General features: G+C 45.5%; 51 protein-coding genes, 1 tRNA gene and 1 other annotated feature (1 of these 53 running past the window's edge). Of the genes, 30 read left to right on the forward strand and 22 right to left on the reverse strand.

Annotation, left to right across the window (positions count from 1 at the left end):
• The first annotated feature begins 451 nt into the window (after nucleotides 1-451).
• A complete protein-coding gene (locus E5S67_RS33970) occupies nucleotides 452-586 on the forward strand; it encodes a hypothetical protein (RefSeq protein WP_281363525.1) in 135 nt (44 codons plus the stop codon).
• Between the two features lie 79 nt (nucleotides 587-665).
• Here the strand turns inward: E5S67_RS33970 and E5S67_RS07770 are convergent, their stop codons facing one another.
• The 4 genes from E5S67_RS07770 to E5S67_RS07785 form a co-directional block, all read right to left on the reverse strand.
• The gene (locus tag E5S67_RS07770; RefSeq protein ID WP_172186496.1) at nucleotides 666-1142 is read right to left on the reverse strand and encodes a DUF2656 domain-containing protein; all 477 of its coding nucleotides are present in this window, start codon (nucleotides 1140-1142) and stop codon (nucleotides 666-668) included.
• Nucleotides 1143-1150: 8 nt separating this feature from the next.
• Nucleotides 1151-2032, reverse strand: a complete 882-nt coding sequence (locus E5S67_RS07775; protein WP_172186497.1) for a HEAT repeat domain-containing protein — start codon at nucleotides 2030-2032, stop codon at nucleotides 1151-1153.
• A 9-nt stretch (nucleotides 2033-2041) separates the two neighbouring features.
• The gene (locus tag E5S67_RS07780; RefSeq protein ID WP_172186498.1) at nucleotides 2042-2314 is read right to left on the reverse strand and encodes a hypothetical protein; all 273 of its coding nucleotides are present in this window, start codon (nucleotides 2312-2314) and stop codon (nucleotides 2042-2044) included.
• A gap of 170 nt (nucleotides 2315-2484) precedes the next feature.
• Nucleotides 2485-3069 (reverse strand): phycobiliprotein lyase, encoded by a 585-nt coding sequence (locus tag E5S67_RS07785; RefSeq protein ID WP_246276670.1) that lies wholly within the window; start codon nucleotides 3067-3069, stop codon nucleotides 2485-2487.
• Between the two features lie 241 nt (nucleotides 3070-3310).
• On the opposite strand from E5S67_RS07785, the gene E5S67_RS07790 reads away from it, so the two are divergent.
• Complete coding sequence (locus E5S67_RS07790) at nucleotides 3311-4141, forward strand: pentapeptide repeat-containing protein (RefSeq protein WP_172186500.1); 831 nt, start codon at nucleotides 3311-3313, stop codon at nucleotides 4139-4141.
• 2 nt (nucleotides 4142-4143) lie between these two features.
• Here E5S67_RS07790 and E5S67_RS07795 read toward each other — a convergent pair whose 3' ends face one another.
• Together E5S67_RS07795 and E5S67_RS07800 are read right to left on the reverse strand one after the other, a co-directional pair.
• On the reverse strand, nucleotides 4144-4896 hold the full coding sequence (locus E5S67_RS07795; RefSeq protein WP_172186501.1) for a phycoerythrobilin:ferredoxin oxidoreductase: 753 nt from the start codon (nucleotides 4894-4896) through the stop codon (nucleotides 4144-4146).
• A 7-nt stretch (nucleotides 4897-4903) separates the two neighbouring features.
• The gene (locus E5S67_RS07800; protein ID WP_172186502.1) at nucleotides 4904-5638 is read right to left on the reverse strand and encodes a 15,16-dihydrobiliverdin:ferredoxin oxidoreductase; all 735 of its coding nucleotides are present in this window, start codon (nucleotides 5636-5638) and stop codon (nucleotides 4904-4906) included.
• Nucleotides 5639-5873: 235 nt separating this feature from the next.
• Here E5S67_RS07800 and E5S67_RS07805 point away from each other — a divergent pair, with 235 nt between their 5' ends.
• The gene (locus E5S67_RS07805) at nucleotides 5874-6458 is read left to right on the forward strand and encodes a phycobilisome protein (RefSeq protein ID WP_339382792.1); all 585 of its coding nucleotides are present in this window, start codon (nucleotides 5874-5876) and stop codon (nucleotides 6456-6458) included.
• Between the two features lie 4 nt (nucleotides 6459-6462).
• Here the strand turns inward: E5S67_RS07805 and E5S67_RS07810 are convergent, their stop codons facing one another.
• From E5S67_RS07810 to E5S67_RS07840, 7 genes are all read right to left on the reverse strand, one after another.
• Entirely contained in the window at nucleotides 6463-7152 is a 690-nt protein-coding gene (locus E5S67_RS07810) for a HEAT repeat domain-containing protein (RefSeq protein ID WP_172186504.1), read from the reverse strand.
• A gap of 104 nt (nucleotides 7153-7256) precedes the next feature.
• Complete coding sequence (locus tag E5S67_RS07815) at nucleotides 7257-7562, reverse strand: CpeR family transcriptional regulator (RefSeq protein WP_172186505.1); 306 nt, start codon at nucleotides 7560-7562, stop codon at nucleotides 7257-7259.
• Nucleotides 7563-7704: 142 nt separating this feature from the next.
• Nucleotides 7705-8472, reverse strand: coding sequence for a phycobilisome rod-core linker polypeptide (locus E5S67_RS07820; protein ID WP_172186506.1), 768 nt, complete (start codon nucleotides 8470-8472; stop codon nucleotides 7705-7707).
• Between the two features lie 230 nt (nucleotides 8473-8702).
• The gene (locus E5S67_RS07825; protein ID WP_172186507.1) at nucleotides 8703-9470 is read right to left on the reverse strand and encodes a phycobilisome rod-core linker polypeptide; all 768 of its coding nucleotides are present in this window, start codon (nucleotides 9468-9470) and stop codon (nucleotides 8703-8705) included.
• A gap of 111 nt (nucleotides 9471-9581) precedes the next feature.
• A complete protein-coding gene (locus tag E5S67_RS07830) occupies nucleotides 9582-10466 on the reverse strand; it encodes a phycobilisome linker polypeptide (RefSeq protein ID WP_172186508.1) in 885 nt (294 codons plus the stop codon).
• 224 nt (nucleotides 10467-10690) lie between these two features.
• On the reverse strand, nucleotides 10691-11293 hold the full coding sequence (locus E5S67_RS07835; protein ID WP_172186509.1) for a chromophore lyase CpcT/CpeT: 603 nt from the start codon (nucleotides 11291-11293) through the stop codon (nucleotides 10691-10693).
• Between the two features lie 50 nt (nucleotides 11294-11343).
• Nucleotides 11344-11880, reverse strand: coding sequence for a phycobiliprotein lyase (locus E5S67_RS07840; RefSeq protein ID WP_333202883.1), 537 nt, complete (start codon nucleotides 11878-11880; stop codon nucleotides 11344-11346).
• A 234-nt stretch (nucleotides 11881-12114) separates the two neighbouring features.
• On the opposite strand from E5S67_RS07840, the gene cpeB reads away from it, so the two are divergent.
• The 7 genes from cpeB to E5S67_RS07875 all read left to right on the forward strand — a co-directional run bounded on the left by cpeB (nucleotide 12115) and on the right by E5S67_RS07875 (nucleotide 17891).
• On the forward strand, nucleotides 12115-12669 hold the full coding sequence (gene cpeB, locus E5S67_RS07845) for a phycoerythrin subunit beta (RefSeq protein WP_172186511.1): 555 nt from the start codon (nucleotides 12115-12117) through the stop codon (nucleotides 12667-12669).
• A 79-nt stretch (nucleotides 12670-12748) separates the two neighbouring features.
• Nucleotides 12749-13243 (forward strand): C-phycoerythrin subunit alpha, encoded by a 495-nt coding sequence (gene cpeA, locus E5S67_RS07850; protein WP_172186512.1) that lies wholly within the window; start codon nucleotides 12749-12751, stop codon nucleotides 13241-13243.
• A gap of 171 nt (nucleotides 13244-13414) precedes the next feature.
• Nucleotides 13415-14701 carry a C-phycoerythrin alpha-cysteine-82 phycoerythrobilin lyase CpeY gene (gene cpeY, locus E5S67_RS07855; protein WP_172186513.1) on the forward strand — a complete coding sequence of 429 codons (1287 nt, stop codon included), beginning with the start codon at nucleotides 13415-13417 and terminating at the stop codon, nucleotides 14699-14701.
• A gap of 121 nt (nucleotides 14702-14822) precedes the next feature.
• A complete protein-coding gene (locus E5S67_RS07860; protein ID WP_172186514.1) occupies nucleotides 14823-15437 on the forward strand; it encodes a HEAT repeat domain-containing protein in 615 nt (204 codons plus the stop codon).
• A gap of 317 nt (nucleotides 15438-15754) precedes the next feature.
• Nucleotides 15755-16138, forward strand: a complete 384-nt coding sequence (locus E5S67_RS07865) for a GNAT family N-acetyltransferase (protein WP_246276671.1) — start codon at nucleotides 15755-15757, stop codon at nucleotides 16136-16138.
• A gap of 409 nt (nucleotides 16139-16547) precedes the next feature.
• A complete protein-coding gene (locus tag E5S67_RS07870) occupies nucleotides 16548-17297 on the forward strand; it encodes an abortive infection family protein (RefSeq protein ID WP_172186516.1) in 750 nt (249 codons plus the stop codon).
• Between the two features lie 414 nt (nucleotides 17298-17711).
• Complete coding sequence (locus tag E5S67_RS07875) at nucleotides 17712-17891, forward strand: hypothetical protein (RefSeq protein WP_172186517.1); 180 nt, start codon at nucleotides 17712-17714, stop codon at nucleotides 17889-17891.
• 10 nt (nucleotides 17892-17901) lie between these two features.
• Here the strand turns inward: E5S67_RS07875 and E5S67_RS07880 are convergent, their stop codons facing one another.
• Nucleotides 17902-23610 (reverse strand): trifunctional serine/threonine-protein kinase/ATP-binding protein/sensor histidine kinase, encoded by a 5709-nt coding sequence (locus E5S67_RS07880; protein ID WP_172186518.1) that lies wholly within the window; start codon nucleotides 23608-23610, stop codon nucleotides 17902-17904.
• 601 nt (nucleotides 23611-24211) lie between these two features.
• Here E5S67_RS07880 and E5S67_RS33180 point away from each other — a divergent pair.
• The 5 genes from E5S67_RS33180 (at nucleotide 24212) to E5S67_RS07905 (ending at nucleotide 28478) form a co-directional block, all read left to right on the forward strand.
• The gene (locus E5S67_RS33180; protein ID WP_246276672.1) at nucleotides 24212-24355 is read left to right on the forward strand and encodes a hypothetical protein; all 144 of its coding nucleotides are present in this window, start codon (nucleotides 24212-24214) and stop codon (nucleotides 24353-24355) included.
• Between the two features lie 60 nt (nucleotides 24356-24415).
• Nucleotides 24416-24691 carry a hypothetical protein gene (locus E5S67_RS07890; protein WP_172186519.1) on the forward strand — a complete coding sequence of 92 codons (276 nt, stop codon included), beginning with the start codon at nucleotides 24416-24418 and terminating at the stop codon, nucleotides 24689-24691.
• A gap of 487 nt (nucleotides 24692-25178) precedes the next feature.
• Complete coding sequence (locus E5S67_RS07895) at nucleotides 25179-25568, forward strand: hypothetical protein (RefSeq protein WP_172186520.1); 390 nt, start codon at nucleotides 25179-25181, stop codon at nucleotides 25566-25568.
• Between the two features lie 464 nt (nucleotides 25569-26032).
• Entirely contained in the window at nucleotides 26033-28063 is a 2031-nt protein-coding gene (locus tag E5S67_RS07900) for a bifunctional serine/threonine-protein kinase/formylglycine-generating enzyme family protein (protein WP_172186521.1), read from the forward strand.
• 64 nt (nucleotides 28064-28127) lie between these two features.
• Nucleotides 28128-28478, forward strand: coding sequence for a hypothetical protein (locus E5S67_RS07905; protein ID WP_172186522.1), 351 nt, complete (start codon nucleotides 28128-28130; stop codon nucleotides 28476-28478).
• Here the strand turns inward: E5S67_RS07905 and E5S67_RS07910 are convergent.
• From E5S67_RS07910 to E5S67_RS07920, 3 genes are all read right to left on the reverse strand, one after another.
• The gene (locus E5S67_RS07910; RefSeq protein WP_216670283.1) at nucleotides 28459-29478 is read right to left on the reverse strand and encodes a hypothetical protein; all 1020 of its coding nucleotides are present in this window, start codon (nucleotides 29476-29478) and stop codon (nucleotides 28459-28461) included. The genes E5S67_RS07905 and E5S67_RS07910 overlap by 20 nt on opposite strands.
• Nucleotides 29479-29525: 47 nt before the next feature.
• A complete protein-coding gene (locus E5S67_RS07915) occupies nucleotides 29526-30095 on the reverse strand; it encodes a hypothetical protein (protein ID WP_172186524.1) in 570 nt (189 codons plus the stop codon).
• A gap of 285 nt (nucleotides 30096-30380) precedes the next feature.
• On the reverse strand, nucleotides 30381-32159 hold the full coding sequence (locus tag E5S67_RS07920) for a DMT family transporter (protein WP_172186525.1): 1779 nt from the start codon (nucleotides 32157-32159) through the stop codon (nucleotides 30381-30383).
• Nucleotides 32160-32696: 537 nt separating this feature from the next.
• Between E5S67_RS07920 and E5S67_RS07925 the strand changes: the two genes are divergently transcribed.
• Both E5S67_RS07925 and E5S67_RS07930 read left to right on the forward strand, forming a co-directional pair.
• Complete coding sequence (locus tag E5S67_RS07925) at nucleotides 32697-36032, forward strand: non-ribosomal peptide synthetase (protein WP_172186526.1); 3336 nt, start codon at nucleotides 32697-32699, stop codon at nucleotides 36030-36032.
• A gap of 139 nt (nucleotides 36033-36171) precedes the next feature.
• Nucleotides 36172-37608: a PepSY-associated TM helix domain-containing protein gene (locus E5S67_RS07930; protein WP_172186527.1), complete on the forward strand. Its 1437-nt coding sequence runs from the start codon at nucleotides 36172-36174 to the stop codon at nucleotides 37606-37608.
• Nucleotides 37609-37761: 153 nt separating this feature from the next.
• Here the strand turns inward: E5S67_RS07930 and E5S67_RS07935 are convergent, their stop codons facing one another.
• A complete protein-coding gene (locus E5S67_RS07935; protein WP_172186528.1) occupies nucleotides 37762-38871 on the reverse strand; it encodes an alpha/beta fold hydrolase in 1110 nt (369 codons plus the stop codon).
• A gap of 154 nt (nucleotides 38872-39025) precedes the next feature.
• Here E5S67_RS07935 and E5S67_RS07940 point away from each other — a divergent pair, with 154 nt between their 5' ends.
• Nucleotides 39026-43987 carry a non-ribosomal peptide synthetase gene (locus E5S67_RS07940; protein WP_172186529.1) on the forward strand — a complete coding sequence of 1654 codons (4962 nt, stop codon included), beginning with the start codon at nucleotides 39026-39028 and terminating at the stop codon, nucleotides 43985-43987.
• A gap of 151 nt (nucleotides 43988-44138) precedes the next feature.
• On the forward strand, nucleotides 44139-48233 hold the full coding sequence (locus tag E5S67_RS07945) for a non-ribosomal peptide synthetase (RefSeq protein ID WP_172186530.1): 4095 nt from the start codon (nucleotides 44139-44141) through the stop codon (nucleotides 48231-48233).
• A 222-nt stretch (nucleotides 48234-48455) separates the two neighbouring features.
• Here the strand turns inward: E5S67_RS07945 and E5S67_RS07950 are convergent, their stop codons facing one another.
• Nucleotides 48456-49937 carry an inorganic phosphate transporter gene (locus tag E5S67_RS07950; protein ID WP_172186531.1) on the reverse strand — a complete coding sequence of 494 codons (1482 nt, stop codon included), beginning with the start codon at nucleotides 49935-49937 and terminating at the stop codon, nucleotides 48456-48458.
• Between the two features lie 40 nt (nucleotides 49938-49977).
• Here E5S67_RS07950 and rplS point away from each other — a divergent pair, with 40 nt between their 5' ends.
• The 10 genes from rplS (at nucleotide 49978) to rplL (ending at nucleotide 54674) form a co-directional block, all read left to right on the forward strand.
• Nucleotides 49978-50361: a 50S ribosomal protein L19 gene (gene rplS, locus E5S67_RS07955; protein WP_172186532.1), complete on the forward strand. Its 384-nt coding sequence runs from the start codon at nucleotides 49978-49980 to the stop codon at nucleotides 50359-50361.
• Nucleotides 50362-50495: 134 nt separating this feature from the next.
• A tRNA-Trp gene (locus E5S67_RS07960) sits at nucleotides 50496-50568 on the forward strand.
• Nucleotides 50539-50748 carry a hypothetical protein gene (locus tag E5S67_RS07965; protein WP_172186533.1) on the forward strand — a complete coding sequence of 70 codons (210 nt, stop codon included), beginning with the start codon at nucleotides 50539-50541 and terminating at the stop codon, nucleotides 50746-50748. The genes E5S67_RS07960 and E5S67_RS07965 overlap by 30 nt, the downstream gene beginning before the upstream one ends.
• A 151-nt stretch (nucleotides 50749-50899) precedes the next feature.
• Nucleotides 50900-51133 carry a preprotein translocase subunit SecE gene (gene secE, locus E5S67_RS07970; protein WP_172186534.1) on the forward strand — a complete coding sequence of 78 codons (234 nt, stop codon included), beginning with the start codon at nucleotides 50900-50902 and terminating at the stop codon, nucleotides 51131-51133.
• Nucleotides 51130-51768: a transcription termination/antitermination protein NusG gene (gene nusG / locus E5S67_RS07975; protein ID WP_172186535.1), complete on the forward strand. Its 639-nt coding sequence runs from the start codon at nucleotides 51130-51132 to the stop codon at nucleotides 51766-51768. Before secE ends, nusG begins: the two co-directional genes overlap by 4 nt.
• 3 nt (nucleotides 51769-51771) lie before the next feature.
• Complete coding sequence (gene rplK, locus E5S67_RS07980) at nucleotides 51772-52197, forward strand: 50S ribosomal protein L11 (protein ID WP_006635588.1); 426 nt, start codon at nucleotides 51772-51774, stop codon at nucleotides 52195-52197.
• A complete protein-coding gene (locus E5S67_RS07985; RefSeq protein ID WP_172186495.1) occupies nucleotides 52151-52297 on the forward strand; it encodes a hypothetical protein in 147 nt (48 codons plus the stop codon). The genes rplK and E5S67_RS07985 overlap by 47 nt, the downstream gene beginning before the upstream one ends.
• Before the next feature lie 194 nt (nucleotides 52298-52491).
• Nucleotides 52492-53205 carry a 50S ribosomal protein L1 gene (gene rplA, locus E5S67_RS07990; RefSeq protein ID WP_172186536.1) on the forward strand — a complete coding sequence of 238 codons (714 nt, stop codon included), beginning with the start codon at nucleotides 52492-52494 and terminating at the stop codon, nucleotides 53203-53205.
• 110 nt (nucleotides 53206-53315) lie between these two features.
• Nucleotides 53316-53488 (forward strand) — a sequence feature (ribosomal protein L10 leader region).
• A 29-nt stretch (nucleotides 53489-53517) separates the two neighbouring features.
• A complete protein-coding gene (gene rplJ, locus E5S67_RS07995) occupies nucleotides 53518-54150 on the forward strand; it encodes a 50S ribosomal protein L10 (RefSeq protein ID WP_172186537.1) in 633 nt (210 codons plus the stop codon).
• Between the two features lie 137 nt (nucleotides 54151-54287).
• The gene (gene rplL / locus E5S67_RS08000) at nucleotides 54288-54674 is read left to right on the forward strand and encodes a 50S ribosomal protein L7/L12 (protein WP_172186538.1); all 387 of its coding nucleotides are present in this window, start codon (nucleotides 54288-54290) and stop codon (nucleotides 54672-54674) included.
• 101 nt (nucleotides 54675-54775) lie between these two features.
• Here the strand turns inward: rplL and E5S67_RS08005 are convergent, their stop codons facing one another.
• Nucleotides 54776-55555 carry an SDR family oxidoreductase gene (locus E5S67_RS08005; RefSeq protein ID WP_172186539.1) on the reverse strand — a complete coding sequence of 260 codons (780 nt, stop codon included), beginning with the start codon at nucleotides 55553-55555 and terminating at the stop codon, nucleotides 54776-54778.
• On the reverse strand, nucleotides 55555-55881 hold the full coding sequence (locus tag E5S67_RS08010; protein WP_172186540.1) for a nuclear transport factor 2 family protein: 327 nt from the start codon (nucleotides 55879-55881) through the stop codon (nucleotides 55555-55557). The genes E5S67_RS08005 and E5S67_RS08010 overlap by 1 nt, the downstream gene beginning before the upstream one ends.
• 93 nt (nucleotides 55882-55974) lie before the next feature.
• Here E5S67_RS08010 and E5S67_RS08015 point away from each other — a divergent pair, with 93 nt between their 5' ends.
• Nucleotides 55975-56316, forward strand: coding sequence for a winged helix-turn-helix transcriptional regulator (locus E5S67_RS08015; protein ID WP_172186541.1), 342 nt, complete (start codon nucleotides 55975-55977; stop codon nucleotides 56314-56316).
• 361 nt (nucleotides 56317-56677) lie between these two features.
• On the opposite strand, the gene E5S67_RS08020 is transcribed toward E5S67_RS08015, so the two are convergent.
• Nucleotides 56678-57671 carry the 3' portion of an NAD(P)-binding protein gene (locus E5S67_RS08020; protein WP_172186542.1) on the reverse strand. The gene runs 623 nt beyond the window's last position, so only the last 994 of its 1617 coding nucleotides appear in the window; the start codon falls outside the window, past its right edge; its stop codon occupies nucleotides 56678-56680.

Here is a 57671-nt window from a genome sequence, read left to right on the forward strand (position 1 = left end):
AACAAGTTAAACACAGAGGTACTGGAATCATAATGAATACTCCTATATTTATTGTTTCAAGCACTGCATAGCCCTTAACTGAACCGTATTGGGTTCAGCAGCAGGAGTTGACAATATCGAAATCAACGACGATTTTATCGACGGGAGATAGATCGTAGCCTGGTAAACGTCAAAATCAGCGTTTCGGGACTTACATCCAACTTTCCAAACAACCTTGAAGCCTTGCTCCATTTCTCCTTTCAGCCTTAAAAACATCCTCGATCGCTTTACCCATGACTATTTGGATAAAAAAGAGTTAATATAGATCTACAGAACATTCAGGTTTTAGTTAAGAGTAACTTGGATTTCGCATCCTACAATTGAAGCAAAAATCAGTCTCCCTGTTAATTTACTAGAAGCGACTTATCGAGCCGTAAACTAGGGAAAAGCAAAAAGTCGTGATTAATTTATTATGCGGGCTATTAGTCGAGAATTAGCCACGCTAAAGCCAGCATCAATTGATGCAGCCCTAGCAGAAATGGCAAGCAATCCAGAGTATCAAGCTGATGTTTTACAAATGAAAACTGAATTTGCTACAGCTTATTAGGAAGCCTTTAAATTGGCGGAGTCTCAAGAATAAAAAACAGTATCAATCAACAAGATATCCTGGCACCTTAACTCACCCGTTACCCCTTTCTCCTTTCAACTTTAAAAACATCCTCAATACTTTTCCCCGCCGTTTTCTCCTCCCACCCCATCGCCATCAAAAAACTCTCAGCAGACTGAGTTTCCACCACATCCACCCCCCATTCTCCCGGTTGCAGCGCCTCAGCATCGCTAGTCAATGGCGGAGTCTTCTTCAATCCCGCTAAAATCAAAATATCAGGAAAAGAATCATCAGTTTTCCCCTGACTCATCCGCTTATCCACCAAACTTTGAGCGCAAAATTCTCCCACTTGAGGCGGAGAAAAAGCATCAGTAGAAAATAAAACTTCTACCATCCAATGACCGTGATTTAATTGACGACACTTAATCTCAGGATATTGACTTAAACCCTCAGCAAATACCCGAGTAAATTCTTCCCTACTTAAGGTGGGAAAAACCCCCTCGGGCAGATCAAAATTATGAGAAAGCAACATCCGCACCGTTCCCGATTCAGTCATACTTTTAGTTACTTAATTTGAGAAATCGCCAACTTAATCACACCTTGAACCGCCGCTTCTGACTCCTTTTCCAATGCAGCTTGTAGCGGTTCAATTGCAGCCCGATCGCCCACTTTCATCAAAGACAAAGCCGCCGCCCTACGAGTTTCCCCATCACCACGATCGAGCAACTCAATCAGATTAGGAATTGCAGGTTTATAAGCCAGATTTCCTAAAGCCGCCGCCGCCTCGCAACGCACATCAACATCAACATCCGTCAGAGACTTAACCAAAATCTCGAATAATTCATCCTTCGGTTCTTCCTGTGCAACCTTGGCGATCGCACCCACCACCGCACCGCGCACCACAGGCGAATCAGAGGCGATCGCCTGATACAAATACTCCTTCGCCCCCGCCCCAATAAAAGCCAACGCCCAAGCCGCATGACCGATCGTACTCTCTGGCAAATCACTTGACCCTAAAATATCCAACAAAGCCTGCACAGCCGGCTCCCCAATCCTCGCCAACGCCCCAATTGATGAACCCTTAACCACCGTATCCCGATCGTTCAACAAAGCATGAATTAAATGAGGAACCGCAGTCGGATCGGCAATCAAAGTCAGAGTTTTAGCAGCAGCACGCCGCACAACCGGATTAACATGATTTGCCAAAGCATCTAATAAAAAAGGAGTCGCCGCTTCGCCAATTTCAGCCAAAGTTTCCGCGAAACGCAGTCGAGTCATCCCCCGCGTATCTCCCAAACATTCAACCAACCGCTTCAACAGATTGGAATCATTAGGATCGAAAGTATCTAAATCTATTTGTTCAGTAACTTCCCGAAGAAAAGCATCTGTTTCAGCGTGAGCCAATAGAATTGGATCGGCCTCCGCTTGAGCATTAGAATTGACCATAATTATCCCCTAATTATTAGTAGTTAGAGCCGCCAATTGATCGCGAAGACTCTCCAGTCCAGCATCAATCTTAGCAAGTTCCGGCTCAATTTTAGCCATCGCCGCCTTCTGAGGTAATTTTGCCTTTTGTGCCGCAGTCATCGTTTCATTAACCAAACGTTCGCGATATTTCTCAAATTCAGCAATTACTTCTGCCAATTCTTCAACATTAGTGTCTGTTGAATTAGCAACAGTTTCCTCATTATCAGAATCCGACGGATTAAATTCTTCGTTTTCAGACATAGTTTTGATAGTTTAATAATTAGTCCGCCTAGGCGAAATTTGTGTGTGTAGCCGCGATTGCAATCGACGGGATATTTTTTGTTTTTGTAACCGCAATTTCAGTCACCGGGATATTTCGACTTTGTGTGTGTGTAGCCGCGCGCGATTGCAATCGCCGGGATATTTGTGCTTTAAGGTGACAGCACACCCACCCCAGAAAACCTCAAGCGATTGTGTTCTAACATCTCTTCTAAAGCAGAATGAGAAATACAACGACGCTCAGAACAGTATGCCATTTGTTTAACCCCATTTATCATCTGCACAGTCATCACCCGTACCCGAAAATGATCGTTAATAAACCAACAGCGTTCCTGTCCTTGATTAGTCTCATATTCCGTCTCAATAGTCAACACCCCATCATCCGCAAAATGGTAAATACCGATGACCGGAATACCTTCAACATAGCCTCGATTTCGCAGAAACTTGCCCGTTCTCGGATTACTAGGATTAGGCACATCTACAAGAATAGCAGCATAGTTTTCGTTCGGGACTGTATCATCTAAATTATCCTGCCACATAAAACTGCATCCCCCACTAACTAAAGCGGGATCGACATTCTGCTGTTGACACACGTCTAAAATTCTGGGATCGTCTGTTGACAAAACGTCAACGATGACATTGGATTCTCCCGACTCATCAGCCGCAGCAGTATCAAAATTATGGACTGTTCGCTGAGTAAACCAAACGCCCTCACTCTTGCGAAAGAAATCCATCATAGTCATAGGTGGTGTTAGCAGCATTTCTGTGTCAAATTAGCGATAGGAATCAGAGGGATTGAGACAAATCTCATTGAAAAATGGAGATTTCAGCTTTGACCTGAGCTTAGCCGAACTGGGAATCCGATCGGATTTTGGTTAAGAAAAATAAACAAACGTCAGTCTGGAATCCGTCAAATTCTAGGATAAATGACACAGGACAATTTTGAGCAACTCGATCGATAAATCTTCAGAAAATACAATGTCACCTCGTCAACACTCGTCTTTCCTCTCCGAACCCCTTTCTGCAACAGAAATCTTACCAGCCATTCAGGAAGGCAAAAGTCTAGCTCAAACCAACCTCCCGGGAATCAACCTTAGCCAGATGGATTTATCTGGTATTGATTTCAGTGGAGCAAACTTGATTGGGGCAAACCTCAGTCAAACCAATTTGCAAGGGGCAAATCTCACAGGGGTTGATTTACGAAGGGCAAATCTCAGAGATGCCAATTTGAGTGGAGCGAATTTAGAAGAAAGCTATCTTTTTCGTGCAGATTTACAGGGCTGTAATTTAGTCGATGCCAAGCTACAAGAGGCAAAATTAAAATTAGCTCAATATGATGCTCATACCCAGTGGCCAGAAGGATTCAATTACAAAAATTCGGGAGCTATTGGTCCCCAAGCCAATCTCAGTGGAGCTTTTCTGAATACAGCTTACCTCCGAGGCGCAGATTTACAGGGCTGTAATCTGCGAGGTGCTTATCTCAGTGGAGCCGATTTAACTGGGGCAAATTTAGAGGGAGCGGCCTTAAGTGGGGCGAGCCTTCAGAATGCCTTTCTGACTGGTGCTTATTTACGGAATGCTATCTTAATTGGAGTCGAATTACAAGGAGCGGATTTACGAGCGGCTGACTTAACCGGGGCAAATTTAGAGCAATTAAAGAGTATTGCTGGCGCTGATTTTACCCTAGCACAAGGACTCACCCAAGAGATGAAAGCCATGCTTTGCAGTCGCGATCGCAAAGAATTAGGAACTTGGAATGCTTTTACTCGTAACAATACGGCTCAGAGTCTTGGCTCTCAGGTAGGATAAATTTACACTGATTGTTGAACTTCTGGAATGTGGCGTTCTAAATCGAACAGAAAACCGTGAATGTATTCCTCAGTCCACTCCTCACCATAGAACCGCGTAAACATCCCTCTAGCGGGATCTTTTGCAGCACGATAATTAATATAACGTCGCTGTGCCTCAAGAATCTCTCCAAGTCGCTGACTATCTGTGACAGGTGGCGCTTGCTCAACCAAATCGAGATAAGCTTGAAGATAATCCTTAAAAGCTTCAAAGACCGTAGTTTGCACAGCCTCTGTTTCCTTGGGACGAGTCCAAAGAAAAGCAGGAGAAAAGAAAGGTTTTGCCTCGTCAGGAAAATCTCCTCCCCAAGGCAACTCCTTTTGATAAGTGTTGAAAATCGGTAAAATTGGATCTGAGTATTGCTTCTGGTAAGCCGCATCGTGAAAAAGAGGCTGCATATCTAAAGCAATTAAATGTCCCCCCGGCAAGGTTACTAAGTCTGCCCCAAAAAATGGCAAGTCATAATTTAACTGGGGGAAAATCACAAAATTAAGTACCTGGAGAGCATCACCACCCTCAACATGAGCCGCCCGAATTTGCCGTAATTTTGAGGACTTAAAAGCATGACTTGTCGTCACCACCAACTGCTCTTTTTTGCCCTTACCAGTTAGAGATTCTTTCCGTTCAAAACCTGCCGGAATGGGATAGGCAGCCAAGTCAAGTCGTTCTTTTAGAAGTGGGATGGCGTAATCTAAGAAAGGCTGATAAAGAGTCATTTTTAACTTATCTTACTCCCGCTGGAACTGCTAATGGAATAGCATCTTCAAACAAAAACTCGTACAGAAATCGCTCTGACCATTCATGCCCAAAATAGCTGCCGAATAGCCCTGATGCAGGATCGCGTTCCGCACTATACTGATCGTAATCTTTCTGTGCCTTCACAATCCGCTGAATCTCTTCGGGAGTGTTAAGCGGGGAGGCTTGCTCTAACATTTGCCAATACAACTGAACATATTCTTGATAGGCTGGAAACAAACGAGTTACAACCGTTTCTGCATCAGTTTTAGCAAATAGCAAGTTCTTGGAAAAATACTGGTTCGCATCGTAAAACTTCATTTCTAAGTCTTGCGTTAAATCCTTGTATTTATCCTTAATGGCGCTCATTGGCTCGATATATTTGTCTATATAGGCGCGATCGCGGAATAAAGGTTGAAAATCCAAAACCACCAAGATTTTCTTCTGTCCAAAGGCTAAAAAATCAATTCCTAGTAAGGGCAGATCGTAATTATAATTCGGATAAATGACACTATTGAAAATCTGTGCCGTTTCTCCCGCATCAATGTATGTGTAACGAATCTTTCGCAATTTGGGACATTGATAGCACCAACTTTGAATCGTGGCGGGATTTTTGCCTCTTTCACTCACCACCGATTCCAATCCAGAGGGAATGGTACGACTCTCTAGAGCAAAACGTCCAAACAGTTCTTTTTCTAAGAATTCCTGAAACGGCTTAAACATAGATTAAAATTTAGCTCCTTCAATCTTTCCCTCAAAACACAATCATAAGGGATTGCCTTAAATCTTGTCTCTGTTTTTGACAAACAAAGTAATATTTCGTTACGAAACTCTGTTGTGCGCTCAGGATTTCCAAGAAAAACCCTGTACCAACCATCATTAAACTGCTGTAATTGTAATAAATCTTAATAAACTCCCTCATAATTTTAGTCTATCCTAGTAAACTATGTGTAATTTAATGACTATGCAATTAAGTGAAAGAGCAAAGCAATTAATTCCCCAAGCCAGAATTGTCAGTTTTGCCAGTTGGAAAAACTTATATTCAGATGAAGTAATTGCCATTTTTCAAGAGGCTGACGATCAAAGTCGATATCTCACAGATGAGGATTTAGAACGCATTAAAAATCTTGCTCCTAATTTCTCTTTAATGCTAGAAAAAGCCCGATTATTGCGAGAGCAAGCTCCTAATCTTGTTGCTGATGCGAGGAAAAAGGTATTAGCCGACTTTCCAAATATCACTGAGCTTGGTAATGACCTTTATCCTCCCGAACGTGCTGAAGCCTGTTGGCGAGATTTTTTACAGTTTCTGCGCTGTATCACCTATGGAATTGCAGGTAACAGTCCTCAATTTACTAGCCAAGAAGGACTCAAAAACATGGAGCTACTCTATCAAGAATTGCGGGTTCCTGTTTCGGCGATGCTCTGTGGACTCGAACAGTTGAAAACAGTTAGCTTGCAGCAATTTAATTTTGAAGACCGGGATTTATTGAGCCTTTATTTTGACCATTTAATCACTGGGTTAAAACAATTTAATCAAGTTTAATCAACTAAACAGTATCAGATTCCTTACTGTTTAGTTGATTGAGCAGATTTTCTAAAGCAGCAGCAACGACTCGATGATTTGAGTCTTGCCGAAGTTTACTTAAAATTTCCTTAGCCTGCGGATCGTCAAAATGTTGCAAAGCAGATGCGACGTGCTGACGCATACCTTCATACTCAGAATTAGCCAGCATTAATAACTGAGAAAGTGCAGCCTGTTCCTGATTAGTTCCGGCTAATGTACCAAGTGCATCCACAGCGGCTTCCTGAGTGGTCCTATCTTCTCCAGCTAAGGCTTCCATACAGACCTCAAAGAGTTCGCTTTCGCACTCCATATCAACCAAAACAGCCAGAATACTACGACGAACTAACCAGTGGTCATCCTGAAAAAAAGTCAAGACTAAATGAGATGCAGCACATCGACCAAAAAGCGAAAGAGAATTAGCAGCCTCAGCTCGCACATTCGGCGTATTATCAAATTTCATGATTTGGAGCAATGCGGCGAAGGAATCAGCGGTTTGTTGTGTCCCAAATGCCCGGCTGACAAAGGAACGTACTAAGAATTCGGGGTCATCGAGTTTGCCTTTGAGCAAGGGAACGGCAATCTCTGGTTTATAATCCTTGAGAGCAGCGACGGCCTTGAGTCGATACTGAAAATCAGGATTGTTCAGAGACGTTTCGATTTCGTGAATATCCATAAACACAATCAAGTATAATTTTTATTGATTTTAACCAAAAAGTTCCTAATTTTGCAAATAACCAAATAGCTTTTAACACTTAATAACCTTCGCGGTTGTTATAGTTAAGCTCTTTGATCGAATCGAGTCTGAAAACAGCCGTACTTGAACCAATATTGTCGCAGTTCATGATGCGGTGTATGCAAACTGGCTTTAGCCTGATAGAGAATCACTTGTCGATGATTTCCCATCCAAAGTCGTTTGCCTGGTTCAACAGAAATTAAGCACCCTCCTAGAATGTTAACACATTCCTCAAATCGCTCAACTGCTGGATAGTCTAAAGTTTCAAAAATTAGCAATTGACCGGAAAAAATTAGGTGACGACTTCTGATCCAAGCCTGCATTTTTTTACAAGCTATTGGGGGTAGCATCTTTCAGATACTCAGCTTGAAAACCGAGTGATTTATTTTTACTTTCAAGTTGGAAAGAGAAAAAGAGCGAATAATAAACTCGCTCTAGAGTAAGTAGGAGATACCAAACTTCAATGAAGACAAAGGTGAAGTCTAGGTAAATTTAGCCAACTTCAGTAATACTGAGAATTTTGCCTCCCATTTTCTGAATATTTTTAATTTGCTTAGACATTTGAGCATAGCTGACTTCATAGCTGATATTGCTCACTCTGACCTTAGCACCACCAGACTTAGCAGCAGTAATCCGAAAACGTTTACCAGTTGTGCTAGAGGCTCCACTGGTACCAACGCTAGAAAGTTTGATTTTCTGAGGCAGATTGCTCGCAACCGTAGCAATTAATTGAGCTTGATTACTGCTATCGCTAGTAGCTGCTCCTCCCAGCAAAGAAAGCATCCGATTAAACCCGACATTCTTGATACCATTTTGGCTGCGAATGTTCCGAGGATAAGGCACAATATTCTCGCCAAAGTTCTGGCTGTAATCGTCACTATCGATATAAGAATCGATTTCGGCTTCATAGCCTTGACCGTTACAAATTTGGACGTGTTCCGAAATCTCTGTCTGTTCTAAAGGAGCGCGACCAAGCAAATGCTTGCAGTTTAACTCGATGAACCGATAGGCAGAATTGGTGTTAAAAAATAGAGACTGATACAGGTCGGATTTTGCCACTTGTCTGACAAAATCACGCACCGTAATATCACCATTGCGAAGCAAAGATTCGGCACTGGTGAGACGCTGACTTTCCATCAGGTGAGCATTTCCTAACACCTGTCGGTAAGCAGCACGAATGACGACTTGTAAATCGTCTTCGGTTGCATTGGATCGAAGTTCTACGGGGTCACTGACGAAAGAGGCTGTTAAACTGGACATTTTTTTTTCCTAACGTTAATTAAAGTTTGATTCAGACTGTCAAAAGATGTTACTGTTGGTTGAAAGAGCTTAAGATAAGCGAACGCATCTGTTATTTAGACAGAGAAGCACTACGTGTTTTTATCGTTATCGCTTTCATAATTGCGATCGGATAAGATAAAAATCGCGATTGTTTCCGAGAGGGTAGAGAAGCAAATCTTTACTTCTCTACCCGCGAATCACTTTAGGCCTCAAGCAACTTCTGTGATGCTGACAATTTTGCCGCCTGCACGATGAATGCGCTGAATTTGCGGAGTCATATTCGCACCGGATACAAGATATTCAGTGTTACTTAGTCGGCGAGGACTATCAAATTTAGAGCCCTTGACTAAAATCTTGAAGGTTTTTTCGGTGGCATCTTTGTAAGCGCTGATCCGACCGCCTGTTGTTGGTAAAGTAATCTTGTTACCGCTATTGCCAGCCACAAAATCTACTAAGCGAGAAGCGGTAAAAGCACTATCAACTCCTGCATAACCTTGATACAGGGAAAGGGTGCGATTATAGCCGACTTGCTTTTGTCCGACTTGACTTTTTGCTCCTTGATAATAAGGAACTGTATTCTCGCCAAATTTTTCCTGATATTCTGGACTATCGAGATAAGAATCAATTTCTGCCTCGTAGCCTTCTTGGGTAGAACGGCAAATATGCTCAGAAAGTTCCTCTTGAGCTAAAGGAGCGCGACCCAACAAATGTTTGAAGTTTAGCTCGACAAAGCGGTAAGGAGCGCAGGATTCAAAATACCGACTGCGATAAAAGTCAGATTTAGCCACAGCGCGGACAAATTCTCGTACCGTTATCGTGCCATCGCACAACTTGGATTCTGCAATCGTCAAGCGTTCACTTTCCATGACATGGGGATTGCCCAATACTTGCTTGTAAACAGCGCGAATTACCGCCTGTCGATCATCGGAGCTGCTCGTAGGCCAAAGTTCTACTGGCGCATCTAAAACGACACTCATTGAGTTTCTCCTAAGAATAAATAACGCTTCAAAACAGGGAATTAGGGATTGTGAAAAACACGCTCAGGGAGATAATTCCCCAAGTCGTTAAGGCAGAAGTTTGAGCGGTTGTTAGTTGACAGCAGTGATGCTGGAAATTACGCCGCCTTGTTTGTGGATGCGTTGATATTCTTGCGAGAGCCTATCAAATGGTACGAGATAGGCTTGATTGCTAGAGCGAAATTTAGAGACTCGGTTCATCACAGTCGTTGCTGAAGAACGATATCCAGTCACAGTAATGCGATAAACTTTGCCTTCTGTGGAGGCGCCTAATCCAGCACGAGTACGTGAATTGATACCAGACTCTTGGAATGCCCAACCATCTCCAACTGCACCACCTGAAGGGGGAACTATTGGTAGGGGGGTTTGCTGAATCACGAATTTATTCAGAACAGGGGTTTTTCCAGAAATACTGCCCTTGAGGTCGCTACTGGAAGCTCCCCGCAAGAGAGCAAACATATGAGTAAACCCAACCATATTTTGTCCTGGCTGGGTTTTGTAGCCTCGGTAATAGGGAACGATATTTTCCCCGTAGGCATTTTGGTATTCATCACTGTCGAGATAAGAATCAATTTCTGCCTCGAAGCCTTCCGTATCTAAAATGGTGCTATGTTCTCTCATTTCTTCTAAGCCATCAGGGGCCCGACCTAGAAGATGTTTGAAATTGAGTTCAATAAACCGATAGCGAGGACAAGTATCGAAAAAGCGAGAGCGGTAAGCGTCTGATTTTGCCAGAGCGCGGACAAATTCGCGCACACTGAATTCACCACTTTTGAATTGGGATTCAGGAATCGTCGCTCGTTCACTTTCCATGACGTAAGCATTTCCCAAAACTTGCCGATAAACGGCACGAATAATGGTTTCTACTTCTTCTTCTGAACGTCCTGGCATCAGTTCTAAACAGGGTGTTTCTTCAAATAAACTGACTCCAAGTCGAGATGCAGGTCCAAAAACCATTGAAAAAATCTCCACAATTGTATTACATGAAAAACTACCATACTTAGACGTTATATTAGAAAACTTTGCATAACTTAACATTAAGCCTGATTTAGGAGCTTATTTGTACTACATAAAGAGGTTGAGATATTGCTCGGAGTCTCTTATTGCAAGAAATGCGGTGTAGTACATTTTATTTCGTGTAATACATGGTGAATGTGACTTGAAAATATTAAGCCGATAAGTTATAAGATGTGAGGTAACTCAGTGGCAAAACTTTGACGCTTTTCAAAATGTAGAGAGCCAAAAGCCGAACCCCAAACCTGTTGATGATTATTCACATCCAGACCTCGATCGAGGCTACTCCAAGTTGTTTCTGTAATTTCCACATCACTAACTAGGTAGGTTGAACAACCTCTTTTTTCGATGAGACAAAGGTTTCCAGGTTCGACACTGCCTCGAAACATTTCGCCGTCGCGTTTAAAAATCATGGAACAGTGATAGCGTCGTTGCAGACTATCTGGTTTAATAGTTTTGAGAATGCTTAATTCTCGTGCGGCTCCGGCGTACTGTATTGGGTCTTCGAGGCTATAATTTTCAATATAAATCTGATCTCCCTGGTCAATTAAGCGATGAACTCCCTGACGATAGGGGGTCCACAGATCGTGATCGTAAACCTGTTCAGAGTAAAAGCCAATGGCATTGAAAAATTCAAAGGGTAAGGGACGAAAAAATATCCGAATATGGGCAAATTGTTGTGGGTTATCAAAGGATTGTTGATAGTTACTAAAATCCCCAGCCATCCACTGAGCCAAAGTGATTAAATCATTGCTTTTAACTGAATTCATAAGCTAAGAAGAAGGTAGAAGAAAGTTGATTAATAGCAATTAGTGATTCACTAATTCCCTGACAGCGAACGAATCTCTGAGGAAAATGATGCCGTTACTACTCCACTTCCTCCACTGGTTTTAATTAGGGAAACACGAAACCGTAAATTAGGATTAGCAAACCAGATTTTTTCTTCCGCTGCGGCGTGTTCGTAGCTAGTCAAAAGCACAAAAGTTCCATCCTCTGTGATGTGATAGTCACCTGCTGCGGCAATAGTTTCAGCATAACCTTGATCTCGTAATAACTTACCGCGATTAGGTACATTTGGATCGGGGATTGGTACCAGAATACAACTCCCCTTAACCTCAGAATTCTCATCCCAATCTGACTCACCCTCCCAACTCATTTGAAAAGGCATTACTGCTTGGGATGGGTCAACATTATACAATTGACAGAGTTCCATTACTGCCCGATCGTCCGGTGAGATAGCAGCGATATCAATAACTGACTGCACAGCTTCAAAGTGTCTGAAAGTCAAATGATGGGCGCTGCGCTGCGATCGCCACCGTCCTAGAGAATTTTCAACAAACTGCTTAATATTGTTCATGGAAAACATTGTACAGGGGCAAGAGCAAAAATATTCTTGTCTTGAAAACTCCACTTTTTGCGCCCCTCTCCACGAAAAAAAGTGCTTTTAGCCACAAAAGTAACAAATTGTTACTTTGTTTCTCAGGAAAGAGACAGAGGCAACACCCCAGAGATATATTCAAAACCATCAAGTTAGTCACCAAGTTGACCAACTCTGATTCAGAAATAATTTTTCTAAGTTAAGGAGAACTCAATGCTTGACGCTTTTTCAAGAGCTGTACTTTCAGCCGATGCCAGCACCTCCACTGTCGGTGATATTGCTGCCCTCAGAGCTTTCGTTGCCAGCGGCAACCGACGCTTGGATGCTGTAAACGCGATCGCCAGCAACGCTAGCTGCATGGTTTCTGATGCTGTTGCCGGTATGATCTGCGAAAACCAAGGCTTGATTCAAGCTGGTGGTAACTGCTATCCTAACCGCCGCATGGCTGCTTGCTTGCGCGATGCAGAAATCATTCTGCGCTATGTCACCTACGCTTTGTTGGCTGGTGATGCTTCAGTTCTTGATGACCGTTGCTTGAATGGTTTGAAAGAAACCTACGCAGCTTTGGGCGTTCCCACCACCTCCACCGTGCGTGCCGTTCAAATCATGAAGGCTCAAGCCGCTGCTCACATCCAAGACAATCCTAGCGAAAAATTTGCTGGTGCTAAGCTCCGCAAAATGGGCAGCCCTGTAGTAGAAGATCGTTGTGCTAGCCTCGTTGCTGAAGCTTCCAGCTACTTCGATCGCATCATTTCTGCACTGAGCTAGTCAGTTGCTAATCGCAATTCGCTCAGCAAAATTGAAACTACGCTCACTGTCGTCAAAATCACTTTAGGAGTTTTAGGAAATGAAATCAGTTCTCACCACCGCTATTGCCTCTGCTGATGCAGCAGGCCGCTTCCCTAGCACCTCAGATTTAGAATCAGTTCAAGGTTCTATCCAACGCTCTGCTGCTCGTTTAGAAGCTGCAGAAAAACTAGGCAGCAACCTCGACGCAGTTGCTAAAGAAGCTTATGATGCTTGCATCAAAAAGTATCCTTACTTGAACGAATCCGGTCAAGCTAACTCCACCGATACTTTCAAAGCAAAATGCCATCGTGACATCAAGCACTACCTGCGCTTGATCCAATACAGTTTAGTTGTTGGCGGCACAGGCCCTCTGGACGAATGGGGTATTGCTGGTCAACGCGAAGTTTATCGCGCTTTGGGCTTGCCTACTGCTCCTTACGTTGAAGCATTGAGCTTTGCTCGTAACCGCGGTTGCGCTCCTCGCGATTTGTCTCCTCAAGCTTTGACTGAGTACAATGCTCTTCTTGACTACGCGATCAACTCCCTGTCCTAATTAACTGACAGGTTTGTAATGTCGTGACTGGGTAGTTTCTACCCGACAAGTCTAGGAACTCTTGGCTCGTTGCTTTACCGATTTTGGTGAGGTAAGGGTAAAGAATTCTTAGGCTTGTTATTGTGTTTTAATAGGCATATCATATTATAGTTATTGCAGACTGCTAATTTTATGGATAAACGCTTTTTTAGTTTTTTTAATTTAACCGAAGACCAGGCGATCGCCCTTTTAGATACGCCCCAAGCGGAAATCGGGGAAGAGGATTCCCGCTACATAGCTGCTTCCCACTTGATCAATTTCTCAACTGATCGATCGATCGCAGCACTGATGCGAGCAGTACAACAAACCGATCCGGTGCTGGAAAACCGGATTGTGCGCCGCAAATCGGTGGAAACCTTGGGAAGACTGCAAGCTGTGCAAGCATTGCCGGTGATTCGCACCTGTCTGGCGGATGATGACTGCTACACGGTGGAAAATGCCGTTTGGGCGATCGGCGAAATTGGCACTCAAGATCCGGATATTTTAGCAGAAGTTGCTCAATTGCTGGACAAACCGGGACAAACCTACCGGGTAATTATTCACACCCTGACTAAATTAGATTATCAGCCAGCCTTAGCCAGAATTCGCAGATTTGTCGATGATATTGACCCGCCGACTGCTAGTGCTGCGATCGCCGCAATTTGTCGTTTAACCAGAGACTTTTCTCAAATGGGAAAAGTTGTCGCGATGTTGCAACACAAAAATGTCCTTGCGCGCAGATTATCTATTCAGGATTTGATAGATGCGCGTTACTACGATGCAATTCCAAATATTGCCAAATGTCCGGTATCTTTAGTCTTTCGGCTCAGAGGAATTAGGATGTTAGCAGAAGCAGGAATTGCCGACAAATCCCTCACCTTTGCTACCATTAAACCCCATTTGGAACAAACCTTAAGAGACTATCCAGGGGATTTAGATTTAGTGCACAGTTATGAAAAATTACCCGACTTACCGTTTTTGATTCGCCAATTATACGAAACAGATTTTGGACGTTGCTATTTAGCAGCTAAAACGATACTTGAAAATTACTCAGAGGATGCACCAGCCGCCCTGTTTGCGACCTTTGCTGAAGAAGCAAATAATGACTATGGAGCGCATTTTCATGTGGTAAAATTGTTTGGTTGGTTAAAACATTCTCCAGCCTACGATTTGTTATTGGAAGCTTTGCATCACTCTCAACCCCAGTTTCAGAAATCCCGTGCAGGGGCGGCGATCGCCCTGGGGGAACTGGGAGAACAGCGTGCTATTCCAGAATTGAAAGCCTGTCTGGAAACTAAAATCTGGGATTTGAAGTATGCTGCATTAATGGCACTAGAAAAACTTGGTGATGTCAGCGGTTATGAAATTGCTGCTGCCGACCAAGATTGGTTAGTTCGAGCTAAAGTAGATGCTCATACTTCTGTAACATCCGAATTATAGCTGTAGGGACACGGCAGTGGCGTGTCCGGTATCTGTAGGGACACGGCAGTGCCGTGTCCCTACCTGAGAAATGTAATATCTTAATTAAGCTTAAATTACAACACCTAAAACCACAAAAACCATGACAACAGATGCTTTGTTTGAACAACTAAAACACCCGAATCCTCATCTGCGCGATCGGGCAATGTTTGAAATTGCCGATTCGCGCGATGAAAATACAATTTCTCGACTGGTGGGCATTTTAGATGAAGAAGATGTCACCTATCGTCGGGCGGCGGTAAAAGCCTTGGGCGTGATTGGTGAAGATGCCGTACCATCGGTGGTTGAGGCATTGTTAAACAGTGATAATGTGACTGTGCGAGGGAGTGCGGCGAAGGTATTGGCACAAATTGCGATTAATTATCCAGATTTACCGTTTCCTGAAGCGGGCTTGCAGGGATTAAAAAAGGCGATCGACGATCCGAATCCTGTGGTTAATATTGCTTCTGTGATGGCCTTGGGCCAGATGGGTTCCTCTGCTTTTGAGATTTTGGTGGAGTCGCTGAATACAACGGATAATGTGGCGGTACAAGTGGCGATCGTGAATGCTCTTGCTTCTGTGGGCGATCGACGTTGTGTAGAAGTTCTGACCACATTTGCGAATGATGAAGCCGTGGATTCTTATGTGCGGGAATCAGCGACAAGTTCTTTATCCCGGTTGGATTTGGTGATGAATTATAAGCGTGCAGATAGTTAGATTTAGTGACATTTTTAGCCCCACTCTTGAGCGCACACAGCACTTGCAGCTAACTAAGCTATGATAAAACTTTGAGCGTTGATGATTCACGGTATGAATCAACTTTTCGCTTGAAGTTACAAAACTCACCCTCAAGCGGGCTGATAGCTATTGGGAAATCTTGAATTCATACCTCTATTCAGCAACGCCAGCTTTCAGAGTTAACTGGAGTTCATGTGGGAATGCAAATTGAACCATACGACCCTCGCCACCTTGATGCTGTTATTCGTCTTTCGCGAAGGGCCTGGACTCCGGTCTTTGATTCGATTCAGAAGGCGATGAGCGCTGATGTTTACCAGGCATTCTATCCCAATCATTGGCGCGTGAGCCAGCAAAAAGCTGTGGAGGATGTGTGTGCTGCGGAAGACACGAATGTATGGGTTGCTATTGATGCAGATTCTACTGTGGGCTTTGTAGCTATGAAACTACACTCAGAGGACAGCATGGGTGAAATCTACATGGTTGCTGTCGATCAAGACTTTCAAGGTCGCGGCATTGGTAGTGCTTTGATAGAATTCGCTCCCTGTTGGATGAAAGATGCGGGGATGTCTGTGGCTATGGTTGAGACTGGGGGCGATCCCGGTCATGAAAGAGCCCGTCACACCTATGAAAAGGTGGGCTTTGAGCTATTTCCAGTCGCCAGATACTTCAAGAAGCTCTAACTGCAAATGTTAAGTCTCAAGGTTTACTTTGTTCTATAGCTAGTTAATTGCGATCGCTCGATCGAGTCATTTTTGGTTTCACGTTACTTACTCATTCACAAGCAAGGACGTGATAGGATCAACCCAACCTACAGCGAGGGGCGATCGCACTCCTTCCTACTCCGCCTCCACCAACCAGCAAAGCTGCATCGAAGCACTGGTTACGACATTAGGTTAATGCTCGATAAGACCGATATTAGGAAGTGCTATCAAGCAATTCTGACTTTGAATAGATAGTTAGGTCGTAGGATTGGTGGTTGAGCCTATACTTTGAGGTTGTGTGGCTTTCAGTATGAATTTGAGTGTTGATTAGGCAATTTGAGTTAGTCTAGGTTAGACTGCTGAGGTTAGAATCCAGCTTTTAGAAAGTATGACGACACGCTTAGACAAAGTACGGCAACTCCAAGAGATATTTATCGCTCGTGCGACACATGGTGATACCAGTGATGAGGATTACAGTAAACTCCGCTTAGAGTTATTAAGGGATAGCGGAGTCAGAGATCTTCTTCCTCAATTTGTTAAGACTTGCGACGAACTCTCAAAATTCTGGGGTTTCATTAAACCAAGGTTCAGTACCTACGCAGAACGAAAGGCGTTTATATGGGATGAATTTAGTTCAGTGATTGCATCTCTGGAGGCAAATATTATTGCGGCGCATCCAGCAGATGATGACATTTCCGCTATTCTTGTCGATTTTGATACCGATCATGTTCACATTGCTTGGCAAAAAGCTCTTGAACGCCGCAATGAAGATCCAGAAGCAGCAATTACTATGGCACGTACATTAATTGAATCAGTTTGTAAACACATTTTGGATGAAGCAGGTATTACCCACAGCGATAGAGATGATTTGCCTAAACTTTATTTTGAAACTGCCAAACAACTTAATATGGCTCCTGAACAGCATCAAGAACAGGTCTTTAAGGAAATTCTTGGTAGTTGTCAGACGGTGATTAAAGGACTTGGTACTTTACGCAATAAGCTGAGTGATGCTCATGGTAAAGGGAAAAGAGCTGTTAAACCCTCTCCTCGACACGCTGCACTTGCCGTCAATTTAGCAGGTTCAATGGCAGCATTTTTGGTCGCAACTTGGGAAGATCGCTCTTCCCAAGTGACTTAACAACTCAGTTGGCGGGGACGGTCGAAAGTCGCTGGGTGTGTGCGGAAGTTATTGGTAGCCGCTCAACCAGAACATTAGACTTCTATGTATGCGGCATAAGCTATAGGTTGTGATCGCATAAAGACCGATCATTAGAGCTTCTAATTGGAACTTCTAGAGATTGCAGGTACGACCAATGCTGGGAGAGTGAAGTGTGACAGCTAGATTCACAGTTTGAAATCTGATTTCGCGAGCACGTTCCCGTGTGCCGAAGGCATCGCATTCTATCCTTCAGCTTAATCCTGTAGAGAGAGGAAAGTTTTAGAACAGCCTGGTAAAACACGCTCAAATCGGCCGCCAATTTGAAGCATCTTTTTTTTACTTTCCAGATGCGAAATGCCGGAAATTTAGGCTGCAAACCAGAGGGGATTTGTTGTGAGATATCGAAGGCTGCAATCATGGTTCCGCGATCGCTCGATCGTTCTCCGCTTCTTGCTCATTGCCCTTGTCGTCTCAGTCTTGCTGTTAAGCGCTAAGGCAAGCTTGTTTGAGAGTTCTGCGATCGCACAAATCCCGACACAATTCCCGCCATCGAATCCCTGGAAATACCAATAACAACTACTCGTCAGGTTTGGCTTTGCAAAGCCAATTTTTGAGAGTCCTGTCGAATAGGAATCTGAATGATGAACTCTGCCCCCTGACCGGGATGAGAAACACACTTCAACTGTCCGCGGTGTTTTTCTACCACAATCTGGTAGCTGATTGACAGCCCCAGACCGGTGCCCTTCCCTACGGGTTTCGTCGTGAAGAACGGGTCGAACAGCCGCCGGTTCACTTCCTCTGTCATACCGGGGCCATTGTCACAAATGCGAATCACAACAAATTGGGGAGCTTTCCGGGTCGGGGCGAGGTTGTGGGAATCCACCTCAACCGAAGAAACTGTAGAGCTTTCCGCAAGGGGGGGATTGGAAATCGGGGATTTTTCTCCTTCCCCATACACCACTGAGGTGCGAATTGCGATCGTGCGCGGCCCCCTTTGGTCATGGAGAGTGTCGATCGCATTCGCCAGTAAATTTACAAACACCTGGTTCAGTTGGCCGGCATAGCACTCCACCAGCGGCAGCGGGCCGTACTCTTTAATGATTTGAATAGCAGGCTGGTCTAATTTAGCTTGCAGTCGGTGCTGCAAAATCAGTAGGGTGTTATCGATGCCCTCATGGATATCGACCTCTTTCATTTCCGCTTCATCCAGTCGCGAGAAGTTTCGCAGAGAGAGGACAATTTCGCGAATTCGGTCTGCCCCCACTTTCATCGAATCCAGCACTTTGGGTAAGTCTTCCATCAAGAACTCTAATTCGATTGCCTCGATATCCTCAACAATCGCTGCTGTGGGATGGGGGTATTGTTCTTGATAGAGTTTCACCAGTCCTAGTATGTCTTCACTGTAAGTCCTGACGTGAGTCAGGTTGCCATATATGAAGTTAATCGGGTTATTGATTTCGTGGGCAACCCCTGCCACCATATGTCCGAGGGAGGACATTTTCTCAGTCTGAATTAGCTGGGTCTGGGTGCGCTTGAGTTCTTGGAAAGAAAGCTCTAGTTGTTCGGCTTGTTTTTTTAATTGCGCTTCTGATAGTCGCAGAGCTTGCTCTATCTGCACGCGATCGCGAATTTCCTGGCTCAGGAGCAGATTTTTTTCCTTTAATTCCTGCGTCCTCTCTTGCACTTTATGTTCTAAAGTCCGGCTGTAATCTTCTAATTGCTCATTGGCTTGTTTCAGGTTGTCAGTCGCCTCAGATAAATTGGCATAGAGTCGGGCATTTTCCAAGGAAATCGCCGCTTGAGAACAGAGCACGGTTAAAACTTCCAGGCGATCGGGAGTAAACGCGCTCCTTGTCAGATTATTTTCCAAGTAAAGCAGACCAATGAGCTTTCCTTTATGGACAAGCGGCATACATAAAATTGACTTCGGTTGGGCGTTAACTATATAGCTATCCCTGGTAAAAAGTCCCTCTTGAGTTGCATCATTTAAAACCACATTTTTCTGAGTTCTAGCAACATAATTGAGCAGAGAAAACGGCAATTTATGAGTATTTTCTATCGGTGTGGATTGCAGGACTACGACCTCATCATTATCTATGGTTGCCGTCCCTTCTACCACCAGTTGACCATCTTTTTCTAAAATGAAGTAGCTTTTTTCAGCCCCAGCATTCTCGATCGCAATTTTCAATAACTTAGAAAGCAGACTTTCCAGAACAATTTCGCCAGAAATAGCTTGAGAAGATTTCATCACAGAGGCGAAATCCAGTGCTGCAAAACTCCCCGTATTCGTCGAGGTGGTCGTCCGCGATACGTCAAGGCTGGAGACTTCTGCGGTCAGTATTCGCGAGAAGAATTCAGGATATTCTTCTGATAAATCTTTCACTTTGGCCTTCGCTCCCCAGCGAATATAGCCATAGTAAGCATCCGTCAAATAAATCTCCGCTATCTTCTCCCGGCCGCGAGAGAAATAAAACTCGGCGGCCCGTTCATTAGCTAGGGCTTCTTCCTGAATGTATCCCTGTTCTCTGGCTCCTAGAATGCTAGCGTCATAATACTCCATCGCTTTTCCAATTTTCCCCAATACCCGTGCTTTCTCCGCCTCCACTAATTCGTACTTATGCTGGAAGTTAGACGGGGCATGAAATGCCCATTTCTGCATTGTTTCTTGATTAGCTTCAACTAAGCTGATGTATTGTTGTTGTTCGGCGTGTGAAGCTTGAGGATAAACAGCGAGTAGAGCGAGGGAATAATAGAAGTTGTGAGGAGCACTAACTACCATTCCGAACACGCTGAATACGTGTTCGGCGGCTAAACTGGCATTGGCAACGGCATTCTTTGGTTCTTTAAAGAGATATAATAGAATTGTCTTGGCTAGATAAGTAATAAATAGCAAAGTTCTATTGTTAGTTTCAATAAAAACAGGCAAGATTTGTGTTTCATTAAAACTTTTACCTATCAACTGACATTTGGTTTCAGATTCATTTTGAAGATTTAGCGTCAATTGGTGAAATATCTGGATGTAATAAATAGAATAGTCTTGTTTTAGTTTGAGCGCTAAATCAAGATATTGCTCTTGTTTCTCTTCTACAATGTCTAATCCCTCCCCGGTCAAAAATATGCTCGCACAATAGACAGTAACACAATAACCGGCATATTCTATATCTCCAGTTTCCAGTCCACTTTGAAACGCTGACAGTAAGGGGACTAAAGCTTTTTTAGCTGGCTCTTTCCAGTGTATAACCAAACCATAAAAGAATTCATTAACTTTACATTTAAGCGAGTTGGCATTGAATTTATTCAACAACTTTAAGGCCAAGTTACCCGACTGATATCCGGCATCTATATCTCCTATTGCCGAGCACAGCATTACACTATAAAAAGCATACACCAAAGCAGCAATAGGGGAATGGCCATACTCCATGCAGATTTTAACCGAAGTCACTGCAAGTGGGAGCAAAATTGCGGGATTAGCAGTAATAGCAGGAGAAAGAAGAGAAGTCAGTATACTTAAAGCCGCTATTTTGTAAGGGTCTGTCATCTCTGGGATATTGTCTAAGTCGGCGATATCTGGCAACTCAACCAGAAAACCTCCGTTACCTTCGTCATTTGACAAGGAAATACCAAGCAGATCCAGCACTTGCAGCCCAGTATCAATGGCTTTTAACATTTGATTTTGAGCCATATAAAACTGGATTTGTAGCTCGTATACTTTCACTTTTTCGAGCAGGGTACTAGCTTGTTGTAAAACAACTTCAGCAAGAGCCGCTGACCTTTCGTAATTGGTATTAAGATATTCCGCTTCTACGGCTTCTACATAGAGTGTTAGTGTCAGATCGTAGTGACTCTGCCAACTGTTTTCTGCCAAGAGTTCTAACCCTACTTTTAGTAGCGTGACAGCAGCTTCATAAGCTGTTGCTGCTTTGGCTTTTCGACCCGCTATTAAATTTAATTGAGCCAGCTTGTATTTTTCTTCTTGTTCAGTAATGAATTCTACTCCCACATTGAGCTGGTTAACAATCTCAAAGATATTTTTTTCAATTTCCTCTGCTGAAGTATGCTCCAGTAGCAGTTCACCAATTTTCAAGTGGGTCTGTTGTTTCTGAGATTCGGGAATAAGAGAATACGCCGCTTGCTGCACCCGGTCATGGAGAAATTTGTAAGCGATAGGCGCGTAATGGCTGTCAGGAAAAGCGGCAGGTGAGCATGATAGCAGAGGAGAATCGGGAGCTATTCTCTCCTCTGCTATCATGCTCATTTCATCGGAGGTAAAAACAAGAGGGATTTTGTAGGCTTCGCTCAGGGGCAAAACCAAGCCAGCCTGAAGTGCTTCCCACAAATCAGTTGCCGTTTCCGACTGAGATTTTTCATTGACAATAGCCAGAACGTCTAAATTAAATTTGTCTCCAATACAGGCGGCTAACTTTAAGACATCCTGCGTCTCCTCCGGGAGTTTTTGAATATTTCTGGCAATCAGTTCGACGACATTATAATCCGTGATGCCTACCGCTTGAATTTGGTTTAATGACCACTGCCAGCAACCAGCACTAAATTCAAAGGTCAATAGCTTTTCTTGATGCAGAGTAGCGAACATCTGAGTCAAGAAGAAAGGATTGCCCTGGGTTTTATTGAAAAGTAGCTCGGACAATTCAGAAACCCGGTTTCTCGGAGCGGAAGACTCATTCAGGGTATCGGCTACCAGCAAGCTGACGTTGCCAATATCCAAAGGACGGAGGGTGATATTATTTACAACCGCCCCATTCTTTTGAATCTCTTCCAACGTCAGCATCAACGGATGCGTCGGACTAACTTCGTTATCTCGATAGGCTCCCATCAGCAGTAAATATTTGCTGTCCGGGTCACAAATCAGCAGATGAATCAACTTGAGCGATGCAGAATCCGCCCACTGTAAGTCATCCAAAAAGACGACGAGCGGGTGTGAGGGTTTAGTAAATACATGAATGAATTCTTTAAACACCCGATTAAAGCGATTCTGGGATTCAGATGGGCCCAATTGCGGAACAGCTCCTTGAGGGCCGACAATCAGTTCGACTTCGGGAATGACATCTACTATGACTTGGCCATTTGAGCCTAAAGCTTCTAAGAGTTGCTCTTTCCAAATGGCTAGTTTTTCCGAACTTTCTGTTAACAGATGTCCCATCAAGCCCTGAAAAGCTTGAATCAAAGAAGCATAAGGAATATTTCGCTTTAATTGGTCAAATTTACCGGAGATAACATAGCCGCGCTGCCTGAGAATCGGTTTTTGAACTTCATTCACTAAGGAAGATTTGCCAATCCCTGAGTAACCGCTCACTAACATCATTTCGCTGGTTCCGCCGGAGACTCGCTCAAATGCTGCCATCAAAGTTGCTACTTCTTGCTCGCGACCGTAGAGCTTTTGCGGGATGAGAAATTGTCCAAATTTATCCCTCTTACCGATGGGAAAGTTGTCAATTTTCCCCTTCGTTTGCATTTGATGACGGCATATTTCTAGGTCAGCTTTTAGTCCCAGCGCGCTTTGGTATCTGTCTTCAGCCGTTTTGGCTAATAATTTCATTACAATGTCAGAAATCGCTTCGGGAATCTCACCGATTTGCTGATGGGGTGGCACGGGTCTTTTAGCGATATGGCAGTGAATTAATTCTAGAATGTCGGTGGCTTGATGGGGCAGCTTTCCAGTCAGAATTTCATAAAAGGTGACACCTAATGAGTAAAAGTCGGTGCGGTAGTCAATTGAGCGATTCATCCGCCCGGTTTGCTCTGGTGACATATAGGTGAGGGTACCTTCTAGCAAGTTGGGACTGCTGAGAATCTGGTTTTCTCGCTCTAGGTGCGTGGCAATGCTAAAATCGATGATTTTAATTTGACCTGTTTTGGGGTTGATAATGATATTATGCGGTTTAATATCTTTATGAATAATCTTATTTTCATGCAGTTGAGCTAGAGTTTCTGCCAGATGAATAGCCAGACTCAGAAATTCGCTGATTTCAAGGTGTTTAGCTGCGATTAGGTTTTTCAGGGAGTCTCCTCCAAAATCTTCTAATATCAGCGCCAGACCGTTATTATGCTTTTCCAAAGAGTAAGCTTTGACTATCCCGGCTATGTCCAGAGTTTTGAGGATTTTATATTCATGTCTCAACCGCGCGATTTCTTCTATTGTGGGATACTCGGCTTTGAGGGTTTTTATTATAACCTGAGTTGGCTCGGACTCCCGAACCCCGCGATAAATAACTGTATTGACACCTTCATGAAGGGGCAACGATAAGAGTTTGTAACCGGGCAGCGTGGTTTTCATATTTGTTTTTTCGATGAGTCCGATTATTCAGGCATGGAATTGATAGATGGGAACCTGAGACAGCGATGTTCGATCGCCTGTAGGGAAAAATTAAACTAGCAGAGCATCAGCTTGTTAGCAAATGGCAATATTTTCTCCCCTCATTCAATACTAAAGTGCATCATGGTCTAATGTTTAACTATAATACCTGTGCTGGAGTTGGAAAACCAAGAATTGGTGCTTGTCCAAGCCCATCCAGATAAATTATGCGATCGCACTAGGTCAACCATCTGTTTAAAGGTCTCTGGACGTACTCCGCACAGACGCTTAAAGTTTTCAGAACTCAGGTTTTTTACATCCAAATAGCTGATTATGTGTCTCAGCCTAAATTATTCCAGCTTAGGATTATACATCCTACTACAACCTATTTGGAGCACTTCGACCGGGCGCGATCGTTGCTCTTACCAGGGTACAAGTTGCGATCGCCTTCCCTACTTTTGCAAGAGGTTTATTGTAAGAGTCTGCTAGCCATGACTGAGTTACTTGAGCGCGCGTTAACGAAGCCCTCGAAGAAGATCGGTAAGTTGAAAACCCTGTCTGCAAGTGAGCAAAAGGCGGCTCAATGATTCTGGAAGAACTTGAAGACCATCCCAGATGCGATCGAGCATTTGCTCGTTCTCTCGACGTTATTGCCAAACTTGCAGCCTCAGCAATGGCTGAGTATTCCGCAGGTAAAACCCAAGAATTCGCTCCAGAAAGATTGTGAAGTCGCGTATTACAGCCCCATTCCGTAACAGAATCTACAGTTACAAAAAATGGGGAATGTATGCAAACAATCTCTTTGAGTCGTGAAAAAGTCGCGCGTCGTGCGAAACATTTGTATGAGAGCAGCATCCGCCCCAAAAATGAATTAGAAGAGAATATTGGCCATATGGTCATCATTGATATAGAAACAGGCGACTATAATAAATTTGATGAAAATAGTTTACACGCTGCTGATTACCTGAGTGTGAAACATCCCAATGTTAGACTCTTTGGTATCCGTATTGGATATAACGTTGCTGGAGTTATAGGTGGTTTCATGGAGCCTGTGCCTAAGTGATTTTACTTATGGTAGTTGATAGATATGCTAAACTTAATTTTATTTAATTTTGCTTTAAAGTCAAGCTATTTGACTTTAACTGTATGAGAAATTTCACTGCCGTTGTTCAGAAAGACCCTGACACTGCTTTATATGTAGCGTATGTTACTGGTTTCTCAGAGAGCGCATTCTCAAGAGAAACTTGAGACGAGCTATAAGCTAACCTACGTGAAGCGATTGAAATGCTGTTGGAAAATGAGAAGATAGCCTTCCATCGCTCTTCAATGAGCGTGCGATCGCCCTTTTAGTATTTATTCTTAATTCTTCTAGTTCCGATAATTGCTAAAATAGAAGCCAATACTAATCGAACTGCAACTCATGCTAAAAACCATCGAAGGTATTTGCATCACTTGCCAAACAATCCTATAATGATTCATCACGATCTTGATGATTGTTTCATTCTTATAACTCAGTTAATATGCGATCGCTTGTATTGACTATAGCTCTCATGTGTTTAGCCACCCCCGCTGTTGCCACAACCTGCGAGGAAAGCTTTCAAAAAAAGGGGGATTTTTTGAATGGTGCCGCCTTTTCTGCACGTGTTCAGGTTGAGGGGTTATCGATAGAGAGAGCATTTTCCCTATTACGACCCATTTTGGCCCGCGAGGGCATCAAGACTCTCAGTACGGATCTGAACTTAGGTGTAATGAAAGCCGAAAATCCCGCAACAGCATTTCAGCGTGCTTTGCCAATTGACGTATTTGCCTCAATGGACGGCAATTTATTAAATGTTGAGATGATCTTTACCCTTCCGAGTGGCGTGGGTGCAAGTAAAGACACGGTGAAAGGATACTTGTGTGGTGCACTAAATCAATTGGTACCCCAAACTACAAAGTAATATTTAATCATTCATTTGATGAATTGTAGTTTCCAAAACTCGATCGCAATACGCAATACTTTAAAATTACCAGTAGAGCGATCGCTCTTCAATTCGGTGCGATCGCTCTGTTAGTTTATAGTCTTATTTTTATACGGAGAGTGCGATCGCTTTTTGGTTGCGCGATCGCCGAGTTGTACTATACTGCCCTCTGTAAAGAAATTACCAAAATCCCCAGAGGAATATCGGCGGTAAGCGGGTTGCTAAAATCGGTCGTTGGCGCTGGCATTTTTGGCCCTCAAATCGCTTTCTTTGGATTAATTGACCTTTTGATTCTGCCTTCTACTTTCTCCCTTGGGCGACACAAGCGGGGGGTAATGCCCTCCCTAGGATCAATTGTTAATAATCAATTATTAATTATTAGTATTCCATGAGGGGGCCAAAAGGATATATCATAATCTTCATCGGATCATTTCTTCCCAGATATGTTCTACTGCTCTAATCCCACGTGTTCTCATCCTTTCAATCCCGACAACTCTAAATTTTGTCAAAGTTGCGGATTGCAAGGCCTCAACCCTCTCTTCAGAAACCGCTACCGCGTGATTCGACTGTTGGGCGAAGGGGGATTTGGCAGAACCTATGAAGCGGTAGATACGGATCGCATGGACGATCCCTGCGTAATTAAGCAGTTTGTACCCCAATTTCAAGGAACCTCAGCACTTGAAAAAGCTGCAGAATTGTTTAAGCAAGAAGCGAAACGACTTTACGAACTCGGTGAACATCCCCAAATTCCTCGATTAATTGCTTATTTTGAACAAGACAAGCGACTTTATTTAGTACAAGAGTTGATTGAGGGGCAAACTTTACTGGCTGAATTAACTCAGCAGGGTGTTTTTAGCGAAGATAAAATTTGGCAGTTGCTGGCAGATATTTTGCCGATTTTGAAATTTGTGCACGATCGCCATGTTATTCACCGAGACATCAAACTTGAGAATATCATGCGACGCCGCACCTCTGTTAGCTCCTCCCTGCCAAAGGCGGGAAATTTTCGGAATTCAGCTTTCCGAAGGGGAGGGCGGGGAGAGTTAGTTTTGATAGATTTCGGCATTTCCAAACAAGTGACGGGCTCGCTGATGAGCAAAGTAGGCACGACGGTAGGAACGCCTGGATATTCGCCGGTAGAACAAATGCGCGGTCAAGTTTTCCCCGGAAGCGATTTGTACAGTTTGGGAATAACTTGCCTGAGACTGCTAACTCAATGTTTGCCAAAAGTTGACGGTTCCGATGACCTTTATGACCCGATAAACGGCGACTGGATGTGGAGAGAACGGTTGCCAGCAGGCACAAAAGTCAGCAGCGAGCTGACAAAAATTTTAGATAAGTTAATTGAAGATTATCTCAAAAATAGATATCAATCTGCTGATGAAGTAATCAAAGCTTTAAATCTTTATTCTTTACCTCCTCAACCCCCTTTTGTCAAGAAAGGACAACTTGCTTTAAATTCTTCTGTGACAAAGGGAGGGCCACTTGCTTTAAATTCTTCTGTGACAAAGGGAGGGCCACTTGCTATCCATACTCCGCTCAATCAAAGCGGGCAAATCAATAGCAATATCTCTGTCAATAGCAGGGGAAAATCCAGCACGAATCCGCCTTCCAACAAGGTCTCGCAGAGAATGGCCGCTGTCAAAAGCACTTTTGAATTTCAGGTGGTGACAGTAGACAAGCGCGGGAAGCAAACTAATGCTAACAGCCGCCAAGCGCGTTTTTTTGAAGAACATCTTGGTAGCAGTACAGTGCTGCAAATGGTATCTGTTTCTGGCGGTACTTTCCTCATGGGTTCTCCAAAAGATCGGGGTGACAGCGACGAAAAACCGCAGCACCCAGTAACTTTAGGCTCTTTCTATATTAGCAAATTTCCAGTCACTCAAGCCCAGTGGATAGCAGTTGCGGCGCTGCCGGAAATTAAAATATTTCTCAATCCCGATGCTGCCCGTTTTAAAGGTGCAAATCGACCTGTAGAAAATGTATCTTGGTACGAGGCTGTGGAGTTTTGCGATCGACTTTCTCGCAAAACTGGTAAGAATTATCGCTTGCCTAGCGAAGCCCAATGGGAATATGCTTGCCGGGGGCAAACTACGGGGCCGTTTCACTTTGGGGAAACGATTACCAGCGAGTTAGCCAATTACAACGGAAATTCTAATTACGCTGACGCGCCGAAGGGAGTTTATCGCTTTCAAACGACAGATGTTGGCAGTTTTAAACCTAATGCTTTCGGATTGTACGATTTCCACGGAAATGTTTGGGAATGGTGCGCGGATTCTTGGCACCATAATTATAACGGTGCGCCTGCAGATGGCAGCGTTTGGGAGTCTGACGGGGACTCTTCGCTGAGGTTGTTGCGGGGAGGTTCTTGGAACGATCATTCTCCGAATTGTCGCAGCGCGTGCCGCCTCAGATATCAGCCGGATTGTAAGGCTAGTATTGTGGGTTTTCGAGTAGCTGTTTGTTTTGAGTGATCAGAGTCCAAGGGCAATTATTTATCGCGTTCAAAAATCGCCCACCTTTGTAACTCTAGAAGAAATGACCCAAAATTTAGCACTATTAATTTCGCTAGCAATTGAAGTTCCAACTGTTCTGCTGTTAGCACAGCTTATGGAACCAAGACCTGACAAAAAGCTGCTCTTGCTGCTAATCTGCGCTGGCATTGCTACTCTTGTAACTCATCCCCTAGCTTGGATCGGCTCCCAAATGCTGATTCCCTATTTGAGATTTCCAGAACGAGCAGGATCGATCGAAATCATTGTGACGATCGCGGAAGGGGCTTTCTACGCGCTAGTAGGTAAAATAGGCTGGCGGCAAGGACTTTTTCTGTCAGCAATTGCTAATGCCACCTCTTTCTTCGGCGGCTTGGCTATCTACCAACTGCTTTAACTTCGATGAACCCTGTTTCCGCAGGACAAACTATAGCCAGCAACAAAATGGGAATTTCTAACCAAGCATGAATAGCAGCTACCAACGAGTAAACGCTGCGAGTACCTGTAAAAGATTGAGTAAAAGCCACAAATAAAAGTGTTCCCAAGATAGCAACTGTCCCGCGAAACAGCCAGCCCCTTTGCCAAGGAAAGAAAGTACGAGCTTTTGCCCAACTCGCAGCATCATCCCAGTGAGGCAGTACGCCGAGAACAACCGCATAGTGCATACACTGAAGGAACACGGCGGCAGAGAAAGCTCGGTCGCCCATAGCTTCCCCGTGCAGCTCTGGAGGTACAAATACGCCCAAGTGAGAGGAAAGTGACCCTGCTTTCAGCAGCGAAACTGAGGGAGATAGCAGATGAAGTTGAGCTAAGGCGGCGTGTGGCAAGCCGGAAAGAATTAGCAGCGGTATGGTAACAAAAACTAGCAAACAGCAGCATAAAGCGCGCTGTCGCCGTTCGCCTCGTAGTCTTTCGGCGATGAAACCAACTGGTGTTAGGTTGTGCAAGATACTAAAAACCAACAGCAACATAGCAGGCGCGATCGCAATGCCTGCCGTCACTCCCGCCACCACTGCTATGCCAAAAGCACCCCACAGCCAACTACGCAAGGCGAGTTTAGGAACGACTAATCCTGCTAGGCACGCAACGCAAGTTAATTCTAAAGGTGCGATCTGCAAGCTAGAAATCAAGCCCAGCATAAAGCAGGTGCGGAAGCTAACAATTAGCAGCAGGAGCCAAATCATCCCCAAACGTAAGTTGTTTCCCAGGCGAGAATTAAAACGACCATCAACATAGCGCAATTCGGTGATGACGTGAGCTAGTCCAAACATTGCCAGGGCCATCGTGTAAGTTGCTAGTGGCAAAGCAACTGATATCAGAGCGCAGGCTAGCACAAGCACAATTGCTGCTATTAGCACCAACTTATGTCTTGGCGGTAAGGTTTCCATCGTCTCCATGAGGTGCAAGGATTGCTATAGCAAGAACGGATAGCATTAGAGCGAAACTATTTAGGCAGCTTGCGCAATCTAAAAATTACTATAGCTGTTACGACGGGGCTGGAAAGCACTAAAAGCCCCAAAATAAACATTTGAGAATTACTGCTTTTCTTCCTTAATTCTAGATTGTTGTTACTGATAGAAACAATTTCCAATACATCCGTAATGTCCCCAACGAAGATGGCGGCGACATATCGCGAGTGCTCAATTTGTAGTTTTGATGGAATTAAACGTCGATCTTTTTCATCAAATTTTTTAAGTTGTTCGGCGAGAATTTCTCCAGGTTTAACCGCTGATTTTGGCAGGGCGTAAACTTGGCTATACATCCGATATCCGTGGTCACCAAAACACAGATTTGGCTTGAGGATTCTATGACTACCTGGGAGTGTCGAGTTAACAGAGCGGACGACAGCTATAAATAAATAATGAGGATATTTATTTAAGTTATCAATTTTAAAACAGGCATAAACTTTAGTAAATCCTGGTGTCAGCACATCTGCACGCGCAGGCAAAGATAGTCCTAAAGATAAGACTAATGACAACAGTAAAAATGTCGATTTTATGGTTAATTTTTGCATGGGTTTTAGCTAGACTGAATAGATTAGGACTAAGGCAAAAAAACCCGTTTCTATGAAAAATCGTGGATACACCCTGTGTTGGATTGAGGAAGGAAACCCAACCTACAGTATCAACTAATACCAATTATGTATGAAGCTGCATAGAATGGGAAGCCTGAAATCTTTTCTGGTCAAGGATCTATTCTATGCAGCTTCACAGAAAATTGGTATTAGTTTTTCTTCTGTAGGTTGGGTTGGCAGCTCATGTACCTGAGAAAGGCTATACCGTTAAAGAAAAATATTACCTCAACCAGCCTTCTTCTGAGGAGCCACTATGCGTTCCACACTCATAGCAGCCACGCTCAACGTCACCACAGCCATGCCGAGAATTGCCACAGGCTGCAACTTTTCATTGATAATTAGAAAACCGAAGAGTGCGGTCATTGCTGGCCCCAAAGTGCCAATTACTGACGCTAATGCCGCCCCCGCAAAGCGGATGGCAAAATTATTCAAAAGATAGCTAAACAGCGTCAGCACCCCTAAAACAACACCTCCTAAAATCAAACCAGGCCAAACATTTTGGTCGATTTTAGGAGATAAATTTTCCGACAGTGGCACCCACAAACTCAGGGACGAAAATACAAAAATCGCGGCGAAATTAACTAAACTAAAAGGAATGGGGTGCAGCTTGCCCGCGGCCATTTGCGTCAGCAATACGTAACCTGCAAAGGTAATCCCAGAAGCCAGTGCTGCAGCGACTCCCACTCCAACATTGCCGCCGCCGGGAGCTGGAGCGGCAAAACTCGGCCACCCAGCTAAAATCAAACCTGCGGTAATCCCGAATATCGCAAAAAAGCCGACTGTGGTGGGGCGAGAACCAAACAAGATCCAAGAACCCAGTACGGTGACGATCGGATAAATAAAGAAAATCGTAATCGCAATCCCCGCCGGAATATTGCCGATCGCCAAATAAATCAAAACCTGAGACAAAAACAGAAAAAATGCGCTTCCTAAAACCTTGCTCCACAAAGCTCGATCGCCCGACTGGAACAACCGTCTAATATCTTTCCACACAGAAGGATACAAAAATGTCGCCAATATCGGCATCAAAGCCATCACTACGATCAGCCGCATCAACAAAATCAACAAAGAATTTCCAAAACCTGGAGTCACCACCCCCGGAAATTCAAACAAGCCAAAAACCATCCGAGGATTTTTGCCTTTAATCAGAATTCTCAAACACACATTAAATAGCGACAATACCACCGCCGAAGACAAAGCCAGCACCAAACCTGTCTGTACTTGAGAAGCTGCTTTAGCGGTTGCTGGAGAGGGCACTGAAGAGGGTTCCGGCACGGGTTCCCGCGGCGTTTCCACAGGTGTTGGCTGCACTAATGGCGGGCGGACAGAATTAACAGAATTAGTTGATTCCTCGGGATAGGAATCTTGAGCATCGAAAGGATTCTCAAGATATTCTTCTTCTGCTTCGAGTTCTTCTCTGATGCGGTTTACGAGATTTTGTAACAGCTCTTCCCCTTGCAGTTCCAGGGTTTTCATGTTGTTGAGCCGCACGGAAAGCTCGCTTTCGTAACTGGTTAAATCTTGTTCCAGCATCTGGAAACTGCGATCGATCCTTTCATCCAGCGCCGCCAGCAACTCCGAGGCCCGTTCGTCGTAGTTGCTCGGCGGCAGGGGTATCGGGAACTCGCCGCTGGGGATAGGGCTGCTGAGAGAATGTCCCGAGTTAGCGCTGAGTTCGTTGAACCGCTGCACCAACAAATCTTGCAAATTGTGAGCCAAAACTTGAGCCAACTGCTTCAGCCACAATTGCTGCTGCTGAATGTATCGCCCAGACAGAGATTCCATTTGCTGAGACTGCAATTTGCGATATTGCTCCCGGAGGTCTTCAATATCTTCAATCAGGTGATTTTTTTCAGTTTGCAGCCGAGTAATGTCTTGATTTAACTGGCCTTTGACATTTTCATGCAAAGCGTCGAGTTCTTGCATTACTGAGTGGAGGACTTCTTCTGCTGATTGTGCATCCTCTGGCTCGCCCTTTGACGAGTATACGTTCCGCTGCGCCATTAGCCTATAACCTCTAATTTAAACTGCACGTTCAGTGTTCTTAAGTATTTTGCCAAATCAGGTCGCAAGTTCTAGTGAGTGGCTCTAAAAGATTGCGGACACTGTTGAATCAATAGTAGTCGCTAAGCTACAAATGTGAGAAAATTGCGTGAAGCAAAGCTATCCCGCTCTTAATCGCCCCAAAAACACTTTGTGCAATTAGAAATCATACTACAGCTTGACCTCTCCACGGATTGCTCCCGGTAATTCTCGCATCTAACTCACCAGATTGCACCCGAATCACAAGCCTAAGAGCTTGTTGGGCGACTAAATTTGATTGGGGGGTGGCACTCCTAGCCCCTCAACGGATAACTTGATGCTGCGGCCAGAAATCCGGTTTCTTTTGCCCGCCTTTCTCTCGCACTCCCGCACCCAGATTTATTATATTAAAGGTTCCGATCTTTTGCTCGCGAAAGTTTTAAGAGGCGATCGCACCGTCAAAAAGCCACCCCGCGCCATCAAAAAATTAACACACCTCATTCCCCAAGAGCAACAGATATGGCATCAGAAATTTATAACGATTCCTTTACAAACGAGCTACAAAAACTGAATATTTCCTCAGAAGCCGAAGTGTTTGTCTTTCCGGCCTCATTTGCCCAGCAGCGCTTGTGGTTTCTCGACCAATTCGCACCGGAAAACCCTTTCTATAATGTAGTAACAGCACTGCGCTTAACAGGTTCCCTCAACTTAACAGCCTTAGAGCAAACCTTCAACGAAATAGTGCAGCGACACGAAACTTTGCGAACCACTTTTGCAGCGGTATCAGGCAAACCAGTGCAGATAATATCTCCCGCTTTCAAGACTAATTTAAAACTCTTAGAGCTGCAACATTTGCCACCAGAACAACGGCAAACAGAAGCAAATAAACTCACCGCAGCAGAATCTCTTCGCCCTTTCAATTTATCCACGGGGCCGCTGATGCGAGTAACCATCCTGCGGCTGACAGAAACCGAGCATATTCTCTTGCTAAATATGCACCACATAGCTTCCGATGATTGGTCGATCGGCGTGCTAATTCGAGAAGTGGAGGTCATCTATACAGCTTTGATCGATCGACAGCCATCTCCCCTGCCAGAATTATCACTTCAATATGCCGACTTTGCCGAGTGGCAGCGCGAATGGCTGCAAGGTGAAGTATTAGAAACTCAGCTAGCTTATTGGCGGCAGCAATTGCACGGAATTTCGGCGTTAAATTTGCCGACGGATCGCCCTGCACCAGCTAGGCAAAATTATCGGGGAAAAACTCAATATTTAGAAGTGCCTAAAAAGCTGAAGGACGCACTTGTAGCGCTCTCGCAGCGAGAAGGAGCGACTTTATTTATGACAGTGCTCGCAGCATTTCAAACTTTGCTTTACCGCTACTCGCAACAAGAAGATATTGTTGTAGGTTCGCCGATCGCCAATCGCAACCGCAGCGAAATAGAAGCATTAATCGGTTTTTTTGTCAATACTTTAGTGCTGCGAACAGACTGCTCGGGAAACCCGACATTTCGAGATTTTTTGGGCCGGGTGCGGGAAGTAACCCTGGGAGCTTACGCTCACCAAGATTTGCCTTTTGAGAAGCTCGTCGAGGAATTGCACCCAGAGCGATCGTTGAATCGCCACCCGCTGTTTCAGGTGGTATTCGGGCTGCAAAATGCGCCGCTGGACGAGCTAGAATTGCCAGAATTAAAGTTGAGTTCTTTCCCTTTGGAGACTCAAACAACGCGCTTTGATTTAGAGCTGTATTTGTGGGAAGCTTCCGATAACTTTAGGAGCAGATACGGCGAACATTGGGAAGATTCGGAAGGCCTCAGAGGCTTAGCTGTGTACAATACAGATTTATTTGATGAAGTTACGATCGCCCGAATGCTGAGGCATTTTAAAACGCTGCTGGAAAGCATTGTAGCTAATCCCGAACAAAGAATTTCTAACTTACCTTTATTGAGCGAGAATGAAGTGAATCAATTATTCAGAGAATGGAACGATACTCGGACAGATTATCCTCAAAATAAGTGCATTCATCAGTTATTTGAGGAGCAAGTTGAGCAGCATCTGGAGGATGTCGCCCTAACTTTCGACAGCAAGCACCTGACTTACAGAGAACTTAACAGTCGCAGCAACAAACTGGCGCGCTACCTGCAAAAAATGGGCGTGGGGGCGGAGGTTTTAGTGGGGCTTTGTGCAGAACGATCGATCGACCTAATTGTCGGGATGTTGGCTATACTGAAAGCGGGAGGAGCTTACCTACCGTTAGATCCGAGCTATCCGCGCGATCGGCTAAACTTGATGCTGGAAGATGCTCGAGTTAAAGTCTTGCTAATTCAGGATAAATTGATTGAGAATTTCCGAGACTTCTCAAACTCGGTGATTTACTTCGATCGCGACTGGGAAGACATAGCCAAAGAAAGCGCCGAAAATCCCGCCAACACCGTAACAGCAGACAACCTAGCTTACGTTATTTACACATCTGGCTCAACAGGAAAACCCAAGGGAGTTGCTGTCACCCACAAAGCAGTAAATCGGCTGGTACTCAACACCAACTATATAAAAATAGAACCTACCGATAAAATTGCCCAAGCATCAAACGCTTCATTCGATGCAGCCACGTTCGAGATTTGGGGAGCCTTGCTTAACGGCGCTCAACTCGTGGGAATTAGCACAAATATTACCCTTTCGCCTCACGATTTAGCCTTAGAACTGCGCCAACAAGGCATCACCGTCTTGTTTTTAACAACTGCCTTGTTTCAACAAATTGCTAGAGTTTTACCGCAAGCTTTTGATTCGCTGCGCTGCTTGCTGTTTGGCGGAGAAGCGGTCGATATGAGATGGGTTCAAAAAGTTCTCCAACAAAAGCAAAGCACTAAATTAATTCACGTTTACGGGCCTACAGAAAATACTACATTTTCGGCTTATTATTGCGTGCAAGACGTACCCGAAACCGCAACATCTATCCCCATCGGCCGCCCGATCGCCAACACGCAAATTTATCTCCTCGATGCGGATTTGCAGCCGGTGGCGATCGGTGTTATGGGTCAATTGTACGTCGGCGGTGATGGACTGGCGAAAGGCTACCTCAACCAGCCAGATTTAACTGCTGCTGCATTCATTCCTAATCCTTTTAGCAATAAATCTGGTTCTAGCCTTTATAAAACAGGTGATTTAGGTCGCTATTTAGCTGACGGCAACATCGAATTTTTAGGCCGCGTTGATGACCAAGTAAAAATTCGCGGCTACCGCATCGAATTGGGAGAAATTGAAGCGGCTTTGTGCCAGCATCCACAAGTGCGCGAAGCAGTAGTAATTGTGAGGGAAGACATCCCCGACGATAAACATTTGGTAGCTTATGTTATTCCTGACGGCATTAATGAGAGATTAGAAATTCCCAATCTAAAATCAAGTGACTTGCGCCAATTTTTGAAAGAAAAGTTACCAGGATATATGGTTCCTGTAACTTATGCAGTGTTGGAGAATATGCCACTGACGCCTAATGGCAAAGTAGACCGCCGCGCCTTGCCCGATATAGATACAGACAGCGAGGATATAACAGAAAATTATGTAGCGCCTCGGACGGAACTCGAAAAGGCGATCGGGAAAATTTGGGCTAAAGTTTTGGGAAAACAGCAAGTTAGTATCTACGATAATTTCTTTGAACTAGGCGGGCATTCCCTACTAGCAACTCAGTTGATTTCTCGCATCCGAGACGCTTTGCAAGTCGAGTTATCGGTCAGCAATTTGTTTGAGGCTCCGACTGTGGCGAGTCTGGCAAAATACATTGAGACAATGCGCTGGGCTGCGAAAGGTTTGGATACTCCCAGAACCGACGAAAATGAGCGCGAAGATGTGGAATTTTAAGCGCTTACATAATTGCGGGATGATTTTGATTGTTTTGTGGAATTGGCATCCGCAGCAACTCTGTTTAACAGCCTGTCTTTTGACATTTTTCATACTTGTGTAGCATAATGATTTTTTCTCGATATTTTGGCAAAAGACAATGAGTAAATTGAACAGCGTTTTGAACCCTTCACTGGTTGCTGAACCTCCCAGTAATCGTTTTTATCGCACCGTTTGGCGATGGCACTTCTATGCAGGCTTGTTTGTTATTCCTTTCATGCTGATTTTGTCAATCACAGGCATCATTTACCTGTTTAAACCGCAATTAGATGCTGCGATGTATCACCAGAATATGTTTGTGCAGCCTGCGGATGTGGTGATGCCTTATACTCAACAGGTGGCAGTTGTTCAACAAACTTATCCTGATGCCAAAGTAACAAAATTTACGCCGAGCGTTGCGTCTAATCGTAGTGCTGAAGTGACGATCGCGACTAAAGATGAACGAACGCTAGCTGTTTTCGTGAATCCTTATACGGCTAAGATTTTAGGCGATCGCGATGAAAATAATAATCTCCAAGCGATCGCACGCAAGATTCACGGCGAACTGATGATCGGAAAATTGGGAGATTATATAGTAGAGCTTGCTTCTTGTTGGGGGCTTGTGCTGCTGATTACAGGATTGTATCTGTGGTTGCCTCGCGGCAAAGTAACTTTTTTAGGAACATTAATTCCGCGTCTGTGGAGCCAGAATAAGCGGGTATTTTGGCGGGACTTACACGCCGTTTCGGGATTTTATGGCGTATTGCTAATTGGCTTCCTCATCCTCAGTGGACTACCCTGGACAGGTTTTTGGGGAGATACCTTCGCTCGTTTGTCGAACTACTACCCTGCACAAATGCGGGATAACGTGCCTCAATCGACAACACTCACAGGCTCCCTCAATCAGCAGGGCAATCAAGTTGTGCCTTGGGCAGTGGAGCAATTACCAATTCCTAAATCGAGTACGCCTAGAAATGAGCATCATTCAGGACATAACGAAGTTATCGGGCGAACTCTTGCTGATACCTCCGTAAATCTAGATTCTGTTGTAAATTTAGCCCAAGCAAAAGGCGCACCCCCTGGATTTAGTGTTAGTTTTCCAGAATCCCAAACTGGTGTGTATACGGTTTCGGCATTTCCAAATAATCCGGCGCAAGAAGTCACTTTGCACATTGATCGATACAGTGGCAAAGTATTAGCAGATGTGCGATGGAAGGATTACGGGTTAGTACCCAAAGTCGTATCAATGGGAATTTCAATTCACATGGGAAAATATTTTGGATTGAGCAATCAACTACTGATGTTGTTTGCATCCTTAATTTTGATTGTGCTTTCAGTAAGTGGTACGGTGATGTGGTGGCAGCGTCGTCCGAAAGGGACGGGTTGGCTCGGTGCGCCTGCAATTCCCACCCATGTTCAGGGATGGAAAGTGCCACTCGCAATCGTTGCTGTTTTAGGGATTGCCTTCCCGCTTGTAGGACTTTCACTCGTCACCGTTCTGCTGTTGGATTATTTCGTGTTGGCTCGTATTCCTGCCCTCAAGCGCATTTTCAGTTAAAGGTGGGAGGGTGACAAAGAGGTCTAGGAACTAGACCGAATCAGTGCCTAGGTTGGGCCCCCGAGGGAACGAACCCTCCGTTTCACTCCGCCCAACATTTTCGCTACAATTTTCCTTAACTAAACCGTATTGGATTTTAAGTCACATTTTTAGTTAAGAAATTTCAGTGCAGAATGCCCTGACAGCTTCGGCAAACTCCTGGTTATGTTCCATTAATGCCATGTGTCCTCCTCGCTTTATAGTAACTAGCTCTGCTTGAGGTAATTCTGCTTTCATTCGCAGGCTAGCTGGGGGGGTAGTGGCGATATCTGAATCGCCGCAGATCACCAACACTGGAATGTCAATTGATGGCAAAGTTTTTGTTTCATCATATTTGAGCATTCCCAGCGTGCCGCGAGCGAGAACGCCGGGAGAACCCAAGGCTGATAATAAAGCTGAAAACTCTAATTGACCGCGCGTTTCAGTGCCTTTAAATCCCGATAATTCTACACTGATGTGCAGTGAACCATTGAGATAGCTCAGCCAAGTCATTCCCCACATAATGGGTTCAAGAGCTGCGGTGAGGTAGAGCAGAGGTTGGAGCAGCGGCTTCTGCAAAGCGCGTAATAAACCGCTAAAAATAGCGGTTTTGACGGGATTAGTATAAGTGGTATCTACCAGAATTAAACCAGCTACTCGACTACCGAGAAGTTCTGGGAAAAGCCGACTGAATGTTAGAGAAATCATGCCGCCCATGCTGTGTCCGAGTAGGATAACAGGTTTAGTTCCTGCTATGGCAATGACGGCTTCGAGATCGCGGGCAAATTTTTCTAGGGAATAGTCGCTGTTTTTTGGTCGAGTGGATTTTCCCAAACCTGGAAGATCCCAAACAATCACTCGGAAGCGATCGCTTAGTTGCCGTTTCGCGTAATACCAAACCATACTGTTCGGCCCCCAACCATGTGAGAGGATAATCGGCTGTCCGTCCTCTGGGCCGTAGAATTCTACTTGTAAAATAGTGCCATCAGGCCTCTCTAACCGCTGCACCGTACCCGTCCGCGTGGGCTTGGGTTCGTCAGCACCGGGGCGGCGGAACAGCGGCAAACTGATAAAGCGGCCGCCAACAGACCAAAGAAGCATCAAGACTCCGCTGACTAAGTAGGAAATCCCTACAAGTTCGCCGATGTACCATTCGTAAATAATATATATACCTCCGCCAAGTACCCCGATCGACAGCAATCCTACCAGCCAGAGGAACAGGAAATTGAAGGGCATGAACGGCATAAGCTGAAACCTTGGGTAGAATTTGGGTTGCGAATTCAAACAGGATCATACTCAGGTTAGGCCACTGTAAGCAAGCGGTAAGTTAAGCTCTTAACTTGTGCACTGGTTGAATTTCTTTTATTGATTTGCCCAAGTAATGACAGGATGACTCAAAATGCCCGATCCAAAAATATCGAGCTCATCGCCAAATGCCAGAGGTTCTGTCACGGTTGAGTTAGTTGAGTTTTTATCTTACCTTCGCAGTCTAGATATTAATATTTTTGTTGAGGGCGAGATCCTGCGCTGCAACGCTCCCGAAGGAATTATTACACCCGAACTTAGGGCAGAAATTTCTCATAAAAAAGCCGAAATTATTTCATTTTTAAAAGCAGCTAATCGTACTTCTAGTTTTACTCCTACACCGATTGTTCCTATGGGGCGGGACGGAAATCTACCGCTTTCCTTTGCACAGCAGCGCTTGTGGTTTCTCGACCAATTAGTACCGAACAATCCCTTCTATAATGTTCCCGCAGCATTGCGTTTGACAGGTGCGCTCAATTTTTCGGCGCTGCAACAAACCTTCAATGAAATTGTGCGCCGCCACGAAGCTTTACGCACGACTTTAGCAGTAGTTTCGGGGCAACCTGTTCAGAGAATAGCTGCTGCTTTCCACCTTCCGATTAATGTAGTGGACTTGCGAAACTTGCCAAAGGAATCTCGACAAACTGAAGCAAACAGGCTCACCGCCCAGGAAGCTCAACGCTCTTTCAATTTGTCCAATGACTTGTTGCTGCGAGTCACATTATTGCAGTTAGATGATGCCGAATATTTACTCATGCTGAATATGCACCACATTGTCTCCGATGGTTGGTCTATCGGAGTGCTTATTCAGGAATTAGGCGCGCTTTACACGGCATTTGCTAGGGAAAAACCTTCGCCTTTACCGGATTTGTCGGTCCAGTATGCTGATTTTGCCAAATGGCAGCGCGAATGGCTGCAAGGGGAAGTTTTAGAAACGCAGCTTGCTTACTGGCGGCAGCAGTTAAACGGCATTTCTATGCTAAATTTGCCTGCGGATCGACCCCGGCCAGCAATTCAAAGTTACCGAGGCAAAAGGCAATTTTTGCAACTGCCAAAACAACTGAGCGAGGCTTTAGAAACGTTGAGCCAGCGCGAAGGAGTGACGCTGTTTATGACTATGCTGGCAGCTTTTAAAACGTTGCTTTACCATTACGCGCAGCAAGAAGATATTGTAGTAGGTTCGCCGATCGCCAATCGCAACCGCAGTGAAATTGAAGCATTAATCGGGTTTTTTGTCAACAGTTTGGTGTTGCGTACCGATTTGTCGGGAAATCCAACTTTTCGGGAACTTTTAAACCGAGTCAAAGATGTAGCATTAGGAGCTTACGCTCACCAAGATTTGCCGTTTGAGAAGTTAGTAGAAGAACTGCACCCCGATCGCGCGTTGAACCAAAATCCCTTATTTCAGGTGGCGTTTGCGCTGCAAAACGCGCCGGGGAATCGGTTAGAATTGCCAGAATTAACACTCAGCCCGCAGCAGTTAGATGTGGGTACAGCGCGGTTTGATTTGGAGTTTCATTTGTGGGAGCGATCGCCCAACAGCTCGGGAAGCAACCAATCGCCCAGCAATAAGCTGTGGGTTGATAGCTCTCTGGGCATCAGCGGCATGGTTATTTACAGCGCCGATTTATTTGATGAAGCTACGATTAGCCGCCTGATCGGGCATTTTCAAGCCTTGTTAGAAAGCATTGTGACAAATCCCGACCAGCGAATTGCCAACTTGCAATATTTGAGCGCCAAAGAGCGCTATCATTTGTTAGTTGAATGCAACAATACTCAAGCAGATTATCCGCAAGATTTGTGCATCCATCAGCTATTTGAAATGCAGGCCGATCGGACACCGGATGCGGTGGCGCTGGTATTTGGAGAGGAGCGAGTCACCTATCAAGAGCTAAATCTCCGCAGCAACCAACTAGCACGTTATTTGCAAAAAATTGGGGTTGGGCCGGAAGTTTTAGTCGGGCTTTGCTGCGGGCGATCGCTCGATCTGATCGTGGGGATGTTGGGTATCCTGAAAGCGGGAGGAGCTTACCTAATTTTAGATCCGAGCTATCCTGCTGAGCGATCGAGCTTTATGGTAAAAGATGCTCAATTATCTGTTGTGTTAACTCAGCAGCAATGGGTAGAGAAGTTGCGTGAAGCGAAGCTATCCCGCAGGGAATCGCCCAATTTACAGATAGTTTGTTTAGACACAGACTGGGAGATGATTTCTCAAGAAATCGCCGACAATCCCACCAGCGCAGCCACAGCCGAAAATCTGGTTTACGCGATTTACACCTCCGGGTCCACGGGAAAGCCGAAAGGAGTGGAAATTGAGCACGGGAGCTTGTTAAATCTCGTTTTTTGGCATCAAAGAGAGTTTGGGGTGTCAGCGGGCGATCGAACAACGCAAATTGCAGCGATCGGCTTTGATGCTTGCGGGTGGGAAATTTGGCCTTATCTCGCCGCGGGCTCTAGCATCTACTTTCCAGAAGATGACATGAGGCGAGATCCTGAAAAACTGCAAAACTGGTTAGTATCAAACGCGATCGCAATTAGCTTTTTGCCAACACCTTTAGCCGAGAAAGTTCTGCTATTAGATTGGCCTCAAACAACAGCGCTGCGAATCTTGCTCACAGGCGGCGAAAAACTGCAACAACATCCTTTAAAATCCCATCCATTTAAGCTAGTAAATAATTACGGCCCAACCGAGAACACCGTCGTCACAACTTCCGGTTATATTCCTGTAACAGAGCAAACAGATATCGCCCCGACTATTGGTCGCCCCATTGCTAACACTCAAATCTACATATTAGACAAATATTTGCAGCCAGTGGCGATCGGCGTTGTTGGCGAATTGTACATCGGCGGAAACGGACTCGCTCGCGGCTACCTCAACCGCCCAGATTTAACCGCAGAACGATTTATTTTCAATCCTTTTAAACCAAATTCAGGCATCATTCTCAATGACTTGTTTAGGAACAGGCAAGATGCCTGTTCCACAAAAAAAATCATCTCTTGTGGAACAGGCATCTTGCCTGTTCTCGATAATGGTGCAACATCTCAGTTTAAACCAAATTCAGGAGAGCGAATTTACAAAACCGGCGACTTAGTGCGCTACAGAGGCGATCGCAACCTTGAATTTTTAGGACGCATTGACGAACAAGTAAAAATTCGCGGTTTCCGCATCGAATTAGGAGAAATCGAGACACTATTAACTCAACATCCGGCCGTGCAGCAAACTGTAGCAATAGCTTCGGAAGATGGACAAGGAGATAAACGTTTAGTAGCTTATATTGCCCTGAATGCAGAATATAGCGTTGCCCGCGAAAAAAACCAAATAATGCAATTGCAGAACGAACAGGTTTTGCAGTGGCAAATGCTCTACAATGAAACTTACAATCAACCTGCTGTTGACTCAGATCCAACATTTAATATTGTCGGCTGGAATAGCAGTTATACTAATCGGCCAATCCCAGCAGAACAGATGCGCGACTGGGCGAACAATCAAGCCGCCCAAATTTTAGCTTTGCAGCCGAGCCGAGTGTTAGAAATTGGCTGCGGCACAGGTTTGTTGCTGTTCCAAATTGCCTCTCGCTGCACTCAATATTGCGGAACAGACTTTTCACCTATTTCGCTCAACTATATTCAGCAGCACTTGGCACACCAAGAGTTAGCTAATGTAACGCTGCTTCAGAAAATGGCGACAGACTTTGAAGGAGTAGAGACAGCAGCTTTTGACGCAGTAATTCTCAATTCTGTCGTGCAATATTTCCCGACTATCGACTATCTCGTGCAGGTGCTAGAAGGTGCGGTGAAAGCAACTGCTCCCGGCGGCTTTATATTCATCGGAGATGTCCGCAGCTTGCCGTTGCTGGCAGCTTTCCACGCTTCGGTACAACTGTATCAAGCCGAACCTTCTCTCGCGGGCGAACAGTTGCAGCAGCGAGTACAAATGCAAATTTTTCAAGAAACAGAGTTAGTTATTGAACCAGAGTTTTTTAGCGCATTAAAGCACCGCTTTCCGCAGATTGACGGCGTAGAGATTCAATTAATTCGCGGTAGTTATCGCAATGAGTTAACTGATTTTCGGTACAATGCTATTCTGCATATTGCGTCGGAAACAGCACGCCAAAAATCATTGCCAAAAGGGGAGGAACGCGCCGAAAAACGGCTGGATTGGTCGGCTGAAAATCCGAATCTGACTGTTACCAAGGTGCAACAAATATTATTGCAAAATCAACTCGATGTTTTAAGAATTGCTAATGTGCCTAATGCGCGGGTAACGGCAGCAGTTAAGGCGGCAGAGTTGCTGTCTGTTGTCGATAAATTTCCCACAGCAGGTCAGTTGCAGAAAGCCGTGGAAAAAGTCGAGGATTTAGGAGTCGATCCCGAAGCGTGGTATGCTTTGGAAGTTCCGTATAATGTTAATATTAGTTGGTCGAATTCCGACAGTCAAGGGCGCTACGATGTAGTGTTTGCACGGGGCGAAACCAGAGATTTTGTGCAAGAAACCAGAAGCGATAACTTGCGTCCTTGGCGCTCTTATGCTAACAATCCCTTACAAGGTAAAGTAGCACGGAAATTAGTGCCGCAGTTGCAGGCTTATCTAGCAGAAAAACTGCCGGAATATATGATTCCGTCGGCTTTTGTGGTGCTGGAGTCGCTACCTGTGACGGCTAACGGAAAGGTCGATCGCCTCGCTTTGCCTGCACCGCAACCGATTAAGTTAGAATGGGCTGGCGGTTATGTTGCGCCTCATACTTCTATTGAGGAAGTTTTAGTTAAAATTTGGGCTGAGGTTTTGGGGATAAAGCGAGTGGGTATCCGCGACAATTTCTTTGAATTGGGAGGCCATTCGCTGCTGGCGACTCAGCTTGTTTCGAGAGTGCGAGATGCTTTCGCGGTAGAGTTGCCTTTGCGCCGCGTTTTTGAAGCACCGACAATTGCAGAATTATCTAAGATTGTGGAGAGTTTAAAAGATAAGAATGCTAAAAGTGAAGCTCCGGCTTTAGTGCCGATTTCGCGCGATAGTCGGCGGCGGAAGCTATCATCTTTAAATAGACCTATTGCATAATTTTTTGATTGATAGAGCGACCGCAGATACAAGGCAGATTGACGCCGATTAACGCAGATAATTTCAAGAGAGTTTGTGAATAAGTGCAAGAGATATAATCTAGAAAGTCAATAAAAATGATGGCTGTTTAACAGGTGCAATTTCGATAAATATGCAGCAAGAAACAGAAGTTTTCGTCTTCCCTACATCCTTTGCTCAGCAGCGGCTTTGGTTCCTCAATCAATTAGCACCGGGCAATCCTTTCTACAATGTCTCAACAGCGCTCCGCTTAACAGGTTCGCTCAACTTAAGATCCTTAGAGCAAACCTTCAACGAAATTGTGCAGCGGCACGAAACTTTACGCACCACTTTTACGCTTTTGGAAGGGGAACTCGTACAAATTATTGCTCCCATTCTAACCGTATCCCTCCCTACAATTGACTTACAAAATCTCTCGCCAACTCAGCAGGAAAGCGCAGCGCTGCAACTCGCAACCGATGCAGCGCAATGCCCTTTCGATTTAGCCGCCGGGCCGTTATTTAAAGTAACGCTGTTACAACTCAGTGAAACAGAACATATATTGTTGCTGAATTTACATCATATTGTGGCTGATGGTTGGTCGATTGGAGTGCTAATTCGAGAGCTGGGAACGCTCTACACAGCATTTGTAAAAAATGAGCGTGAAGCGAAGCTATCCCGAAGGGAATCGCACTTACCAGCACTGCCCGTGCAGTACGCCGACTTTGCAGAATGGCAGCACCAATGGTTGCAGGGCGAAGTATTAGAAACCCAGTTAGCTTATTGGCGGCAGCAGTTAAACGGAATTACCACACTCAATCTACCAACAGACAGGCAAAGGCCAGCGGTTCCATCCTACCGCGGCGCTAAACAATTTATAACACTATCACCGGCTTTGAGCGAGGCGCTAAAGTCATTGAGCCAGGAAGAAAGCGCGACTTTATTTATTACTCTACTAGCCGCTTTTCAAACTTTGCTGTACCGCTATACAGGACAAGTAGATATTGCAGTAGGAACGCCGATCGCCAATCGCAACCTGAGCGAAGTAGAAGCATTAATCGGTTTTTTTGTCAACAGTTTAGTGCTGCGTGCAGATTTATCAGGAAACCCAACTTTTCGGGAACTATTGCATCGGGTAAAAAACGTCGCAATGGCAGCCTACGCCCACCAAGATTTGCCCTTCGAGAAGTTGGTTGAGGAAATGCACCCCGATCGCGAGTTGAGCCGCAACCCCCTATTTCAAGTTAGTTTCAGCCTGCAAAACACTCCTGTAGCAGCGCTAGAATTGCCGGGAATTGCTGGAGAGGCGATCGACTTTGACGCGGGAACCGCCAAGCTAGATTTAGAGTGCCACTTGTGGGAAAATGCAGGAAGTATTCAAGGGCAATTTGTCTACAGCACAGATTTATTTGATAGCGGCACAATTGCGCGCATGGCGGGACATTTCCAAACCCTGCTCGAAGCCATTGTTGCCAATCCCAAACACCACCTCAGCGACTTGGCTTTGCTGACAGCGCCAGAATACCAGCAATTATTAATCGATTGGAATGACACTCAGAGAGATTATCCGCAAAACCAGTGTTTCCATCAGCTATTTGAAGAGCAAGTCGCGCGATCCTCTTCGAGGGCTCCGCTAACGCCCGATGCTGTCGCCGCCGTCTTTGAAAACCAGCAGTTAACCTACCGCCAACTCAACAGCCGAGCCAACCAACTTGCACGTTACTTGCAGCAATTGGGAGCAGCACCAGAAGTTTTAGTGGGCCTTTGTGTAGAACGTTCCTTAGATGCGATCGTCGGATTGCTAGGCATTATCAAAGCAGGCGCAGCCTACCTGCCTTTAGATCCAACTTATCCTCAAGAGCGCCTTAACTTCATGTTAGAAGATGCTCAGGTGTCGATTTTGGTAACTCAGCAGCACTTAGCCCAAAACTTGACGCAGCCGGAAAATTACGGAGTTTTTTCAGTAGTGTGTTTGGACTCCCACAGAGAAATTATCGCCCGACAAAGCCCAGAAAACCCAACTACAAATATCCTACCAGAAAACCTAGCCTACGTCATTTACACATCTGGTTCAACCGGAAAACCCAAAGGCGTTCTAATCGAACATCGGGGACTCTACAACTTAGCCCTTGCTCAAATAGAAGCTTTTAACTTAAACTCAAATCACCGCATTTTGCAATTCGCCTCCCTGAGTTTTGATGCCTCAATCTTTGAGATTGTCATGGCCTTGGGAGCCGGATCAACACTTTACTGTGCCCAGAAAGAATCTTTGTTGCCCGGACAAACATTAATCCAATTTTTGCAAGACAATGCTATTACCCACGCTACCCTCCCACCCTCGCTGCTAGCTGTCCTTCCAAACGCCGAACTTCCCGCACTGCAAACAATCATCTGTGCTGGCGAATCCTGTTCCCCGGATATTGTTAAACGCTGGGCTTCCAGGCGCAGATTTTTTAACGCTTACGGCCCTACAGAAGCGACAGTCTGGTCAAGTTTGGCCGAAATTGGCGACCGCAAAAAACCGCCAATCGGCCGCCCAATAGCTAACACTCAACTCTATATTTTAGATAAAAATTTACAGCCTGTACCCGTTGGAATTCCCGGTGAATTATACATCGGCGGCAGCGGATTGGCGCGAGGCTACCTGAACCGCCCCGAATTAACCGCCCAGCGATTTATTGCTAATCCGTTTAGCCAGAAAGCAGGAGAACGAATTTATAAAACTGGTGACTTAGCTCGCTATTTTCCCGACGGCAATATTGAGTTTTTAGGCCGCACAGACGAACAGGTAAAAATTCGCGGTTATCGAATAGAATTGGGAGAAATTGAAGCGCTGCTGGTTCAGCATCCAGCAGTCAAAGAAACAGCGGCGGTTGCTGCGGATGATTTGTCGGGCAACAAACGCCTAGTTGCTTATGTCGTCCCCAATCACAATCAGACGCTTAATCCCGGGGAAATACGCAATTTCCTCAAACAACAACTGCCCAATTACATGATTCCCAGTGCTTTTGTGGCGATGGATTTTCTGCCCCTAACTCCCAATGGCAAAATTGACCGCCTGCGCCTACCTGCACCGGGAACTCTAACTAGCAATTCAATAGATCAAAGCTGCCTTCCACCTCGCACACCAACCGAGTCAACCCTCGCCCAAATTTGGGCCACAATCCTCAACGCAGAGTGCGTTGGCATTGGCGACAACTTCTTCGATTTGGGTGGGGATTCCCTGCTAGCAATCCGCCTCATCAATGAGATTAACCAGCAATTTGAGCGCGAGTTGCCGCTGTCTGCTCTTTTTTTAAATCCAACAATTGAAGGTTTAGCTGATTCGCTATATTCAGGAACAAATTCTCTGGAATGGTCGCCTTTAGTTGCAATTAAGCCTCGCGGTAAAAATCCCCCGTTCTTCTGCGTCCATCCCATCTTTGGCGTCGTATTTCCTTATTGCGAGTTAGCCTTTGGGCTAGGAGAAAATCAACCGTTTTACGGGCTACAACCAAAGGGTATTGACGGCGAAAGTTCTCCGTTAACTAGCATTGAAGACATGGCGGCTGACTACATCGCAGCCTTGCGTACCGTTCAACCAAAAGGGCCTTATTTTTTAGGAGGTTGGTCTTTTGGAGGTTTGGTTGCTTTTGAGATGGCTCAACAGTTGCTCGCAGCCGGGGATGAAGTGGCTTTGCTTGCTGTGCTGGATACTTTAGCGCCGGTTTCTGCTAACAAACCTTCTTTTTGGGACGGTTGCAAGTTTATTCTGACTACTGTTTCGCGCTCTATCTGGCCTTTTGTAGTAGATTATTTTCGCTTGGTGGCTGCTGCAGAAAATGTTCAAAGTGGCGGTATTGCTGCCAAATTTCCGAAATTAAATAAGATGCTTAATTTGGCTGCTAATTTTTTGCATCGCTGGAATTGGAAACAGGCCGTTATGGTTAGCATCCTATCTCGGGAGTCAAAAGAACGGAGCTGGCGCGAGCTGGCAATTCCCTCGATGTTTACTGTATTTCAGGCTAATAGTCAAGCAACTCTCAGCTATGTACCGAAAATTTATCCGCAGCGAATTACTCTGTTTAGATCGAGGGAACAGCTAAGCATGAGTCATCAAGATCCGACTCTTGGCTGGAGTGAATTAACGACCCAAAAAGTAGAGGTGATTAGAGTTCCTGGGAATCACCTGACTATGCTGAGAAAGCCCTGCGTCGGGGTGCTGGCTCAACAGCTAAAGCATTGCTTGAAGAAGGAATTAAGTGATTGAGTGGCCCGCGTGTTGGTGCGCTGCAACCGGGTTTGATGTGCGAAAGCGCTATTAGTCCTGAATCCGATCTTCATCTGCGTGAATCAGCGTCAATCCGTTGTCATCTGCGGTTAATACATTCTCTTTTTTTCACCGCAGATGAGGGCAGATAAACACAGATTAACGCAGATGAATCCGATCGAATCCGGTTGCACCATCCATCTAAAATCTAAAATCTAAAATCTAAAATTGCCCAATGGATTGCGCGATGCTGAAGATGATAGCACCCAAACCTGCTGCGATCGGAATTGTCACCAGCCAAGCCGAACCAATTGACAGCAAAGTTTCCAAGCGTACTGTTTTCCAAGCTTTGATCAGCCCGACTCCGACGACTGCACCGACTAAAGCGTGGGATGTGGAAACTGGCAAACCGAAGCGGGATGCTAGCAAGACTGTGGTGGCTGTGGCTAATTCCGCGCAAAATCCGCCGCTTGGTTGGAGTTCGATGATCTTTTCGCCGACTGTGGCAATTACATTTTTACCCCAGATGGCTAAACCGATGACTATTCCTGCGCCTCCGAGGACTAAAATCCACAGGGGAACGCTGAAATCTCCTGAGGGAAAGGAACCTGTGCGCCGGATGTAGGCGATCGCAGCTAGGGGAGCAACTGCATTGCCTACGTCGTTGGAACCGTGGGAAAATGCTACAAAACAGGCGCTCAAGACTTGAAATCTCGCCATTTGTTGCTCGATGAGAGAGTGGCGGAGTTTCGGAGTTTCGGAGGGGGGGAGAGTGGGAGGGGGGGAGAGTGGGAGAGTGGGAGAGTTTGTGTTTGTACTTCTTCCTTCTTCCTTCTTCCTGACATCCGTTACATCCGTTACAGAATCCGTTGCCGAACTTCCTTCTTCCTTCTTCCTTCTTCCTTCTTCCTTCTCAACTGATTCTAATTTTTTCCAGCTATTGAGTGTCAGGACGATCGCCCCAATACTTCCGATGCCAATGACAATATCGTGAGTTGGAATATTCCAGCCAAATCGATCGTGCGCTAGGGCGATCGCCCCTGTCTGCACCAAAGCGACATTCACAACAGACGGCAGTACAATTATCCCAAATACGCTCAGCATTGCTGCACTCAGCCAAGGTATCCACTCGCGCAGTTGAGATAGAGGATCTGGCCGATCGAGAATCCAATACTTCACCCCACTGTAAAATAGCGCTGCTAAAGCACCGCTGGCGATCGGTGTCGCCACCCAAGTTAGGGAGATCGTGCCGATGGTTCGCCAATCAACCGCATTAATTCCGGCTGCAACACAGCTAAAACCCGCGATCGCGCCCACCACTGCATGGGATGAAGAAACCGGCAAACCTCGACTGGTAGCGATTTGCAGCCAGATCCCGCAAGCTATCAGCACTGACACCATCCCGATTAAAAATACTTGCGGCTGAGTAGAGAACACATCTGCATTCACAACTCCTGTTGCCAGAGTTTCGGAAACTCCTTGGCCGAACAGCACTGCGCCGGAAAATTCCAGTATGCCTGCAACAATTATTGCCTGCCGCAGCGTTAGCGCCTTCGAGCCTACGGATGTCCCCATCGAGTTAGCGACATCGTTTGCCCCCAAGTTGGCGGCGACGTACAAGGCCAGTGCAGCCATTGCCCCCAGTTGCAGAAATACGACCCCAGAGCTATCTAACATAGAAATTTTTTGACATAAAACGGGCATTTCGATATATGATAAGGGATTGTGAGTTTTGGTAAATCCCATGAAAGGCGCAGAAATAATCCGTTCTATCGAAACGGAAGAAATAAATAGAGTCAAGCAAGAACTTAATAAACAACTCCCCGAAATTTACGTGGGCGACACAGTGCGAGTCGGCGTGAAAATTAAAGAGGGTAACAAAGAACGGGTTCAGCCCTACGAAGGGACTGTGATTGCCATGCGCAACGGCGGGATTAATGAAACAATCACCGTCCGTCGCGTGTTTCAGGGCGTCGGAGTGGAACGGGTGTTTTTGATTCACTCGCCCCGCATCGCCACGATCCAAGTGATGCGCCGCGGGAAAGTCCGCAGAGCAAAACTTTACTACCTGCGCGATCGGGTGGGCAAAGCTACTCGCGTCAAACAGCGGTTCGATCGCTCCCTGTAGGAATGCACCCAGCTTTCCCTTGGTTCATGGTTCATGGGAAATTGAAAAAAATCAAAAAAAAGTTTTCCATTTACGAGCGCACTGTGTTAAAATAGAAATCTAGAGGTTAAGCGAATTTCAGCAACCTCACCTGTGCGCTCTTAGTTCAGTTGGTAGAACGCAGGTCTCCAAAACCTGATGTCGGGGGTTCAAGTCCTCCAGGGCGCGCTGAATCACCAAACTTTAAATTCTGCCCGAAAGCGCCCGGACTATTGGCTGGCAACAGTCAAAACCGCAAACTTTCGGGTAGAATTAGTTTTTGTGGGCGGTTCGCAAAAAATGCCATCAACAAATGCTCGGTGTGGCTTCTCGATCGTCGGTTTCGGCGATCGGCATTTACGCCGTTGATTGGTTGGGCTTGTAAAAAAGTCGTGGCTTTAGATTAGAGATTTGGGACTTGGGCGTAAGTGGTTAGTGTCACAAAATCTGAGAGCCGCGGGCCACTCACACCATCTAAAATCTAAAACCTAAAATCTAAAATCGCAAGGGGGATTGAATCGTGGCGAAAAAAGACGAAGCTCAAGAAACTCAAGAAATAACGGCGCCTGGGTTTAACCCTGCGGGTTTTTTTAAGGAAACTAGAGAAGAACTCGACAAAGTGGTTTGGCCCAGCAGGCAGCAGCTAATCAGCGAGTCTTTGGCAGTGCTTTTGATGGTAATCCTCTCAGCAAGCCTGATCTATTTGGTGGATAATTTCTTTAACTGGGGCGCGGGAAAGGTGTTTGGGCCATGACTTTTGCATCAGAAGAATCTGAGTATTCCACAGAAGCGACGGGACAGGCAGCATCGCCAGAGGTGCCGGAGATTGATGCTCGCTGGTATGCTGTTCAAGTTGCCTCTGGCTGCGAAAAGCGCGTGAAGGCAAACTTGCAGCAGCGGATTCAAACTTTGGATGTTGCCGATCGCATCGTTCAAGTCGAAATTCCGCAAACTCCGGCGATCAAAGTCGGCAAAGACGGTTCCAGGCGGCAGTCAGATGAAAAAATCTTTCCCGGCTACGTACTCATCCGTATGTTTATGGACGAGGATACGTGGCAGGTGATCAAGAATACCCCGAATGTAATTAATTTTGTCGGGGCAGAGCAGAAACGCCGCTACGGGCGCGGCAGGGGTCACGTCAAACCGCTACCTCTGAGTCATTCGGAAGTAGAACGGATCTTCAGAAACGCTCAGGAATCAGAACCAGTTGTCAAAGTATCGATGTCTGCTGGAGACCACGTTGTGGTACTTTCCGGGCCGTTTAAGGATTTTGAAGGTGATGTGATTGAAGTTAGCCCGGAACGAAACAAGCTCAAAGTTTTACTCTCGATTTTTGGGCGCGATACGCCTGTAGAATTGGAGTTCAATCAGGTTCAGAAACAGAACTAACTAATGGCAAAGAAAGTTGTTGCAGTAATTAAGTTGGCGATTACGGCGGGAAAAGCCAACCCAGCTCCTCCGATCGGCCCAGCCCTGGGTCAGCACGGCGTCAATATTATGATGTTTTGCAAGGAGTACAATGCTAGAACCGCAGACCAAGCGGGTCTGGTGGTTCCGGTAGAAATTTCGGTTTTTGAAGACCGCAGTTTTACGTTTATTCTCAAAACTCCGCCGGCGTCAGTTTTGATTCAAAAAGCCGCTGGCATTGCTAAGGGTTCGGGAGAACCTAATCGCAAGCAAGTAGGGACGATTACACAGGCTCAGTTACGAGAAATCGCTGAAACCAAAATGCCTGACCTCAATGCTAATGATGTTGAGGCTGCTATGAAAATTGTGGCAGGAACGGCTAAAAATATGGGCGTGGCGATCGCGGATTGAAGGAAGAAGGAAGAAGGAAGAAGGAAGAAGGAAGAAGGAAGAAGGAAGAAGGAAGAAGGAAGAAGGAAGAGTTTTCCTAGTCCAAGTTCCAAATTGCTAATCCAAAATTTCTGATTTTGAAGCTCAAATCTTCAATCTAAAATCCAAAATCCAAAATCCAAAATCGACCGATTCAGGGGGAGAAGCAAAGCTTCGCTAGGAATCGCAAATGTTTTAGATTTGAAATGACCAAAACGGCTCAATTCTAAAATCTAAAATCTAAAATCTAAAATCGACTAACCCCAAAAAACAACAATGGCAAAGAAAGTATCCCGAAGACTGCAAGAACTTCAAAAGAAAGTTGAAGAGAGACCTTATCTACCGCTGGAAGCTCTGCAACTTTTGAAAGAAACAGCAACCGCTAAGTTTGGCGAATCTGCTGAAGCTCACATCCGTTTGGGAATTGACCCGAAATATACTGACCAACAGTTGCGGACAACTGTATCGCTACCAAAAGGAACTGGTCAAGTAGTCAGAATTGCGGTGATTGCTAAGGGCGAAAAAGTTAAAGAAGCTCTGAATGCCGGCGCGGATATTGCTGGTTCTGAAGAGTTGATCGATGAAATTCAGAAGGGCATGATGGACTTCGATTGCCTGATTGCTACCCCAGACGTGATGCCGTTGGTGGCAAAATTGGGTCGGTTGTTGGGCCCGCGCGGTTTGATGCCTTCTCCGAAAGGTGGCACGGTGACGACTGACATTGCTCAGGCGATCAACGAGTTTAAAGGTGGTAAACTAGAATTCCGTGCCGATCGAACTGGCATCGTTCATGTTATGTTTGGCAAGGCAGCTTTCTCAGCGGAAGATTTGCTGGTCAACCTTCATGCTTTGCAAGAAACTGTTGACCGCAACCGTCCTTCTGGTGCAAAAGGTCGCTACTGGCGCAGTTTGTACGTATCCGCAACAATGGGCCCGTCGATCGAAGTCGATATCAGTGCCCTGCGCGATACGAAAATTGACGCTGCCTAGTACAGAATTAAGCAGAAGGCAGAAGGTAAAAGACAGCTTCGGCTGTCTGTGTAAATCTCTGACAAGACTTAAACCAGACCTCGGCTAATATCTGCCTTCTGGTGATAGCCTAATCAAAAATCAATAAGCTGAAGACCGCAGGTGCCGACCGCTTAATTTCCTGCCGAGGCTGAAGAAATAAAAACTCAAGACTCAAAGATTAGAAATTTTCTATTTTTAATTCTGACTTGTTAATTTTTAATTCTCTGCCCCGGCTCGAAGGTCGGGGTTTTTGACGGGCAGTTTTCGATCCTAAAAGGAGGTGAAATAAGTATGGGCAAAACTTTAGCAGTAAAAAATGAGATTATTGCAGACCTCAAGCAAACTTTGAGCGAATCTCAACTGGCGATCGTGATTGACTACACGGGCTTAACTGTTGCTGAAATCACAGATTTGCGTCGGCGTTTGCGTCCGAAAGGCAGCAGTTGCCAAGTGGCAAAAAACACGCTGATGCGAATTGCGGTTGAAGGCAACGAAACCTGGCAGCCGATACAGGAATTGCTCACAGGTACGTCGGCGTTTGTGTTCGTGCAAGAAGATATTGGCGGCGCGATTAAAGCTTACCAAGAATTCCAAAAAGTCTCTAAGAAGACTGAACTTCGCGGCGGCGTGATGGAAGGACGGGTCCTGAAAGAAGCTGATGTTAAAGCATTAGCCGATCTGCCGTCGAAAGAACAACTCATGGCTCAAATTGCTGGCGCTATCAACGGTGTCGCAACCAAGTTGGCTGTGGGTATCAATCAAGTTCCTACCTCGATCGCCCGTGGTCTTAAGGCTTATGCTGAAAAAGACGGCGGTTCAGTAGAAGTAGAAGCAGAAGCACAAGCAAAACCTGAAGCAGAAGCAGAAGCACCAGCACAAACTGAAGCAGAAGCACCAGCAGAAGCAGAAAGCCCATCTGCGTAAGTCATTAGTAATTAGTCACGAGTCAAGAGTCGTTAGTTTTGAGAAAGAAACTGATGACTGCAGACGAGAAACTCATAATTAATGAGCAATCGAAAACCTCACATTCCAAATCTACAATCGAACTAGGAGTTCAAAAAATGTCTACTGCAACTGACGAAATCTTGGATAAACTTAAGTCTCTGACTTTGCTCGAAGCTTCTGAATTGGTCAAGCAAATTGAAGAAGCTTTCGGCGTCAGCGCTGCTGCTCCTGTCGGCCAGATGATGATGGGCGGCCCTGCTGCTGTCGCTGCTGAACCCGTAGAAGAGCAAACCGAATTTACTGTCATGCTCGAAGAAGTTCCTGCTGACAAGAAAATCGCAATTCTGAAGGAAGTCCGGGCGATTACCGGTCTGGGTCTGAAGGAAGCGAAAGACTTGGTAGAAGCCGCACCGAAAGCAGTTAAGGAAGCGATTGCTAAGGATGCTGCTGAAGAAATGAAGAAACAGCTTGAAGCTGTGGGCGCAAAGATTTCTATCAAGTAGTCAGAGAATGTAGTTGATATCAATTCCGGTGACACCGGAATGATGGTTGACTGTTGACTGTTCCCTAAACGGAACTCCCCCGCATACGGGGGAAGTTCCGGTTAAGCTGTTGGGACAGTTCCTCCGTCAATCACGTGTTCTGTACCGGTAATAGACGCTGCGCGCGGTGATGCCAAAAACGCGATCAGATTTGCCACTTCAGCCGGTGTTGATGGTCGCCCGAGTGGAATGCCACCCAGCGATTCCATAATGATCCGCTTGCCTCCTTCGTAATCGGTGCCTGCTTGTTGGGCAAGGCGTTCGGCTAAAGCCACGGATGCCTCGGTTTCTACCCATCCCGGAGACACGCGCAAGACTCGTACACCTTTTGGCGCGACTTCTTTAGACAAGCTTTTGCTGTAGGTTGAAAGCGCGGCTTTGGCTGCCGCATAAGCAGTGGTTGAGTCCGGCAGGGGAAGCTGGTGTTGAATTGATGTGACATGGATAATTACCCCCTCCCCTTGCGTCACCATTCCGGGCAGTAGGGCGCGGTCTAGGCGTACTGCGGGAAAAAGGTTGAGATTCAATTCCTGTTGCCATTCTCGATCGTCGAGTGCCGCAAAACCGCCAGCCGGTGCTGATGAACCACCCAACACATGAACGATGATATCTACGCCACCAAGACGTTCGTTAACGGCGTCCACCACAGCCTTACATCCCTCTAGGGTCGTCAGATCGGCGGAGATAAACAGTTTTTCTGGAAAGGAGCGAGGGCGGACTCGTGCCGCAGTCAGCACACTGGCTCCACAATCTTGAAAGAGAGTGACAACGGCTCCACCAATTCCTTTGGTGCCAGCAGTAACCAATACTCGTTTCCCGTTCAGTTCTAAATTCATAGACATCAGTTAATCTCCAGAGATTGGATTTTGCCACTTTTAAGTTGAAAAGAGTGACGGAGTTGTATCGGGCTGCCGGGAAAATTCCCGGTGATTTTGGCAACGACTGTCACAGACTCTCCCACTTGAGCGGTGCTAATTGGCTCTGTACAATATTCAAATTTTTTCCGCGACTCCTGAAGCCACGACTGAATCGCTCCATGCCCTCGATGAGTCTTGCCTTCGTCAAACACTACGGCATCCTGCGTGAAACAATCCGTTATCCGGGTAGTGTCTGTGCCGTTACAGGTGACGAAATAGGTGCCGATCGATTCAGCCAGTTGCAGATTCATTTTTGTTTCTCTTGCTGGAAAGTTGCTGCACAAGAATTCTCTGCTTAGACTTGCAAATAATCAAGAACGCACGAAAAAGTAAGTTGCACACCTATGAGAAAGGTTTACACCCCCTCGACGGCAGCGGCAGATGTCGCAGAAGTGATACGGTTGCTGGAAGGGCGCTGGAAGCTGGTCATCCTCTTTCATTTGTTCGACGGCAAAGTGCAGCGCTATTCTGATTTCGAGAAACTTATTCCGGGCATCTCCCAAAAGATGCTGTCCCAGCAATTAAGGACGCTGGAAGCTGACGGGATTGTGATCCGAAAGATCTATCCGCAGGTACCGCCTAAGGTTGAATATAGGCTGACCGCGTGGGGACAGGCTTTGTGCCCTGCTCTGGATGCACTTCTGAATTGGGCGGAGCAGAAGGGTCGTTTCGAGGACTCAGCTTAACAAAACATTGCACTAGACATCTCCAGAAATTCTAAATTTTGAACGATATTATTAGGGTTTCAGCCCTGTTTTTCGTAATTATTGGAGATGTCTACTGGGCAAATCGGTGAACGTGGCGTTAGACCGCCAGGTCTCAATTAGGACAGTCGCTTGAAGTTACTTGCAGGGCATTCAAAATTAAAATCGCTAAGCATGAGTAGCTGTAACGACGATTTGTAACAACAATTAGTTAGTGCAGCCGTCGTTTAATCGGAACTTACCCCCTGCGGGGTAGTTCCGCCTAAATTTAATCGCGCGATAGTTACATCTCTCGCGCGATTAATTATTTTTTGCGCTAGGGAAACTGCATTGCCGTGTCCTCTTAGATTTTAGAGGCGGCCTCCATTTGCCGCACTACTGTTAAAGCTGAATAGGAAACGCCGGCCGTTCCTTCTCCGGGATGGGTGGAGTCGCCCACTAACCACAAGTTTTTAATTGGTGTGCGGTTGGCAAATCCGAAGGGGCCGAAGGTTGGTATTCGCTGCCCGATACCACCCACAACGCCTCTATCTCTCGCTGTGTAGCGGGCAAAGGTGCGGGGTGTGGCGGCTTCTTGGTGTACGATCGACTCTGGCGTAAAATTGAAATATTCGCTCAAACGGGCGATCGCCCCTGCGGTATATTTTTGCTTTAATCCTTCATAATCAACCGAATTCCACCACATTCGAGTATCAGTAAATGAGGAAGCGATAATTGTCGCCATTCCCTTCGGTGCTCGGCCATCTCCCGAATGGCTGACAGAAACAAATAATGAATTATTCTCCCCTATCTCGCCGTCGTAATCGTAGAGAAACTGAAGGTGCGGCGGACAATTTGCCGGAATTGCGCTTTCATGCACTCCCAAATATATGACAAATGCACCGGATGCGGGCGGCAATTTATCTACTCGATATTTGTAGCCAGCCATTTGATTTGGGAGTTTGTTTGTTGTCTCTGAAGTTTCTGATTTAACCGATAAATTATCTGTTAAATTTCCGACACTAGGCTCGCTTGACATTAATTTTACTAGATTTTGCGCGGTCACGTTGGCAACAATGCGATCGGCTGTTTCTGTCCAAACTTCGCCTGTTTTTTGATTGCGAATCACTGTACCGGTGGCTTTGCCGTTGGCGCTGACAATACTTTCAACTGTGTGTCGCAATAAGACTTTGCCGCCGTCTCTTTCGATCGCCCCTACGAGTCGATCGCTCAATACCTGCATACTTCCTTGTAGATGATACAATCCCTGTGGCGTTTGTGAAACTCCTAAAGCCGTCGCCGCGTAAAGCAGCGCCGTTTCTTCGGTATCGACTTGAGAATACAATTTTAACTGCAAA

The organism is Microcoleus asticus IPMA8 (genome assembly GCF_013179805.1).
GTDB lineage: Bacteria > Cyanobacteriota > Cyanobacteriia > Cyanobacteriales > Microcoleaceae > Microcoleus > Microcoleus asticus.

Bases quoted from the DNA above. Each gene is read 5' to 3' on its own strand.
- E5S67_RS33970 (WP_281363525.1), top strand. From the start codon at position 452: ATGCGGGCTATTAGTCGAGAATTAGCCACGCTAAAGCCAGCATCAATT.
- E5S67_RS07770 (WP_172186496.1), bottom strand. From the start codon at position 1,142: ATGACTGAATCGGGAACGGTGCGGATGTTGCTTTCTCATAATTTTGAT.
- E5S67_RS07775 (WP_172186497.1), bottom strand. From the start codon at position 2,032: ATGGTCAATTCTAATGCTCAAGCGGAGGCCGATCCAATTCTATTGGCT.
- E5S67_RS07780 (WP_172186498.1), bottom strand. From the start codon at position 2,314: ATGTCTGAAAACGAAGAATTTAATCCGTCGGATTCTGATAATGAGGAA.
- E5S67_RS07785 (WP_246276670.1), bottom strand. From the start codon at position 3,069: ATGATGGATTTCTTTCGCAAGAGTGAGGGCGTTTGGTTTACTCAGCGA.
- E5S67_RS07790 (WP_172186500.1), top strand. From the start codon at position 3,311: ATGTCACCTCGTCAACACTCGTCTTTCCTCTCCGAACCCCTTTCTGCA.
- E5S67_RS07795 (WP_172186501.1), bottom strand. From the start codon at position 4,896: ATGACTCTTTATCAGCCTTTCTTAGATTACGCCATCCCACTTCTAAAA.
- E5S67_RS07800 (WP_172186502.1), bottom strand. From the start codon at position 5,638: ATGTTTAAGCCGTTTCAGGAATTCTTAGAAAAAGAACTGTTTGGACGT.
- E5S67_RS07805 (WP_339382792.1), top strand. From the start codon at position 5,874: ATGACTATGCAATTAAGTGAAAGAGCAAAGCAATTAATTCCCCAAGCC.
- E5S67_RS07810 (WP_172186504.1), bottom strand. From the start codon at position 7,152: ATGGATATTCACGAAATCGAAACGTCTCTGAACAATCCTGATTTTCAG.
- E5S67_RS07815 (WP_172186505.1), bottom strand. From the start codon at position 7,562: ATGCTACCCCCAATAGCTTGTAAAAAAATGCAGGCTTGGATCAGAAGT.
- E5S67_RS07820 (WP_172186506.1), bottom strand. From the start codon at position 8,472: ATGTCCAGTTTAACAGCCTCTTTCGTCAGTGACCCCGTAGAACTTCGA.
- E5S67_RS07825 (WP_172186507.1), bottom strand. From the start codon at position 9,470: ATGAGTGTCGTTTTAGATGCGCCAGTAGAACTTTGGCCTACGAGCAGC.
- E5S67_RS07830 (WP_172186508.1), bottom strand. From the start codon at position 10,466: ATGGTTTTTGGACCTGCATCTCGACTTGGAGTCAGTTTATTTGAAGAA.
- E5S67_RS07835 (WP_172186509.1), bottom strand. From the start codon at position 11,293: ATGAATTCAGTTAAAAGCAATGATTTAATCACTTTGGCTCAGTGGATG.
- E5S67_RS07840 (WP_333202883.1), bottom strand. From the start codon at position 11,880: ATGAACAATATTAAGCAGTTTGTTGAAAATTCTCTAGGACGGTGGCGA.
- cpeB (WP_172186511.1), top strand. From the start codon at position 12,115: ATGCTTGACGCTTTTTCAAGAGCTGTACTTTCAGCCGATGCCAGCACC.
- cpeA (WP_172186512.1), top strand. From the start codon at position 12,749: ATGAAATCAGTTCTCACCACCGCTATTGCCTCTGCTGATGCAGCAGGC.
- cpeY (WP_172186513.1), top strand. From the start codon at position 13,415: ATGGATAAACGCTTTTTTAGTTTTTTTAATTTAACCGAAGACCAGGCG.
- E5S67_RS07860 (WP_172186514.1), top strand. From the start codon at position 14,823: ATGACAACAGATGCTTTGTTTGAACAACTAAAACACCCGAATCCTCAT.
- E5S67_RS07865 (WP_246276671.1), top strand. From the start codon at position 15,755: ATGAGCGCTGATGTTTACCAGGCATTCTATCCCAATCATTGGCGCGTG.
- E5S67_RS07870 (WP_172186516.1), top strand. From the start codon at position 16,548: ATGACGACACGCTTAGACAAAGTACGGCAACTCCAAGAGATATTTATC.
- E5S67_RS07880 (WP_172186518.1), bottom strand. From the start codon at position 23,610: ATGAAAACCACGCTGCCCGGTTACAAACTCTTATCGTTGCCCCTTCAT.
- E5S67_RS33180 (WP_246276672.1), top strand. From the start codon at position 24,212: ATGATTCTGGAAGAACTTGAAGACCATCCCAGATGCGATCGAGCATTT.
- E5S67_RS07890 (WP_172186519.1), top strand. From the start codon at position 24,416: ATGCAAACAATCTCTTTGAGTCGTGAAAAAGTCGCGCGTCGTGCGAAA.
- E5S67_RS07895 (WP_172186520.1), top strand. From the start codon at position 25,179: ATGTGTTTAGCCACCCCCGCTGTTGCCACAACCTGCGAGGAAAGCTTT.
- E5S67_RS07900 (WP_172186521.1), top strand. From the start codon at position 26,033: ATGTTCTACTGCTCTAATCCCACGTGTTCTCATCCTTTCAATCCCGAC.
- E5S67_RS07905 (WP_172186522.1), top strand. From the start codon at position 28,128: ATGACCCAAAATTTAGCACTATTAATTTCGCTAGCAATTGAAGTTCCA.
- E5S67_RS07910 (WP_216670283.1), bottom strand. From the start codon at position 29,478: ATGGAGACGATGGAAACCTTACCGCCAAGACATAAGTTGGTGCTAATA.
- E5S67_RS07915 (WP_172186524.1), bottom strand. From the start codon at position 30,095: ATGCAAAAATTAACCATAAAATCGACATTTTTACTGTTGTCATTAGTC.
- E5S67_RS07920 (WP_172186525.1), bottom strand. From the start codon at position 32,159: ATGGCGCAGCGGAACGTATACTCGTCAAAGGGCGAGCCAGAGGATGCA.
- E5S67_RS07925 (WP_172186526.1), top strand. From the start codon at position 32,697: ATGGCATCAGAAATTTATAACGATTCCTTTACAAACGAGCTACAAAAA.
- E5S67_RS07930 (WP_172186527.1), top strand. From the start codon at position 36,172: ATGAGTAAATTGAACAGCGTTTTGAACCCTTCACTGGTTGCTGAACCT.
- E5S67_RS07935 (WP_172186528.1), bottom strand. From the start codon at position 38,871: ATGCCGTTCATGCCCTTCAATTTCCTGTTCCTCTGGCTGGTAGGATTG.
- E5S67_RS07940 (WP_172186529.1), top strand. From the start codon at position 39,026: ATGCCCGATCCAAAAATATCGAGCTCATCGCCAAATGCCAGAGGTTCT.
- E5S67_RS07945 (WP_172186530.1), top strand. From the start codon at position 44,139: ATGCAGCAAGAAACAGAAGTTTTCGTCTTCCCTACATCCTTTGCTCAG.
- E5S67_RS07950 (WP_172186531.1), bottom strand. From the start codon at position 49,937: ATGCCCGTTTTATGTCAAAAAATTTCTATGTTAGATAGCTCTGGGGTC.
- rplS (WP_172186532.1), top strand. From the start codon at position 49,978: ATGAAAGGCGCAGAAATAATCCGTTCTATCGAAACGGAAGAAATAAAT.
- E5S67_RS07965 (WP_172186533.1), top strand. From the start codon at position 50,539: ATGTCGGGGGTTCAAGTCCTCCAGGGCGCGCTGAATCACCAAACTTTA.
- nusG (WP_172186535.1), top strand. From the start codon at position 51,130: ATGACTTTTGCATCAGAAGAATCTGAGTATTCCACAGAAGCGACGGGA.
- rplK (WP_006635588.1), top strand. From the start codon at position 51,772: ATGGCAAAGAAAGTTGTTGCAGTAATTAAGTTGGCGATTACGGCGGGA.
- rplA (WP_172186536.1), top strand. From the start codon at position 52,492: ATGGCAAAGAAAGTATCCCGAAGACTGCAAGAACTTCAAAAGAAAGTT.
- rplJ (WP_172186537.1), top strand. From the start codon at position 53,518: ATGGGCAAAACTTTAGCAGTAAAAAATGAGATTATTGCAGACCTCAAG.
- rplL (WP_172186538.1), top strand. From the start codon at position 54,288: ATGTCTACTGCAACTGACGAAATCTTGGATAAACTTAAGTCTCTGACT.
- E5S67_RS08005 (WP_172186539.1), bottom strand. From the start codon at position 55,555: ATGTCTATGAATTTAGAACTGAACGGGAAACGAGTATTGGTTACTGCT.
- E5S67_RS08010 (WP_172186540.1), bottom strand. From the start codon at position 55,881: ATGAATCTGCAACTGGCTGAATCGATCGGCACCTATTTCGTCACCTGT.
- E5S67_RS08015 (WP_172186541.1), top strand. From the start codon at position 55,975: ATGAGAAAGGTTTACACCCCCTCGACGGCAGCGGCAGATGTCGCAGAA.